45 protein-coding genes and 1 riboswitch are annotated in these 49547 nt (G+C 67.3%); of the genes, 20 read left to right on the top strand and 25 right to left on the bottom strand.

Annotated features, from left to right (window positions below; translation table 11 throughout):
- Positions 1-81 precede the first annotated feature (81 nt).
- The 5 genes from ACF8ML_RS13600 to ACF8ML_RS13620 all read right to left on the bottom strand — a co-directional run bounded on the left by ACF8ML_RS13600 (position 82) and on the right by ACF8ML_RS13620 (position 4757).
- The gene (locus ACF8ML_RS13600; protein WP_047326910.1) at positions 82-795 is read right to left on the bottom strand and encodes an ABC transporter ATP-binding protein; all 714 of its coding nucleotides are present in this window, start codon (positions 793-795) and stop codon (positions 82-84) included.
- Positions 795-1589, bottom strand: a complete 795-nt coding sequence (locus ACF8ML_RS13605; RefSeq protein ID WP_016450645.1) for an ABC transporter ATP-binding protein — start codon at positions 1587-1589, stop codon at positions 795-797. Before ACF8ML_RS13605 ends, ACF8ML_RS13600 begins: the two co-directional genes overlap by 1 nt.
- Positions 1586-2548 carry a branched-chain amino acid ABC transporter permease gene (locus ACF8ML_RS13610; protein ID WP_047326909.1) on the bottom strand — a complete coding sequence of 321 codons (963 nt, stop codon included), beginning with the start codon at positions 2546-2548 and terminating at the stop codon, positions 1586-1588. The genes ACF8ML_RS13605 and ACF8ML_RS13610 overlap by 4 nt, the downstream gene beginning before the upstream one ends.
- A 2-nt stretch (positions 2549-2550) precedes the next feature.
- Positions 2551-3471, bottom strand: a complete 921-nt coding sequence (locus ACF8ML_RS13615; RefSeq protein ID WP_047326908.1) for a branched-chain amino acid ABC transporter permease — start codon at positions 3469-3471, stop codon at positions 2551-2553.
- 110 nt (positions 3472-3581) lie between these two features.
- Positions 3582-4757, bottom strand: a complete 1176-nt coding sequence (locus ACF8ML_RS13620) for an ABC transporter substrate-binding protein (protein WP_016450648.1) — start codon at positions 4755-4757, stop codon at positions 3582-3584.
- Positions 4758-4954: 197 nt separating this feature from the next.
- On the opposite strand from ACF8ML_RS13620, the gene ACF8ML_RS13625 reads away from it, so the two are divergent.
- Complete coding sequence (locus tag ACF8ML_RS13625) at positions 4955-5860, top strand: alpha/beta hydrolase (RefSeq protein WP_047326907.1); 906 nt, start codon at positions 4955-4957, stop codon at positions 5858-5860.
- The gene (locus tag ACF8ML_RS13630; protein WP_012206289.1) at positions 5857-6345 is read left to right on the top strand and encodes a MarR family winged helix-turn-helix transcriptional regulator; all 489 of its coding nucleotides are present in this window, start codon (positions 5857-5859) and stop codon (positions 6343-6345) included. Before ACF8ML_RS13625 ends, ACF8ML_RS13630 begins: the two co-directional genes overlap by 4 nt.
- A 22-nt stretch (positions 6346-6367) precedes the next feature.
- Here the strand turns inward: ACF8ML_RS13630 and ACF8ML_RS13635 are convergent, their stop codons facing one another.
- From ACF8ML_RS13635 to ACF8ML_RS13645, 3 genes are all read right to left on the bottom strand, one after another.
- Complete coding sequence (locus ACF8ML_RS13635; protein ID WP_392407245.1) at positions 6368-8005, bottom strand: diguanylate cyclase; 1638 nt, start codon at positions 8003-8005, stop codon at positions 6368-6370.
- Between the two features lie 250 nt (positions 8006-8255).
- Positions 8256-9152, bottom strand: coding sequence for an oxidoreductase (locus ACF8ML_RS13640; RefSeq protein ID WP_392407246.1), 897 nt, complete (start codon positions 9150-9152; stop codon positions 8256-8258).
- A 161-nt stretch (positions 9153-9313) separates the two neighbouring features.
- The gene (locus ACF8ML_RS13645; RefSeq protein WP_392407247.1) at positions 9314-10393 is read right to left on the bottom strand and encodes an SDR family oxidoreductase; all 1080 of its coding nucleotides are present in this window, start codon (positions 10391-10393) and stop codon (positions 9314-9316) included.
- Between the two features lie 72 nt (positions 10394-10465).
- On the opposite strand from ACF8ML_RS13645, the gene ACF8ML_RS13650 reads away from it, so the two are divergent.
- The 3 genes from ACF8ML_RS13650 to ACF8ML_RS13660 all read left to right on the top strand — a co-directional run bounded on the left by ACF8ML_RS13650 (position 10466) and on the right by ACF8ML_RS13660 (position 13432).
- Entirely contained in the window at positions 10466-10855 is a 390-nt protein-coding gene (locus tag ACF8ML_RS13650; protein ID WP_392407248.1) for a MerR family transcriptional regulator, read from the top strand.
- Positions 10856-11057: 202 nt separating this feature from the next.
- On the top strand, positions 11058-11741 hold the full coding sequence (locus ACF8ML_RS13655) for an energy-coupling factor ABC transporter permease (protein WP_392407249.1): 684 nt from the start codon (positions 11058-11060) through the stop codon (positions 11739-11741).
- A gap of 524 nt (positions 11742-12265) precedes the next feature.
- Positions 12266-13432, top strand: coding sequence for a GGDEF domain-containing protein (locus tag ACF8ML_RS13660; RefSeq protein WP_267179234.1), 1167 nt, complete (start codon positions 12266-12268; stop codon positions 13430-13432).
- 96 nt (positions 13433-13528) lie between these two features.
- On the opposite strand, the gene ACF8ML_RS13665 is transcribed toward ACF8ML_RS13660, so the two are convergent.
- Positions 13529-14245 carry an aspartate/glutamate racemase family protein gene (locus tag ACF8ML_RS13665; protein ID WP_034367640.1) on the bottom strand — a complete coding sequence of 239 codons (717 nt, stop codon included), beginning with the start codon at positions 14243-14245 and terminating at the stop codon, positions 13529-13531.
- A 73-nt stretch (positions 14246-14318) separates the two neighbouring features.
- On the opposite strand from ACF8ML_RS13665, the gene ACF8ML_RS13670 reads away from it, so the two are divergent.
- From ACF8ML_RS13670 to ACF8ML_RS13690, 5 genes are all read left to right on the top strand, one after another.
- Positions 14319-15134: a helix-turn-helix domain-containing protein gene (locus ACF8ML_RS13670; protein WP_034367637.1), complete on the top strand. Its 816-nt coding sequence runs from the start codon at positions 14319-14321 to the stop codon at positions 15132-15134.
- A 369-nt stretch (positions 15135-15503) separates the two neighbouring features.
- Complete coding sequence (locus tag ACF8ML_RS13675; RefSeq protein WP_034367634.1) at positions 15504-16736, top strand: EAL domain-containing protein; 1233 nt, start codon at positions 15504-15506, stop codon at positions 16734-16736.
- Positions 16737-17036: 300 nt separating this feature from the next.
- Positions 17037-18146 (top strand): acyl-CoA dehydrogenase family protein, encoded by a 1110-nt coding sequence (locus ACF8ML_RS13680; protein ID WP_026062547.1) that lies wholly within the window; start codon positions 17037-17039, stop codon positions 18144-18146.
- 64 nt (positions 18147-18210) lie between these two features.
- Complete coding sequence (locus ACF8ML_RS13685) at positions 18211-19077, top strand: phosphate/phosphite/phosphonate ABC transporter substrate-binding protein (protein WP_392407250.1); 867 nt, start codon at positions 18211-18213, stop codon at positions 19075-19077.
- Between the two features lie 8 nt (positions 19078-19085).
- The gene (locus tag ACF8ML_RS13690) at positions 19086-20354 is read left to right on the top strand and encodes a ferritin-like domain-containing protein (RefSeq protein WP_392407251.1); all 1269 of its coding nucleotides are present in this window, start codon (positions 19086-19088) and stop codon (positions 20352-20354) included.
- A gap of 54 nt (positions 20355-20408) precedes the next feature.
- On the opposite strand, the gene ACF8ML_RS13695 is transcribed toward ACF8ML_RS13690, so the two are convergent.
- Complete coding sequence (locus ACF8ML_RS13695) at positions 20409-23267, bottom strand: midcut-by-XrtH protein (RefSeq protein WP_392407252.1); 2859 nt, start codon at positions 23265-23267, stop codon at positions 20409-20411.
- 300 nt (positions 23268-23567) lie between these two features.
- Between ACF8ML_RS13695 and ACF8ML_RS13700 the strand changes: the two genes are divergently transcribed.
- The 3 genes from ACF8ML_RS13700 (at position 23568) to ACF8ML_RS13710 (ending at position 27186) form a co-directional block, all read left to right on the top strand.
- Positions 23568-23918, top strand: a complete 351-nt coding sequence (locus tag ACF8ML_RS13700) for a hypothetical protein (protein WP_133073538.1) — start codon at positions 23568-23570, stop codon at positions 23916-23918.
- A 181-nt stretch (positions 23919-24099) separates the two neighbouring features.
- Positions 24100-25293, top strand: a complete 1194-nt coding sequence (locus ACF8ML_RS13705) for a helix-turn-helix domain-containing protein (RefSeq protein WP_016453234.1) — start codon at positions 24100-24102, stop codon at positions 25291-25293.
- A gap of 93 nt (positions 25294-25386) precedes the next feature.
- Positions 25387-27186, top strand: a complete 1800-nt coding sequence (locus ACF8ML_RS13710) for a methyl-accepting chemotaxis protein (protein WP_392407253.1) — start codon at positions 25387-25389, stop codon at positions 27184-27186.
- 7 nt (positions 27187-27193) lie between these two features.
- Here the strand turns inward: ACF8ML_RS13710 and ACF8ML_RS13715 are convergent, their stop codons facing one another.
- The 9 genes from ACF8ML_RS13715 to ACF8ML_RS13755 form a co-directional block, all read right to left on the bottom strand.
- The gene (locus ACF8ML_RS13715; RefSeq protein ID WP_046239924.1) at positions 27194-27991 is read right to left on the bottom strand and encodes an SDR family oxidoreductase; all 798 of its coding nucleotides are present in this window, start codon (positions 27989-27991) and stop codon (positions 27194-27196) included.
- A gap of 1 nt (position 27992) precedes the next feature.
- On the bottom strand, positions 27993-29015 hold the full coding sequence (locus tag ACF8ML_RS13720; RefSeq protein ID WP_047326898.1) for an ABC transporter substrate-binding protein: 1023 nt from the start codon (positions 29013-29015) through the stop codon (positions 27993-27995).
- Positions 29016-29053: 38 nt separating this feature from the next.
- The gene (locus ACF8ML_RS13725; RefSeq protein WP_016450562.1) at positions 29054-29815 is read right to left on the bottom strand and encodes an ABC transporter permease; all 762 of its coding nucleotides are present in this window, start codon (positions 29813-29815) and stop codon (positions 29054-29056) included.
- The gene (locus ACF8ML_RS13730) at positions 29812-30597 is read right to left on the bottom strand and encodes an ABC transporter ATP-binding protein (RefSeq protein ID WP_016453238.1); all 786 of its coding nucleotides are present in this window, start codon (positions 30595-30597) and stop codon (positions 29812-29814) included. The genes ACF8ML_RS13725 and ACF8ML_RS13730 overlap by 4 nt, the downstream gene beginning before the upstream one ends.
- A gap of 1 nt (position 30598) precedes the next feature.
- Complete coding sequence (locus ACF8ML_RS13735; protein WP_133073536.1) at positions 30599-32095, bottom strand: acyl-CoA reductase; 1497 nt, start codon at positions 32093-32095, stop codon at positions 30599-30601.
- Positions 32092-33210 (bottom strand): hypothetical protein, encoded by a 1119-nt coding sequence (locus ACF8ML_RS13740; RefSeq protein WP_016453240.1) that lies wholly within the window; start codon positions 33208-33210, stop codon positions 32092-32094. Before ACF8ML_RS13740 ends, ACF8ML_RS13735 begins: the two co-directional genes overlap by 4 nt.
- Before the next feature lie 66 nt (positions 33211-33276).
- Positions 33277-33368: riboswitch (TPP riboswitch) on the bottom strand.
- Between the two features lie 60 nt (positions 33369-33428).
- Positions 33429-34478: a DUF418 domain-containing protein gene (locus ACF8ML_RS13745; RefSeq protein WP_133073535.1), complete on the bottom strand. Its 1050-nt coding sequence runs from the start codon at positions 34476-34478 to the stop codon at positions 33429-33431.
- On the bottom strand, positions 34475-35101 hold the full coding sequence (locus ACF8ML_RS13750; RefSeq protein ID WP_063325956.1) for a TetR/AcrR family transcriptional regulator: 627 nt from the start codon (positions 35099-35101) through the stop codon (positions 34475-34477). The genes ACF8ML_RS13745 and ACF8ML_RS13750 overlap by 4 nt, the downstream gene beginning before the upstream one ends.
- 51 nt (positions 35102-35152) lie before the next feature.
- Complete coding sequence (locus tag ACF8ML_RS13755) at positions 35153-36982, bottom strand: CocE/NonD family hydrolase (RefSeq protein WP_046987485.1); 1830 nt, start codon at positions 36980-36982, stop codon at positions 35153-35155.
- A 216-nt stretch (positions 36983-37198) separates the two neighbouring features.
- On the opposite strand from ACF8ML_RS13755, the gene ACF8ML_RS13760 reads away from it, so the two are divergent.
- Positions 37199-37699 (top strand): MarR family winged helix-turn-helix transcriptional regulator, encoded by a 501-nt coding sequence (locus tag ACF8ML_RS13760; RefSeq protein WP_016453244.1) that lies wholly within the window; start codon positions 37199-37201, stop codon positions 37697-37699.
- A 6-nt stretch (positions 37700-37705) separates the two neighbouring features.
- On the opposite strand, the gene ACF8ML_RS13765 is transcribed toward ACF8ML_RS13760, so the two are convergent.
- Positions 37706-38593, bottom strand: a complete 888-nt coding sequence (locus ACF8ML_RS13765; RefSeq protein WP_046241907.1) for an amidohydrolase family protein — start codon at positions 38591-38593, stop codon at positions 37706-37708.
- Positions 38594-38788: 195 nt separating this feature from the next.
- Here ACF8ML_RS13765 and ACF8ML_RS13770 point away from each other — a divergent pair, with 195 nt between their 5' ends.
- The 5 genes from ACF8ML_RS13770 to ACF8ML_RS13790 all read left to right on the top strand — a co-directional run bounded on the left by ACF8ML_RS13770 (position 38789) and on the right by ACF8ML_RS13790 (position 44300).
- Entirely contained in the window at positions 38789-40498 is a 1710-nt protein-coding gene (locus ACF8ML_RS13770; protein ID WP_392407255.1) for a tannase/feruloyl esterase family alpha/beta hydrolase, read from the top strand.
- 170 nt (positions 40499-40668) lie between these two features.
- Positions 40669-41817: a porin gene (locus ACF8ML_RS13775; RefSeq protein WP_016450572.1), complete on the top strand. Its 1149-nt coding sequence runs from the start codon at positions 40669-40671 to the stop codon at positions 41815-41817.
- A gap of 47 nt (positions 41818-41864) precedes the next feature.
- Complete coding sequence (locus ACF8ML_RS13780; protein WP_392407256.1) at positions 41865-42857, top strand: tripartite tricarboxylate transporter substrate-binding protein; 993 nt, start codon at positions 41865-41867, stop codon at positions 42855-42857.
- 71 nt (positions 42858-42928) lie between these two features.
- Entirely contained in the window at positions 42929-43414 is a 486-nt protein-coding gene (locus ACF8ML_RS13785; protein ID WP_016453247.1) for an Rrf2 family transcriptional regulator, read from the top strand.
- Complete coding sequence (locus ACF8ML_RS13790) at positions 43401-44300, top strand: NAD(P)/FAD-dependent oxidoreductase (RefSeq protein WP_392407257.1); 900 nt, start codon at positions 43401-43403, stop codon at positions 44298-44300. The genes ACF8ML_RS13785 and ACF8ML_RS13790 overlap by 14 nt, the downstream gene beginning before the upstream one ends.
- Positions 44301-44387: 87 nt before the next feature.
- On the opposite strand, the gene ACF8ML_RS13795 is transcribed toward ACF8ML_RS13790, so the two are convergent.
- From ACF8ML_RS13795 to ACF8ML_RS13805, 3 genes are all read right to left on the bottom strand, one after another.
- Positions 44388-44606, bottom strand: coding sequence for a hypothetical protein (locus ACF8ML_RS13795; protein WP_016450576.1), 219 nt, complete (start codon positions 44604-44606; stop codon positions 44388-44390).
- 61 nt (positions 44607-44667) lie between these two features.
- Positions 44668-45480 carry a class D beta-lactamase gene (blaOXA, locus tag ACF8ML_RS13800; RefSeq protein ID WP_392407258.1) on the bottom strand — a complete coding sequence of 271 codons (813 nt, stop codon included), beginning with the start codon at positions 45478-45480 and terminating at the stop codon, positions 44668-44670.
- Between the two features lie 143 nt (positions 45481-45623).
- A complete protein-coding gene (locus tag ACF8ML_RS13805; RefSeq protein WP_016450578.1) occupies positions 45624-47315 on the bottom strand; it encodes a long-chain fatty acid--CoA ligase in 1692 nt (563 codons plus the stop codon).
- A 238-nt stretch (positions 47316-47553) separates the two neighbouring features.
- On the opposite strand from ACF8ML_RS13805, the gene ACF8ML_RS13810 reads away from it, so the two are divergent.
- A complete protein-coding gene (locus tag ACF8ML_RS13810; RefSeq protein WP_046241376.1) occupies positions 47554-48093 on the top strand; it encodes a pyridoxamine 5'-phosphate oxidase family protein in 540 nt (179 codons plus the stop codon).
- A gap of 1 nt (position 48094) precedes the next feature.
- On the opposite strand, the gene ACF8ML_RS13815 is transcribed toward ACF8ML_RS13810, so the two are convergent.
- Both ACF8ML_RS13815 and ACF8ML_RS13820 read right to left on the bottom strand, forming a co-directional pair.
- Positions 48095-48598, bottom strand: a complete 504-nt coding sequence (locus ACF8ML_RS13815) for a hypothetical protein (RefSeq protein ID WP_016450580.1) — start codon at positions 48596-48598, stop codon at positions 48095-48097.
- A 2-nt stretch (positions 48599-48600) separates the two neighbouring features.
- Complete coding sequence (locus tag ACF8ML_RS13820) at positions 48601-49503, bottom strand: LysR family transcriptional regulator (protein ID WP_349335636.1); 903 nt, start codon at positions 49501-49503, stop codon at positions 48601-48603.
- Positions 49504-49547: the final 44 nt, after the last annotated feature.

Consider the following 49547-nt stretch of genomic DNA (forward strand, 5'->3'; position numbering starts at 1 on the left):
GCCACCCATTGATCTTCAATGCCATTCAACCCTCCATCGCGCCTTGAATTTCGCCTTGAACTGCGAATGCATTGCGCGTGCTCACACTCCCAAATACCGTTCCCACAGCGCTCTGTCCCCATCCAGCGCGGCCGACTCTCCGCTCCATACGACCTTGCCGCGCTCCAGGATGAGGTGGCGGTCGGCCAGGCCCAGCAGGCGCTCCACGTATTTGTCGATGACCAGGATGGTCTGGCCAGCGGCGCGCAGTTGGGCCAGGCAGGACCAGATCTCTTCGCGGATGCGGGGGGCCAGGCCCTCGGTGGCTTCGTCCAGGATGAGCAGGCGCGGGTTGGTGACCAGGGCGCGGCCTATGGCCAGCATTTGCTGTTCACCACCCGACAGTTGGTTGCCCATGTTGGAGGCGCGCTCGCCCAGGCGGGGGAACAGGGCGAACACGCGCTCGGGCGACCAGGGCTGTGCCGCGCCGGGACTGCCCGAATTGCGATGTGCCACAAAGGCCGTCAGGTGCTCGCGCACCGTGAGGTTGGGAAAGCACTGGCGGCCTTCGGGCACGATGGCCACGCCGGCGCGGGCGATGCGGTCGGTGGCCCAGCCGGCGATGTCCTGCCCGGCAAACACCATGCGGCCGGCGCGCAGCGGCAGCTGGCCCAGCAGCGTGCGAAGCAGCGTGGTCTTGCCCATGCCGTTGCGGCCCAGCAGGGTGACGACCTGGCCTGCCTCGATGCGCAGGTCCACGCCGAACAGCACCTGGCTGGGTCCGTAGCCGCTTTGCACGGCCTGCATTTCGAGCATCACGCGCCCTCCTTCACTTCTTCGTCTCCCAGGTAGGCCTGGCGCACATCGGCGTTGCCACGTATCTCGTCGGGCGTGCCGGTGGCGATGATGCGGCCGTAGACCAGCACGGAGATGCGGTCGGCCAGGCGGAACACGGCCTGCATGTCGTGCTCCACCAGCAGCATGGCGGCGCGGCCGCGCAGGGATTCGATCAGCTCGGTCAGGCGCAGTGTTTCATCAGGCCCCATGCCGGCCATGGGTTCGTCCAGCAGCAGCACGCCGGGCCGCGCGGCCAGGGCCAGCGCGAACTCCAGCTTGCGCTGCTCGCCGTGCGGCAGCGTGCCTGCGGGGCGCTGCAGCAGGCTGGCGTCGATGGCGCATTCGCGCGCCAGCTCGCGGGCCTGCTCGTAGAGCGCAGCCTCGGCCGCGCGCGGGCGCCAGAAGCGGAAACTGCTGCCGGCATGCGCCTGCACGGCCAGCACCAGGTTGTCCAGCACGCTGGACTGCTTGAAGATGTTGGTGATCTGGAACGACCGCGACAGCCCCGCCGCCACGCGCTGGTGGGCGTTGAGCGCGCTCACGTCGCGCCCGGCCAGTGCCAGGGTGCCGGCGTCGGCCGCCAGCGTGCCCGACAGCAGATGGATGAGCGTGGACTTGCCCGCGCCATTGGGGCCGATCAGCGCATGGATCTCGCCAGGCGCCAGCGACAGCGAGACATGGTCGGTGGCCAGCAGCGCGCCAAAGCGGCGCACCAGGCCCTTGGCCTCCAGGGCCGGGGTGGGGATGGAGATAGGTGTGGCCGCGCCGCTCATGCCTGCCTCCCGCGTGCGGACCACAGGCCCGTCAGGCCCCGTGGCGCGCCGAACACCACGCACAGCAGCAGCAGGCCCAGCGGCAGGTGCCAGTACTCGGTCCACATGCGAAGCACTTCCTCCAGCGTCAGCATGACGACGGCGCCGGCCACGCCGCCCCAGCGCAGGCCCACGCCACCGACCAGCACCATGATCAGCAGGTTGGCCGACTGGGTCCAGTGCATGAGGCTGGGCGAGATGAACAGGTTGTGGTTGGCCAGCAGCGCGCCCGCCAGCCCCGCCACCGCGCCGCTGAGAACGAAGGCCACGAGCTTCAGGCGATAGACCGGGTAGCCCAGCGACTCCATGCGCGACTCGTTCTCGCGCACGCCCTGCAGCGCCTTGCCGAAGCGCGAATCCACCAGCCGGCCGAACAAGGCCATCAGCACCGCGAACAGCGCCAGCACCACGTAGTAGAAAGAAACGTCGTGGCCCAGGTCCAGCCCGGGCAGCACGGAATGGCCGGGCAGGTTGAGCCCGTCCTCGCCGCCGTACTGGCGCAGCGAGATGAAGATATAGAACAGCATCTGCGCAAAGGCCAGCGTGATCATGATGAAGTACACGCCGCGCGTGCGCAGCGACACGGCGCCCGTGGCGGCGGCCAGCAGCCCGGCCAGCAGCGCGGCGGCAGGCCAGGCCACCAGGGCCGAGGTCACGCCGTTCATCGCCAGGATGCCCACCGCATAGGCCCCCGCACCGAAGAAGGCCGCATGCCCCAGCGCCACCATGCCGCCATAGCCCAGGATGAGGTTCAGGCTGGTGGCGGCCAGCGCGTAGATCAGCACGCGGCGCACGAAGGAGATGTAGAAGTCCAGCCCCAGCGCCGGAGCCACCAGCGGGAACACCGCCAGCGCCAGCAGCGCGAGCGCGGTCCAGAAGAACCGGGCCTGGAACCTGCCCTGTAATGTGCTGTGTTCCATGCTCAGCCTCGCGCGGGGAAAAGGCCGGAAGGCCGGTACACCAGCACCACCGCCATCAGCACGTAGATGGAAATCGCCGCCAGCGTGGGCCCCACGCTGGACGCCACGGCCGGGGAGAACACCTGGCGCAGCAGCATGGGCAGGAAGGCCCGCCCCGCCGTGTCCACCATGCCCACCAGCAAGGCCCCCACCAGGGCGCCGCGTATGGAACCTATGCCGCCGATGACGATGCACACCAGCACCAGGATCAGGATGTCCTCGCCCATGCCCACCTGCACCGAGGTGATGGGTCCCAGCAGCGCGCCCGCCACCGCCGCCAGCATGGCGCCCAGCGTGAACACGCCCAGGAACAGCAGCGGCACGCGCACACCCATCAGCGTGGCCATCTGGCGGTTGGAGGCGCCTGCCCGCACCAGCACGCCGGCGCGCGTGCGCGTCACGAACCAATACAGGCCCAACGCGGCGGCCAGGCCGAAGACGATGATCATCAGCCGGTAGGCCGGGTACATGAGATCGGGCAGCAGCTGCACGGGCCCGGACAGCGCAGCCGGCATGTTGAGCATCACCGGCGCCGGGCCCCAGACCATCTTGACCAGGTCATTGGCGATGAGGATGACCGCATAGCTGCCCAGCACCTGGGCCAGGTGGTCCCGCACGGCAAGGCGCCGTATCAGCACCAGCTCCAGCACCACACCCGCCACGCCCGTGGCCACGGCCGCCACCAGCACCGCCGCCGTGAACGAGCCCGTGCGCTGCAGGGTCTCGGCCGCCACATAGGCGCCCGCCATGTACAGCGAGCCATGGGCCAGGTTCATGATGTCCATGATGCCGAACACCAGGGTCAGCCCGGCCGCGATCAGAAACAGCATCAGCCCGAACTGCAGGCCATTGAGCAATTGCTCCAAGAGCAGCGTCCACGTCATCCACACGCCCCCTGCCGCAGGCGCATCGGCCCGCGCGCGGTCAACAAATCATCCGGCTTTGAAAATCAAGATCAAGGCACGCCGCGCCCGACGGGGGCGCGGCGGCGGGGTCACATCTTGCAGTCGTTGACGTAGACGTCCTGATATTTATCGAACACCTTGCCCACCAGCTTGTTGGTGATGCGGCCGCTGCCATCCTTCTCGATCACGCGCTGGTAGTAGGCCTGGATGGGGTAGTGGTTCTTGCCGTACGTGAAGGGGCCGCGCACCGAGGCGTAGTCGGCCTTCTCCAGCGCCTTGACGATGGCCTGGCGGTCCGAGGCCTTGCCGCCGGCCTGCTTGACGGCCGCATCCATGGCCATGATCACGTCATACGCCTGGGCCGCGTAGACCGAGGGGTTGCGGCCCTTGTACTCCTTGCGGAAGGCCTCGACGAAGGCCTTGTTCTGCGGCACGTCAAGGTCATGCGCCCACTGCGCGGTGTTGACCATGCCCAGCATGGGCTCGCCCACGGCCTGGATCACGTCCTCGTCGGCCGAGAAGCCCGGGCCGATCAGCTTGACGCTTTGCGACAGGCCCGTGGACACGAACTGCTTGACGAAGTTGATGCCCATGCCGCCCGGCAGGAAGATGTAGACCGCATCGGGCTTGGCCGCGCGGATCTGGGCCAGTTCGGCCGCGTAGTCGATCTGGCCCAGCTTGGTGTAGACCTCTTCGCCGGGCGCGGTCTTGTAGCCGCGCTTGAAGCCGACCAGCGCATCCTTGCCGGCCGGATAGTCGGGCGCCATGATGAACATCTTCTTGAAGCCACGGTCGGCGGCCAGCTTGCCGGCTGCCTCGTGGAAGGCATCGTTCTGGTAGGACGTGCCGAACCAGAACGCATTGCACTGCGCGCCCGCGAACTGGCTGGGGCCGGGATTGTTGGACAGGTAGGGCACCTTGGCGCCGAACAGCGCCGGGCCCACGGCCAGGGCCACGTTGGAGCCGATGGGGCCGGTGAAGAAATCCACCTTGTCGCGCTGTATGTAGCGCGTGACCAGCTGGCGCGCCTGGTCGGGGTTGCCGCCCATGTCGGTCTGCAGGAACTCGGCCGGCTGGCCGCCCAGCTTGCCGCCCAGCTGCTTGATGGCGAGGTTGAAGCCGTCACGCGCCTCGGCGCCCAGCGCGGCAAACGGCCCGGAAATATCGTTGGCGATACCGACCTTGATGGTGTCCGCCTGCGCGAGCGCGGGAACAAAGGCAGGGGCCAGGGCCGCTGCGGCCAGGAAGGGGGTGAGGAAACGCATGCTGCTGTGCTCCTTGCGCGGGCCGCGCGGATGGCAATCGGTGGTGAGGCAGTCTTCCGTCACGCTGGACGGGAAACTCTGTAAGGGCTGGAACGGTTGGCGCGGGTCTTAGTTTAGGTTTAAAGTATTTTGCAGAACAAGTCTGGGACTTGTACCAATACCTGCCATACAAACCATTTCGCGCGATCTCCGTTCCAATGCCCGCACTCTACCGTCACTACGACCGCGCCGGACTCGATGTCCAGTACAACGCCCGCGCGACGGTACCCGACATCACCCCCATCATCAAGGCCTATGCCGACGACAGCCGGGCCGCGCGCCAGAGCCTGCCCTGCGCGCTGAACGTGGCCTATGGCGATCATGCCGACGAGCTGCTGGACATTTTCCCGGCAGCAACCGGGGCGGCAGGCGCCCCTGTTCTCTTCTTCATCCATGGCGGGTACTGGCGGCTGCTGTCCAAGGACGACTCCAGCAGCATGGCGCCCACCTTCACGCGCGCCGGCGCCGTGGTGGTGGCCCTGAACTACTCGCTGGCGCCTGCCGTCACGCTGGACCGCATCGTGGACCAGACACGCCGCGCACTGGCCTGGGTGCATGCCCACATCGCCCGCTACGGCGGCGACCCGGGCCGCATCCATGTCTGCGGCAGCTCGGCCGGCGGCCACTTGGCGGGCATGCTGCTGGCCGGCGGCTGGCATGCGGACTACGGCGTGCCCGAGGACGTGGTGCGCGGCGCCGCACCGCTGTCGGGCCTGTTCGACCTGCGCCCGCTGGTGCACACCCACATCAACGAATGGATGCGCCTGAGCGAGCAGGACGCCATTCGCAACAGCCCCGCCCTCCTGCCGCACGGCGCGGCCTGCCCGCTCATCGTCAGCTACGGCGAGAGCGAGACCGATGAATTCAAGCGCCAGAGCGACGACTACCTGGCCGCCTGGAACCAGCGCTGTGGCCCCGGTCCATCGTCAGGCCAGTACGTGGCCATGCCCGGCACCAACCATTTCGACATCGTGCTCACCCTGAACGACCCGGCCAGCCCGCTGACGCGCGCCATCCTCGCGCAGATGGGCTTGAGCGCCCCCACACCGCAGAACCAGCCATGACCCACGCTCCCGACCTGGAGTCGCGCGCCGCGCCCGACGACCACCATGCGCTGCGCCTGTGGCTGCGCATGCTCACCTGCTGCAACCTCATCGAAGGCGAGATCCGCAACCGCCTGCGCAGCGAATTCGACACCACCCTGCCCCGCTTCGACCTCATGGCCCAGCTGCAGCGCGCGCCCGAGGGTATGAAGATGGGCGAGCTGTCGCGCCACATGATGGTGACCAACGGCAACATCACCGGCATCACCGACCAGTTGGAGAAGGAGGGCCTGGTGGTGCGCACCAAGGTGGAGTCCGACCGGCGCAGCTCCGTGCTGCACCTCACCCCGCTGGGCCGCAAGACCTTTGCGCGCATGGCCAAGGCGCATGAGTCCTGGGTCATGGGCATGTTCGGCGACATGCCGCAGGCCAGCCGCAACGACCTGTACCAGGCGCTGGGCGACCTCAAGCAGCAGGTGGTGGCCCACCGCTCGCCCACGGACTGAGCGCACGCAGACCCACCCCCATTCAGCCCTGCACGCAGTTGCGCCCTGCGGCCTTGGCGCGGTACAGCGCACGGTCGGCCGCTTCCACCAGCGCCACGGCGGCACCTTGGGTGGAGCCGTGGGTAGTGCCTTGTGTAGCGCTTTGTGTAGCGCTTTGTGTAGCGCCTTGAGTCGCGCCAGCCTCACCGCACTGCGCTGTCGCCACGCCGATGCTGGCCGTCACATGGCCGAAGCGGCTGCTGCGGTGCTCCAGGCCCAGGCCCTCGATGCGCGCACGCAGCCGCTCGGCCACCTGCAGCCCGCCGGCATGGTCCGTATTGGGAAGCACCACGGCCAGCTCCTCCCCGCCGTAGCGCGCCGCCATGTCGCCGGGCCGCTGCACGGCCTGGGCCAGGGCGCGACACACTGTCTGCAGGCAGGCATCGCCCGCCACATGGCCGTAGGCGTCGTTGTAGCCCTTGAAATGGTCCAGATCGATCAGCAGCAGCGACAGCGGCGTGCCCTCGCGCACGGCGCGCCGTGCCTCGCGCTCCAGCACCTCGTCGAAGCGGCGCCGGTTGGCCAGGCCCGTGAGCTGGTCCTGGGCGGCCAGCACCTCCAGCCGGCGGTTGGCCTGCAGCAATTCCTCGCGCGCGCTGACCAGGGAGCATTCGGCACGCGAGCGCAGCCGCATCGCCGCCGTCAGCCGCCAGCCGATCAGCGCAATCGCCAGAAACAGCCCCAGCACCACGGCCAGCGTCAGCTGCGCCTGGCGCTGCCAGGAACTGAGCGCCTCGTCGCGGCCCAGGGCCACCGTGGTCACCAGCGGATAGCGCTCGCTGCGCAGGAAGGCATAGATTCTTTCCGTGCCATCCAGGCCCGAGCGGAACGACGCCGTGCCCGACATCGCCCCCGCATAGTGGCGCAGGAAATTGGGCGACTGCGAGAAGTCCCGGCCCAGGTCCTGCTCACGGAAGGGGTGGCGCACCAGCAGTTGCCCGCCCGGCGTGCTCAGTGAAATGGCGCCCTGCTCGCCGATGTCGATCTTGCCGAACAGCCGCAGGAAATTTTCCACACCCAGCGTCACCACGACCACGCCGGCAAACTGGCCATCGCTGTCGGTATAGCGCCGGCTGATGGTGATCACCCATTCGCTTGTGGAGCGGCTGCGGATCGGCGGCCCGATGTAGATGCCTGACGACGGGTCGTCGCGGTGGTGCGTGAAGAAGTCGCGGTCCGCGCTTTGCGTTCCTGGGGGAAACGTCCCCTTGGACGACATCAGCCAGCGCCCCTGCGCGTCCACGACCAGCAGCTCGTTGAGCTGGTTCAGCAGCTGCTCCTGGCGGTTGACCAGATGCAGCACGCGCTCCAGGTGCGCGGCACCGGCGCCATCCAGCTCCAGCCTTTCGGCAATGCCCAGCAGCAGCATGGAGCTTTGGGTGATCACGCCTTCGGAATAGGTATTCAGCGTCTGCGCCAGATTGCGGTTGACGGTATCCACCTCGGCCAGCGTGCGCTGGCGTGCAGCCACCAACTGCCACACCGTGGCCGCCGATACCGACACGAACACCACGGCCAGCAGCCAGCCCACCAGGCGGGTATCGCGTTTGACGGGCCGACCGCTGCGGCTGCGGCAGGCCCTTGTCCACCAATCCCTCTTCGTCACATGCACCTGCGCCATCTCGGCGGTCTCGCCGCCGTCCGATCTTGGGGTTTTCTGCGTCCGGGTTCAACGCCAGTGCAGCTTCCTTCCGCAAGCGATTCCCGTCCTCGACCCAGGTCGAGCCGGAAAAACCCGCGAACCCGGTATTGTCCCCGGCTTCGGAAAAATCGGCCGGCAGGGTTGGGATTGGGGGGTGCTGCCGGCAGTTTCAGGCTGAATGCGGATGGCAGGCCTGTGATCACAGGCCTTATCGTCAAGGCATGGGTGATCAGCCGGGGCCGTCGCTCGCGGCAGCAAGAAGCGGCACCAAGACATCACCGATCGGGGTCGGAACCCCGCGCGCCCGGCCGCGGCGCGCGATAACGCCGTTGCGGATATCCCATTCGAGCGGGCGGCCTGCTTCGCGATCCGCCAGTATGGACGTGCCCAGGTCGGCAGGGGATGCCTGGAACTTGTCGAGGATCGCCTGCGGGACCTCATCGCCCAGTTCAGCACCTTCGGCGCGTGCCACGGCCAGGCACTCCTGCAGGTAGTCCAGTGTGAGCTTGGAGATGTCGTGCCGGCCGTACATGCCCGAGCGGCGATGCGTGAGCGCCATGAGCCCGGCCGCCGCGTTCTGCAGCAGCTTTTGCCAGGCCAGAGATCTGAAATTCGAAACCAGGTCTACCAGGCACCGGGAGCCTTGCAGTGCATGCGCAACCACGAGGGAGGCCGCTTCGTCAGGCAGGCTGATCCGAGCATCGCTGCGCAGGAGCACCGACCCATCGGATTGCGCCTGCGCAGGGAACCACACGACTGCAGGAACGACTCGCCCCTGAGGGCACAGCGCAGTGACACTCTCCAACTGCTCGACCCCGTTTTGCAGGACACACACGACGGTTTGCGGGCCGCTCAACGCCGCAAGCCATTGCGCAGTGGCAGCGGTCTGAGTCGCTTTGACCGCGAGAAAAACGAGGCCCACCGGGCGTGCAATCTGTGCTGGATCCGTTCTCACCGGCCCGGGAACAACGATGCGAACACCGCTACCTTGCAGCACCAGGCTGTCGCGCGGCGTACGGCCGCAAAGCATGGGCGTGCGGCCGACTTCGTGCAACGCAGCAGCGACGGTGGTCCCGATCGCACCGGGCCCCAGGACAGCGATTCTTGTATGGACTTGTTGATTCACTGAAGCGGATTCCTCGAAACGGATGCTCGGCGCCGGCCTCGACACCTGAAAAGGACAATTATGGAGTGCCACGGGCGCAGTGGAGGGCTGCTCTTGGCTGTGCCTGCATAGGTGCAATGCATCTTGATAGTTTCTCAGTATTCATCCCGGCAAAATACAAGTCAGTGGACTCTTTCATTGGGCATGCAATATGAGTTGACGAACATTGCAGTATTCCGCAACGATTGACGAATATCCGGCTTTGATATTCCGTGCCTTTTGGCGAATTGCTCGACCGCCGCTGTGTCAAAACGCGTAGTCTGGATGAAGTCCAGGGCTTCGGCATCCGTATTCAAAAACCGCGCAACCGGAGGAATGCTCAAAAGCCATTTCAGCAATCGGAGCGAAATATGATGCTTTGGGGACTTTATTCCAAGAGGTTGTGCCACCTCTGTCAGGAGTTCTCGCAAGTTGGGACTTTGGTCGTCAAGCGCCAGGAGCTCCTGACCGGCCATGGAAGGATCAAAAGCGCAAGCCGAAACCAGCTCGACCAGATAATCCACAGTGACCAATGGCAACCAGTGCTCTGCGCTACCGGGCACTGCAGCCAGTTTTCCCTGCGCCAGATTGCGTATCAGATCCACCAGTGGCTGGCTGCAAGGTATATGTCCCGTGCGGCTATGACCACAAACCGTTGCGGGGTGCACGACGGTCATTTTCCCTCCCTTGGCAGCCATGAACTCCAGGGTCGCGAAATGCGCCTCCAGTTTGCTCCCCTCGTAAGCGCCGACACGCCGATAGACGGCAGGCCAATGAGTCCTTTCCGGATGGCCGGGATCAATTCCGATGCGCTGCAGATGTTCATTGTTCTTCAGCATATAGCCGCCGATCATCACCAGCCGGCTATCTTGCTGCGCTGCCAACAACGCCACGCGCTTTGCACCTTCCACATTCACTGCACGCGAATGCTCCATTGAAAGGCCCCACGCGAAGTGGGCGCCCAGGTGGAACACAACTTCGGCCTGCCGCAAAGCCTCTCGATCGGAAAGACTCAAGCCGAGGCTCTCCTGCTCCAGATCGCCAGCCACGGCAAAGACCCGGTTTGCGACACCTCCCAGATTGTCGACCTGCTCCCGCAGTTGCGCCAGGCGCTCCGGGCGACGCATCAGCACTCGAATCGTGTGACCTTTCGCGCTCAGGCATGACACCAGATGCTGGCCGATGAAGCCGGTCCCTCCCGTAACAAAGCACTCCACGCTCATTTTTCTGCTCCTTGGCACGATGAAAAATCGAGTGTAGACTGTCGACCCAACTCTATAGTCAAGCGTTTTCTCATGAATATCGGCGAACTCGAGGTCCGCAGCGGCGCCAGCCGCCATACCCTGCGCTACTACGAGAAGATCGGCCTTATCGCACCATTGCGGCGAAACAACAATTACCGTGTTTACACACCACAAACCCTGCAGGATCTTGGATTTATCCAGCGCGCACAAAGCATGGGATTTTCTCTTGCGGAAATAGGCGAAATTCTGGACGCGCAGAGAAGCAAGTCAATCGATTGTGCCGAGGGTGCCAAGTTGATTGAAAAGAAAATGCTGGAAATCAGAAAGAAAATCACTGAGCTCAAAAGCATTTATCGGTATTTGGACGAGGAGCGTGCAAATCTCGAGGCCAGTGCTGCCAAGCAACTTGAGCTTCAGCGACTCAACAACGCTTTGAAGTGAGCTGTCGGCATCCAGACAACAGCGGCAATCGCTGCATGGCTGCCCCCGGCATCACCCGAGTACATCCGCGCAGCCTGGACAGAAAACGCATCTGCCGCGCCAAGGCATGGCGCAGCCATTCATCCACGGCTATGCTCAATACCTTTGCCGTTGCGCAGCCGGCGCCCGCCCTGCAACGGAACTTGACTGTTCAGGACCTCCCATGCACATCGAACCCGGCGTCGTCAGCCCCGAAAAAATCGCCCTCAGTTATGTCACCGCCGCAGCGGCCTTCGGCCTGACCGCCGCCCTGGCACGGCAAAGCCTGCGCGACAACGGCGGCTGGCTCGCGCTGCTGGCCCGCAGTGTCATCACCACCGCGCTGGTGTTCAGCTTCTTCGAGGTGTTTCCGCACGAGCCGGTCGGCGTGTCCGAGGTCCATCTGATCCTGGGCTCGACCTTGCTGCTGATGTTCGGCGCGGGAGCTGCGGCCATCGGCCTGGCGTTCGGCCTGCTGGTGCAGGGCCTGTTCTTTGCCCCCTTCGACCTGCCGCAGTACGGCATGAACGTCACCACCTTGCTGGTGCCGCTGTATGCGGTGAACCAACTGGCGCGCCGGCTGATTCCCGCCGGCACGGCCTATGTGGACATCAGCTACAGGCAGGCCCTGGCCCTGTCCACCACCTACCAGGGCGGCATTGTCCTGTGGGTCGCGTTCTGGGCCATCTACGGCCACGGTGCCAGCCTGGCAACCTTGACCGAGGTGGCAAGCTTCGGTGCTGCCTACATGTGCGTCGTGCTGGTGGAACCCCTGTTGGACCTGGCGGTGCTGTGGCTGGCCAAGCGCCTGGCGACCTTCACCCAAGGGCCGCTTTTCAATACCCGCCTGCACGCCGTTGCCGTCTGACAGGGCCGGCTCCCCCGGTCACGGTTGACGACCCATAGGGCATCTTGCCCCGGTGCTCCCGCCTTGCCGCCCCCGGGCCACCATGGCAAAGCGGGGAGCGGCAGGTGCATGGACGGCCCCGCGCGCAGCCGTGGCCGCTTCCTCTTGGTCCAGCATGACCAGGTCCCTCTTCATCAGCCTGCCGGCAAGCGAGCTCGGCAAATCCACCGCCTTCCACAATGCCCCGGGCTTCCAACAGAGCCCGCAGCCCAGCAGTGAGGACGGCTTCGCCATGGTCTGGAGCGGCGGGATGCCTGCGCAGTGCAAGGACCCGGCGTTCGCCTCCGCGACGTGGCCTTGGCAACGCGGCCGACGCCGGAATCGCTGCAGCCGGGTGATCGGGCAAGCCTGAAAACCTGCTTCCTGCGACAATCCGCCCCGCTCGCTTTGCTCCACTGCATCGCGACGGCACGGACCGTCGCCGCATTGCTCCTTGTCTGGCGGCTCTCACAAGGAGCGCGCCTGCGCCGATACCTCCATCGCCCATGGCTCTCGACCCCTTCACCCTGCTCGTTCTCACCACGGCCATGGCGGCCGCTTCGGCGCTGTATCTGGCTGCGGAATGGAGCAGCGTGCGCGAACGCTCGCTGCTGCTGTGGAGCGCGGGGTTCGCCATCATCGTCGTGGGCTGCGTGCTGGCCCTGCTGCGTTCCAGCGGCCATGTGCTGCTGGGCATCTGGTTTCCCAACGGCCTGCTGATCGCCGCCCACTGGCTGTTCCTGGCCGGGGTCGCCGGATTCATGCGCGTGCGGCTGTCGCACTTCTGGTGGCTGCTGACCGTCGTCTGGCTGGCCATGCTGTTTCTGCCAGACGGGCCCTGGTGGTCCAAGGCGATGCTGGGCATCCAGTCGCTGCTGATCGCCATCACCACCTTGCGCGCCGGCCTGCTGCTGCGCCCGCATGGCGGCGCGCTGGGCATGGGCGCGGCGCAGTTGAGTTTCGTGCTGCTGGCGCACGGCCTGTTCTACCTCGCCAAGGCCGGATCGACCGTGGCGCTGGACGCCTTCGTCAACCTGGGCAGTTTCCGCGGCACGGTGATCCTGATCTCGCTGGTGGAGGGCGTGATGGCGATCATGCTGCTGGCCATGTCCATGACCGGGACGGAGCGCCATCGCCGCGAGGAGCGCATCGCGCAGATTGCCGCCCGCGATCCGCTGACCTCACTGGACAACCGCCGCGCGCTCTATCTGCGCGCACCGGCGCTGCTGGCACAAGCCTCGCCGGCCCGCCCCGGCGCCCTGCTGCTGATCGACATCGACCACTTCAAGCAGGTCAACGACCTGCACGGCCACGATGCCGGCGACCGCCTGCTGATGACGCTGAGCGACCTCATCCGCAGCGTGCTGCCTCGCGGCGCACTGGCCGCGCGGCTGGGCGGGGATGAGTTCGTGATCCTGCTGCACAACGTCTGCGGCACGGCCGCGCAGGCGCTGGGCCAGGACTTGCGCGAGGCGTTCGTGCAGCAGGCGCGCGCGATGTTCGCGACGCCGCAGCCCGTGTCCCTGAGCATCGGTGCGGCCTTGTTCGACCAGCCCGGAACAGAGCTGTCCCACTGGCTCAAGCAGGCCGACGAGGCCCTCTATGCATCGAAGCGCAAGGGACGGGACCGGATGGAACTCGCCCCGCTTGCCCCAGGGCGGCCCCACGGATGATCTGCTTGCCGCAGGTGGGCCGCTTGCGTGCGCTTGCAGGTCACATCTGCCGCTGATAGGGGTCCGGGCCGGTTCAGTCCGGGTCGTTTTGGCGCCTCAAGGCGTCAATGCAAAGTCCACCGCAGCCTCGGCATGCAAGGCCGTGGTGTCCAGCACGGGCACGGGGCAATGCGCCTGCTGCACCAGCAGGCTGATTTCCGTGCAGCCCAGCACCATGGCCTGGGCGCCCTGCCCGGCCAGCTGCGCCATGATGCGCTGATAGGTGCGCCGCGACTCTTCCCGTATCCGGCCTGCGCACAGTTCCTCGTAGATGATGCGGTGCACTTCGGCGCGGTCCGCCTCCTGCGGCACCATCACCTCCAGCCCCTGCTGCTGCAGGCGCTCGCGCATGAAGGGCTGCTCCATGGTGAAGCGGGTGCCCAGCAGCCCCAGCCTGCGGTAGCCTGCCGCCCGGGCCGCATCGGCCACCGGGTCGGCAATGTGCAGAAAAGGGATGCGCACCGCTGCCGCAATGCGGTCTGCCAGCTTGTGCATGGTGTTGGTGCACAGCAGCACCCCATCCGCCCCGCCATCCTGCAGCCGCCGCGCGGCATCTTCCAGCAAGGCAGCTGCGTCATCCCAGCGGCCTTCATGCTGGGCCAGCTCGATGGGGCCAAAATCCACGCTGTACATGAGCAGTTTTGCAGAGCGCAGCGGACCCAGCCGGTCGCGCACGCCCTGGTTGATGAGCCGGTAGTACTCGGCGCTGGACTCCCAGCTCATGCCCCCGATGAGACCGATGATGCGGTGAATTTCCGTGTGGTTTGCGTTCATGCCTTCAGTGTGGGCAGCGCCCGGTTTCCCGTCTATCAAGAAATTTCAGTTCAAGACACAAGGCGCCAGGGTGATGAAAGTTCAGGAACTACCGGGATTCGAGGTGCAGCTGCTGGGCCGCGCGGCCTATAGCAGCCATGACCCGACCCGCCTTCATTCGCTGGGCATTGCGCTGGAGCGCCAGCAAGGCGTGCATGCCATTGGCAGCGACCGCCGCGTGGACTTCGACACATGGCCCGGCACGGTGGCACGCACGCCACCGGGGGTGGATGTGTTTTCCGAATCGGCCACGGGCGGCGAGTACCTGGTGGTTCGCTGTACCCCTGCGCAATGGGAGCAATGGCTGGACGACGCAGTGCCTGACACCGAAGCCCGGCGCGTTGTGCACCCTGGCCAGCGCGCCGCCTTGCAGATTGCGCACCAGCTGCGGCAACTGCTGCTTTGCCCCGAGACGGACACCCTGGCAATAGAGCAGGCAGCCCTGCACTTCATGGCCCGGCAATGCGTCGATGCGAGGGATGTGCCCCATGCGCCCATCCCTCGCATCGATGCATTGCGCCCGGTGTATCGGCCGGTTCTGGAGCGCATGGCGGCCGAGTTTGCACAGCCGTTGAGCATTGCCCAGCTGGCCCGGATGACCCGTCGCACCCCGCTGCGTTTTCTGCGTGAGTTTTCCCAGCTGCTTGGCATGACTCCGCATGCCTATCTTGTGGAGACCCGCATACAGGCGGCCCGCTCCATGATGCGGGCGGATGCCGATTCGCTGGCCTGTATCGCCCACGATTGCGGCTTCAGCCATCAATCGCACATGGGAGCCGCGTTTCGCAAACATCTGGGGCTGACGCCCAGCCAGTACCTGGCCCGCATTCGCCATACGGCCAGGCAGTGACCGATGGAGCACCTGGAACCGTCACGCCCGGGGCATGCGGCATGACCGGTGTTCCAGACGGTGCAATGAACTTGCAAGTTCCCGCGTTGGCTTTTCATTCCCATTGTCAATCCGAACAGACGGACTCGACCTGTGCACTTCAACCGCGCATACTTAGGGCCATTGCTCTCCCCCTGTTCTGATTTGCGATGGCGCGGCAACCCCAACCTTGCCGTGTTCCTGCCAATGGAGCGGACTACCGATAATTCATTCCCGTTATCAACGGCATATCGTGCCGCTCGGCCATACCGGGCAGAACTGAGGACCGCCAATCCGCCAGCAGCGCGTCAATTCAATGTGCGTACACATCTGATAGAGCAGATCAATGAAATGACCCCTCGAAAATCCACATTCGCACCTTTGAGCAGAATTTTTGCTTTCGCCATTGAACTGGATGGAGTGGACCGTGTGCTGTCCGTGGTCCGGCGGCATCTTGGCATGGATGTGGCCTTTGTGGCCCGATTCCGCGAAGCGGATCGGGTGCTGGAGCATGTGGACGAGAGCACTGGCGGAGTGATTTTCCGGCAGCAGAAGATTCCATTGAACGAGGGCTATTGCCAGAAGGTGGTCAATGGCGAATTGCCGCAGTTGATTCCAGACACGTCCCGTTTACCCGCTGCACAGGGAATACCGGAGACGCACACCATTCCCATCGGCTCGCACCTGAGCGTACCAATCCGCCTGGATGACAACCGTCTGTACGGCACCTTGTGCTGCTTCAGCCACCAGCCCAATCCCGCGCTGGGTGAGCACGATATGTCGCTGTTGCGGGCATTCTCCGATTTATTGGGACTGCATTTCAGTGCAACTTCTGCGGTCCAGCATGCAAGGGACAAAGCGGCCAACGAAATCCGCCTTGCCATGCAGGGCAATGCGCTGCGCCCTGTATTTCAGCCCGTATACACCATCGCGACAGGCAAGCTGCACGGTTTTGAGTGCTTGTCGCGCTTTGACCTGGAGCCATTTCGCCCGCCAGACCAATGGTTCAAGGCAGCGCACGAAGTCGGCCTGGGGCTGGAGCTGGAGCGCCATGCAATCGACACGGCGCTTGGCGCGCTCGGTCGCCTGCCAACCGATTGGCTGCTCGCAGTCAACTGCTCGCCGCAGCTGATCCAGTCAGGGCAGCTGCCCCGGCTTCTGGGTTCGGACCAGGATCTGTCGCGCGTGACGCTGGAAATCACGGAGCATGCCGCCGTGGATGACTACAGGGCTTTGGCCGATGCACTGGCTCCGCTGCGGCGCCGGGGCGCGACCTTGGCGGTCGACGATGCCGGTGCCGGCTACTCCAGCATGCGGCACATCCTGCATCTTCAACCGGACATGATCAAGCTGGACATGAGCATCACGCACGACGTCGATACCGACCGCAGCCGCCGTGCGCTCGCCAAGGGGCTCACGAGTTTCGCGCACGAAATAGGAAGCGTGGTGGTCGCCGAAGGTGTGGAGACTGCCGAGGAATTCAATGCGCTGGCAAGCCTTGGCGTGGATCTGGCCCAGGGCTACTTCTTTGCCAAGCCGATGGGGTCAGCACAGGCGCTGGCCATGGGGCTTGCCAGGGCCTAGGCGTTCAAGCTTTCGAGCCTGCCTGCATGCGTGAATGTGCTGTGGCAACGCAGCGTTCTCCCGCCACCTTGACCGGGATCAAGCGTACACCAGCCATGGTGCCCGAGCAAGGCGCCCGTTGCGCGAAGCCGTAGTGCACCCGGCGCATAATCGCCTGCATTCTTTCCCCAGCCCATCCGCCATTGCAGGTCTGCATGCGGCAGGCGCGTCCAGCGGCCATCGCGGCGCCCCAGCATTTCCCCAGACTTCCAGCAACAGCCTCCCGGCAGGCGGTCATGGGCATGCCTACGGTGAACCCAGATGGAAGTTTTGAAGCAACTCGAACCCCTCATGCGCGACATCATCGCGCCCCAAGCCGCGCAGATCGACGAGCAGGCACGCTACCCGCGCGCCGCGCTGGATGCACTGGCGGCAGCCGGCCTGCTGGGCCTGATCAGCGCCAGCGAGGTGGGCGGCCTGGGCAAGGGCCTGGCCGAAGCGGTGCAGGTCGTCGAGCGCATTGCCCAGGACTGCCCCTGCACGGCCATGGTGCTGACCATGCACTACTGCGGCGTGGCGCTGATCGAACCCTTTGCCGACGACCCTGTGCGCCGCGAGATCGCGGCCGGCCGCCACCTCACCACGCTGGCCGTGTCCGAAGCCGGCTCGCGCAGCCATATCTGGGCGCCGACCGGCACGGCGACCGCCGCTGAAGATGTCATCCACCTGAACGCGCTCAAGAGCATGATCACGTCGGCCGGCGAGGCCGATTCCTATGTCTGGATCTCGCGCGCCACGCAGGGCGAGGGCAATACGCTGTGGCTGGTGGACAGCCGGCTGCCGGGCCTGTCCATTCCCGGACGCTTCAACGGCATGGGGCTGCGCGGCAATGCGTCCTCGCCCATCGAGGCACGCAACGTGGGCGTTCCACGCGCCCGCATGCTGGGCGCCGACGGCGAGGGCGAGGCCGTGAAGGGCCGCTATCTGATGCCCTTCTTTCCCACGCTGATCGCCACGACGTCCATCGGCCTGATGCAGGGCGCGCTGCGCCGCGCCGTGGCCCATGTGGCGGGCACGCGCTTTGCGGAAAGCGGCAGCTCGCTGGCCGACCTGCCCACCATCCGCGCCTACCTGGCCCGTGCCCAGCTGCGCCTGGAGCAGGCCCGCCTGCTGCGCGACGATACCGTGGCCGCCGTGCAGGCGGCCCGGGCCGATGCGCGCACCCGCCTGCTGCAGAGCAAGGCCGCAGCCGCCGAGGCCGCACTGGAAGTGACCGACATTGCCATGCGCGTGTGCGGCGGCGCCGCCTTCCGCAAGGAGCTGGGCATAGAGCGCCTGTTCCGCGATGCGCGCGCCGCCTCGGTCATGGCGCCCACCACCGATGTGATCTACGACATGCTGGGCAAAGGCATGTGCGACGCCGCCGCCTGAGCCTGAACGGCAGAACCCGTCGATCGCTTCACCCCTCCTCCCCCATCCAGCAAAGGACTTCCGCATGACGACAACCGCCCCCGTGATCAAGCTCGGCGCCGTGGCCTACGCCCCCAAGGTGATCACCATCTGGGAAAGCTTCAAGGCGTATTTCATCGAGCGCGGCTACTACTTCGACTACGTGCTCTATTCCAACTACGAGTCGCTGACCGAGGCGTTGATGGCAGGCGATGTGCACCTGGCCTGGAACTCGCCGCTGGCCTTTGTGCGCGCCGGCCGCATGGCCCGCGCGCGCGGCCTGCGCGTGGAGTCCATCGCCATGCGCGATACCGACCTGGACCTGCATTCGCTGCTGGTCGTTCCCGCAGACAGCCCTATCCAGAGCGTGCAGGACCTGCGCGGCAAGACCGTGGGCTTCGGTGCCGTGGATTCGCCCCAGGCCACGCTGATCCCGCTGGACCATCTGCGCCAGGAAGGGCTGGTGGCCGGGCGCGACTACACGGCACGCCGCTTTGACGTGCTGGGCGGCAAGCACGGCGACCACATCGGCGGCGAGCGCCTGGCCGCCGCCGCCATGGTGGCCGGCGAGATACAGGCTTCATGGATGGTGGGCAAGAACTACCTGGCCTTTGCGCGCGAAGGCACGCTGCCGGCCGGCGGCACGCGCGTGCTGGCCACCTCGGGCGCCTTCGACCACTGCAACATGACGGCCGGCCCGCACATCGATGCCGGGCGTGCCGCCGCCTTCCGCGACATCCTGCTGGCCATGTCCTGGGACGACGCGGCAGTGCGCCCGCTGCTGGAGCTGGAAGGCCTGAAGGTCTGGCACCCGGGCCGCGGCACGGGCTACGGCCTGCTGGAGCGCGCGGTGACGGACGAGGCCTTCTACGACGCCGAAGGCCGCATCACCGTGCAGGACTACCGTTACTGATACGCGCCATGGCCATGCCTGATTCCGACAGCGGCGCCCTGCCCGCCTCCACCCAGCCCGCCTCCACCCTGCCTGTCATCGACCTGCAGGGCCTGGGCTTCGATGCCGGCGCCCATCTGCTGGTCAAGCACGCGCTGGCCGCCCTGCCCGTGGGCGGGCAACTGCGCGTGACCGGCAGCGCGCCGGCCTGGCAGGCCCAGCTGTCGGGCTGGTGCAGCGACCAGGGCCATGGCCTGCGCTGGGAGGATGGCGTGGATGCAGCACAGGCCATGGCCATCGTGGCGCGCGGCGGCGCCCAGGCCGGGCGCTGGCGCGGCGCGGCGCAGACGGGCCGCAGCGATGCGCGCTCGGGCGACGGTGCCGTGGCCGCGCAGGCCCAGCCTTTCTGGGGCCTGGCCGCGCGTGGCGCGCAGGTGGAAGCCGGCGCGCCGGCCTTCCATTTCCGGCTCAGCGACAAGCTGCAGGTCTGGACCGACAGCGCCGCCGACCTCTACGCCCAGGCCGTGGCCGCGCAGTGGAATGCCGACACCGACATCGACTGGAACGACGCACCCGAGCTGCCCGCGCCGGTGGAGGACGCCATCGTCCAGCTCATGACCTACATGGTCGAGAACGAGAATGCGGCCCTGCTGGTGCCTGCGCGCTTCCTCGGCCAGCTGCACCCGCACTACCGCGAACTGCAGGCGGCGCTGGCCATCCAGGTGGCCGACGAGGCGCGGCACATCGATGTCTTCACGCGCCGCATCCGCCGCCACGGCCGCGAGCCCGCGCTGTCCACGGCGGGTGGCCAGGCCTCGCTCAAGAGCCTGCTGGACGAGACGGATTTTTCCGTGGCGGGTTTCCTGCTGTCGGTGCTGGGCGAAGGCACTTTCGTGCACCTGCTGCAGTTCCTGCAGACCGAGGCGCCCGACCCCCTCACACGCCAGATCTGCCGCCTGGCCGCGCGCGACGAGGCGCGCCATGTGGCCCTGGGCATGTCCCACCTGCTGTACCGCCTGCAGCACGAGCCCGGCTTCCAGCACCAGCTGGCCCAGGCCGTGGAGCAGCGCTTCGACAACCTAGCCGGCACCTCGGGCCTGAACGAGGAAGTCTTCGACGCCCTGATCCTCATCGCGGCCGGCACCCTCACTCCCGAGGCCCTGGCCCGTGGCGCCGCCCGCGTGCAGCAGCTCATGCGCGACATGGCAGACGGGCGTCTCTCCAAGCTGCTGCGGCTGGGCTTCGAGCGCGGGCACGCTGAGCGGCTGGCCTCGCTGCATACGCGCAATTTCATGTAGGCACGAGAAACGGACCCGGTGCGCGGTGCCCGGTGGCCATAGGACCGGCGCCGGTCAATCCACGATCAATTTGCTGTTGTTCAGCAGCTGCGTGATGATCTGCTGATCCGTGGCGGCACCGGAATACAGCGTCTGCAGATTCACGCCTTCCAGGATGATCTGCTGGGTCTCGGCCGATGCCGAATAGCTTGCACCCACCGCATGGGAGTCCGCACCGAAGCCGCCCGTGTGGCTGACATGGACCCAGGTATCACCTCCTGTGATCTCGAAGTGCAGGTAGTCGGCCAGGTTGCCTGCGGCATTGCCGGGGCCTGCGGATTCACCCTGCAGCAGGTCGCGCAGGTCCAGTACATCACCGCCTGCGCCGTTGGCTCCCGCGGCCGCCATGGCGAAGTTCTGGATTCGGTCCATGGCCGGCGTTCCTGCCGCCCCCTGGTCTCCCAGCGACCAGGCAAAGACATCCACGAAGTTCTCGCCCGCATCATCGCCGCTCATCAGATCGTTGCCGGGGCCACCGGCCAGCAGGTCCGTGCCCGACCCCGCATTGAGGGTGTCGTCGCCGCTGCCACCCATCAGCACATCGGAGCCTGCGCCCGCCGACAGGTTGTCGTCGCCAGCGCCTCCGAAAACGATGTTGTTTCCGTTGGCGGCGCTGATGGTGTTGGCGCCGTTGCCACCAGCGATGTATTCGCTGGCCGAGCTGCCCGTATAGCTGCCGCTATGGGTCGTGGTGACATCCACGGTCGTATATGAGGCCTTGAGCGTGACCACGGTGGATGTCGATGCCGTGAAGCCGCCGCTCACCTCCGTCGCCGTGACCTGGACCGTGAGATTGGTGGCGTTCGTGGTGTAGCTGCCAGGCAGATTCAGGATGAGATTGGGCAGGTCGGCTTCGGTGAACTGCCAGACACCACCACCCAGGTTCGTGCCCGCATTGAAGGACAGATTGGTGGGCAGTCCACTGATCCTGATCGACAGGGTTTCCGAGCCATCCGTATCCACCAGCTTCGTGGTTATCGGAAACCTGACGCTGGTCCCGCCTGTGCCTTGTGCGATGGCCAGCAGGGACTTCAGGACAACGACCGAAGAAGCGCTGGCCGCTCCAACCGACAGATTGACCGTGCCGATACTGGTACCGCCGCGCCCATCGCTGACGTCGTAGAGAAAGCTGGCCGGTCCTTCGTAGCCTGCAGCGGGCGTGAACAGCACCCCGCCCGCCTGCGATGCAAGGCTGCCATTGATCGGCGAATGAGCCAGGGTGATGGTCAGGCTGTCGCCGTCGGCATCCGTGTCATTGGCCAGCAACGTGGCAAAGCTGATGCTCCGCGGGATGTCCGTGGCAACCATCCATTGATCTGCCACGGCAACCGGTGCATCGTTCACGGGAGTGACCGTGATGGAAACGGTGACGATGTTTCCCATGGCCAGCCCATCGCTGGCACGGTAGGCAAAGCTGTCGGAAACCGTCTCGCTGCCGTTGTGGATATAGGTGAAGGTGCCATTGCCGCTCAGCGTCATGGACCCGTTCGCCGGACCCGTCACCAGCACCGCGACGAGCGGATTGCCGTCAGGGTCCGTGTCGTTGGCCAGCACGCTGGTTGCACCGCTGGCAAGGACCGTGGCCACAGCGCCCTCGGCCACCACTATCGCATCGGAGACAGACACTGGCGGTTGATTGCCGGAGGGCGCAGCAGCAACCGTCACCGACACGCTGGCCGTGGCAAAGCCGCCCCTGCCGTCGCCAATGGTGTAGGTGAAGCTGTCGCTGCCGGTGAAGTTGGCGTTCGGCGTGTAGACCGGATTGCCCGTGACGGCATCCACGACCACGGAACCGTGGGCGCCCTGGGTGATGCCGGAAACGGTCAGGCTGTCCCCATCCGCATCGCTGTCGTTCCCGCGCACGGCGATGGCGACGGATGTATCGGCATCGGTGGTGGCCGTATCGTTGCCGGCCACGGGCACCCGGTTCACGAAAACACTCAGCGTGCTGGACGCGCCGGTCTGCACGGTGTAGCCGATGGCCAGCGGATGGCCGCCGCTGTAGTTCGCATCCGCCTGGAAAGTGAAGCTGCCGTCTGCCTGCAGCGCGAAGGTCCCGCGCCCCGCCACGTTCCGGGAGCTGCCGGCCGCCACGGTCTGGCCTTCATAGGTGAAGCTGGCGACCACGAGCGCCCCATCGGCATCGGAATCGTTGGACAGCACATTGCCCGTGCGCTGCCCGGCCGTGTCCACCTGCACGCTGTCGGGCGCAAGCACGCTGGCGTGGCTGCCGTGCGCGGCGGCCGCCGCGTTGGCGCACAGCTGCGCCACATCCACCCAGCAGGAGCCGCCCGCCTCCAGCGTGGCGCCGACCGCGCAGGCGCTGCCGGGACGCGCGGCCGTCGTAGGAATCGTGCCCGGCACGCCCAGCGGAAAGCAGGTGTTCCACACAGGGTCCGTGATGCCGGTGATTTTCAGCCGCACCGAGGTCTGGTTGCGATAGACCACAGGCAGGAATCCCTGCGGTGCGCCATCGGCACCCAGCGCTGTCGTCTGCACGGGAACGGTGAGCGTCTCGCCCGCGGCCTGGTTGAAGGCTTCCTGCAATTCCTGAATCTGGGCCTGCACCCGCTCGCCCCAGACCGCCGTGGCTGCGGTCATGACAACAGCACCGCCCATGGCCCAGGCACGCAGGCCGACCAGGGAGATCCGCCCTTTTTGCACACCCCGCACAAGGCAGGCCCCCAAGGCCAACGCCAGCAGCGCAAGAGCGCCAGGGTGGTCCACAGGAATCGCCGCCGGCGCCACGGCTGCCAGCGGTGCCGCAGTGATGCTCTGGGCCTGGGCTGCCGGCACGGCACAGGCCACGGCCAAGGCGCCCAACGCCTGTGCGAGCCCCGTGCCACGGGCAAGGAATTGGAAAAGTTGCAGCATGGGTCTGGCCTGGAAGAAAAGATCCGAAGATCCGAACAGGCGGGGAGCGGTCCCCGCCACTGCCTTCAGGCAGGCCACAAATGACTGCGCTGCTGACAATTTCTTACTTTAGACGACGGCCTGCGCAGCGCATATCCCTGAAAGCAGGTAATTGGCCAGCGGGCACCGGCTCTGGCAAGGGCCGCTCGAAGGCCGCACGACCCCTCCAATGCGCCCAGCTCGTCCGACCGCCCGCCCTTGCCTGGCAGGTACCGGCCCAGATCCACCCCGCCCACATGCGGGCCGCATATCACTCGACTTGTGACAACCCTAGAAAACTCAGGGATTTTCTCGCGGGCCTTTGTGATTTTTCCCATCAGAAAAACCGAGCCGCATCAGCGAATTAAGTCAATGGAGCCGGAGAAAGTTTCGCAAAAAGACAAACGCCTGCGCAATCTGACAAGAGAAAGCTTTTCCAAATGTAAACAATTGTTTATTCAGCCTGTAAGATTCCTCCAGTCAATCAGTGTTTCCCATGGGACAGGCCTGCGCCACCCCACAGATGCATTCATCATGAAAATGCATCAATCGAGCAGGATCATTGATTTTTTCAAGCAAGAATTCTTACTCAATCCATCTTTTGACGCACAACATCCACGGCCACCCAGATGAGAGCGCATCCAGATTGTGGAGAATAATATCCGACCATCACCAGCGACCTGATCAGGGAAACAATAAAATCAGCCGGGCCGAGCAATTGCTGCAGGCCTGCAAATGGCCGGAGCCGCCGATATATCCATCATTGGTACTCAGGCATATTCAGGAAGCGCAGGCGATTTTCGAATTGCACCGCATGCCTGACCGCGCGGTGTCGTCGCGCATCGCAGCGGCCTTCGTCCATTGCCAGCTGGGTGAGGAGCGCAATGCCATTTCACTGGCCACGGCGGCCATGGCCAATCCCGCGCTGCTGCCGCCCGAGGCCCTGGTGCGCGCCACCTATGTGCTGGCGCTGGCGCATGGCCGGCTGGGCGAGCTCGATACCGCCCTGCAATTGATCGAAGGCAAGGACCATGATTTTGCGCAAATGGCGCCCGGAGACAGCCCCTGGCTCCCCGCCCTGATCACCTGGGCCAGGGCGCAAATCCTCTGGAAGGTCTTTCTTTATAAAAACCACCAGGACCTGTGGTGCGGGCCACCGCCCGATTCAGGCCTGGTCCAGCTGGGTGCCGCTGCGCCCGACAGCGCTGCCTTGCAGGACCTGCTGGGGAATGTGGGCCGCCAGCTGCCAGCGGGCCTGGCCTGGCCGTACAGCGAGCTGCTGCGGCTGTCGCTCAAGGGGCTGGAGTCGGGCCGGCGCGAGGCTGCCGCCGTGGTCCGCGCCATTGAGCGCATCGGCATCCACTACCAGGCCAAAAACCCGCCCATTGCAGGCTGGGCCTGGCTCAGCAGTGCGCTGGTGCATTGCAGCAAGCGCCAGTACGGACAGGCGCTGCAGGCCGCCGTACTGGCCAAGTCCACGGCGCAGACCTACCAGTTGGAGGGCCTGCACCGCAATGCGCTGGTCTATGAGTACCACATACAGGAAACGCAGGGCGATTTCGCGGGCGCACTGTCCACGCTGAAGGCGCTGAACATCATGCGACTCAAGAGCATGGCCATCAGTCCTTATCTGGAGAAATCACGATTCACGGCCATGGACGAGGCGCGGTTGCATGACCTGGAACCTGCCTATGTGAAACGCGCCCTTCAATACATAGAAGACAACCTGGACAAGAAACTGCTGGTGCAGTCCATTGCCGACCATTGCCGCGTCAGCCGCCGCACGCTGGAAGTTTCATTTCGCCATAGCCGATCATGCAGCATTGGTGAATATATAAGACAAAGCCGTATCCACCTGGCTGCGGAATCCTTGCTGACCACGGATCAAAGCATAGGACAGATTTCCTCCCGGCTTGGATATTCCTCCCTCTCCACATTTTCCAGGGATTTTTCCGGCCATTATGGGATACCGCCATCGGCCTGGGTTCGGCACCACCGGCTGACGTGATTTGAAAAATCCTGGAATGCATATGACGGGCGTGTATTCAGGCCCTACCGATCACCCGAAGCAACACGCAAAGTAGGACGCAAAGGAAGACGCATGAAATATCTGAAGAATATGAAAACGGGCTCCATGCTGGGTCTGGGTTTCTCGGTTCTCATCCTCATCGCGCTGTCGATTGCGCTGCTGGGCCGAGCGCGGCTGATCCAGGCCTCGGACGATGTCTCCTACCTGGCCGACACGCGCATCACCAGCCTGCTCAGGCTGGTGGAGGTCAAGAGCTCGGTGGAGTTCATCTTCCGCGGCGTGCGCAGTCTGGCGCTGATCGAAGACCCTGCGGAAAAGGCCCTGGCCAAGGCCACGCTGGACACGCAGCGCCAGAAGATAGGCCAGCTCATGGAGCAGTTCCGCGAGGGACTGACCACGCCGCAGGGCATCGCCCTGTACGACCGCATGAGGAATGCGCGCACCGCCTACCTGCCGCTGCTGGACCAGTTCATGGCCGCGGCCATGCGGCATGACCTGCCCACCGTCTCGGCCATGCTGGGCAGCAGCGGAGAGTTCCGCAGGCAGCAGGACGCGTTCTTTGCCGCCATCAACGACATGCTGGCCCACCAGCAGGTGCGTGCCACGGAAACGGCCCAGGCCACCGAAGGCAAATCGCTGGCCGCCGGCCGGCAGATGCTGTCGCTGGCCCTGGCCTCGCTGTTGCTGGGTGCGCTGGTGGCCTGGGCCATCACCCGCCGCATCAAGGGCCTGCTCGGTGGCGAGCCGGCCTACGCGGCCCAGGTCACGCAGGAAGTGGCCAAGGGCAACCTGGCGGTGAACGTGCAGCTGCGCCGGGGCGATACCACCAGCCTGCTGGCCAGCCTGGAGGCCATGCGCGCCAGCCTGGCCGGCATCGTCAGCCAGGTGCGCCACAGCAGCGAATCGATTGCCACGGGCGCCAGCCAGATCGCCTCGGGCAACGCCGACCTGAGCGCTCGCACGGAGGAGCAGGCCGCCAACCTGGAGGAAACGGCCGCCTCCATGGAGCAGATGACCGCCACCATTCAGCAGAACGTGGACACGGTGCGCAGCGCCTCGGGCCTGGCCCAGTCGGCCAGCGCCACGGCCGTGCAAGGCGGCGAGGTGGTGCATGGCGTGGTCAGCACCATGGAGGACATCACGCACAGCTCGCGCAAGATCGGGGAAATCATCGGCGTGATCGACGCCATTGCGTTCCAGACCAACATCCTCGCGCTCAATGCCGCCGTGGAGGCCGCGCGTGCCGGGGAACAGGGCAAGGGCTTTGCGGTGGTCGCCTCGGAGGTGCGCTCCCTGGCCCAGCGCTGCGCCAATGCGGCCAAGGAGATCAAGGGCCTGATCAGCGAGAGCGTGGGCAAGGTCGCCGCCGGCTCCCGCCAGGTGGCCGAGGCCGGCAGCACCATGAACGACATCGTCACCCAGACGCACCGCGTGGCCGAACTGATCTCCGACATCGGTGCCGCCACGCAGGAGCAGTCCCAGGGCGTGACCCAGGTCAGCGACGCGGTGCAGCAGCTCGACCAGGTGACGCAGCAAAACGCTTCCCTGGTGGAAGAGTCTGCCGCTGCTGCCGACAGCCTGAACAAGCAGGCCGCGCAACTGGTGCAACTGGTCAGCGTGTTCCGCCTGGATGAAAGCGAGGCCCGGGCACAGGCCGTATCCGCGCCGGTGGCAGCGGCCGGTCTGGCGCGCGCACAGACCGCCAGGCCGTCTCCAGCGCTGGCCCCTGCCGTGCCCCGCCCCGCCAAGCCCTTGCGCGCGGCAGCGGCTGCGGCCTCCAGCGCGCCTGTGGCGCTGCCCGCCAAGGCAGCAACACCCCGCCGCGCCACGGCGGCCGGAATGGCCGAGACCGATGAGTGGGAGCAGTTCTAGAACAGGCTCAGCGCATCACCAGGCCGCCATCGACGAACAGTACCTGTCCCGTCATGAAGCCGCTCAGTTCCGAGGCCAGGAACAGCACCGGCCCCGCCACGTCTTCGGGGCTTGCCAGGCGGCGCAGCGGCGTGGCGGCCATCAGCGATTCGCGGAAGGACTCGCGCGTGTCCTGCGTGCCCTGCGTGGGATAGACCAGGCCCGGCGCCACGCAGTTGACGCGTATGCCCACGGGCCCCAGTTCGCTGGCCAGGTTGCGGCTGAAGGCCACCAGCGAGGCCTTGGCCGTGGTGTAGTCGTGGTAGGGCACGACGGGGTGCTCCACCAGGTTGCTGGCGATGTTGACGATGCTGCCCCGCGCACGCTGGCGCATCTGCGGCAGCACGGCGCGGCAGACGTTGAAGGCCGCGCCCACGGCACCGTCGTACTGGGCCTGGTAGTCGCTCCAGTCCAGGTCGTCGAAGCGGCGGCGGCGCTCGGGGTCGAAGGCGTAGGGTTTGAAGGCGTTGTTGACCACGATGTCGATGGCGCCGGCCTCGCGCGCGATGGCCTCGGCCATGGCCTGGACGGCAGGCTGCGAGCCTACATCGGCCTTGATGGCCCAGGCATCGCCTCCGGCCTGCTTGCCCGCAGCCTGGCAGGCCGCCACGGTGCGGGCGGCGGCAGCGTCGTTGGACAGGTGGTTGACCGCCACGAGGGCGCCCTCGCGCGCGAAGGCGGTGGCAATGGCCGCGCCTATGCCGCGGCCGGCGCCGGTGACCAGTACCACCTTGCCTTGCAGGCCCAGGGAAGACGGCTGTGCCATCTCAGGCCCCGGGCAGCAGGCTGGTGTCCACCACGTCGGACACCTTGATCTGCCTTTGCACCATGCCCAGCGCGCGGTAGGCGTCGGCGCCCTTTTGCAGGGCGGCCAGGTCGAAGCTGCCCAGCGGCTTGCCGGCCTGCAGCGGCTGCGAAGACGCATTGCGCAGGCGGATCACGTCCAGGTTGATGTCGCGCTGGGTGCCGTCGATGGCGTGCTTGCCGGCCAGCGTGGCGGCCTCCTCAGGGTTGGCCATCATCCAGGCGGCGCTGTCGCGGTAGCCCTTGAGGAAGGCGCGCAGCAGGTCCTTCTTGTCGCGCAGCGTGTCCTCGCGCACCACGAACATGTCGCTGGAGATGTTGAGGTGGTCGCGCACCTGCATCACATCGACCTCGCCAATGCCTTTGCGCAGGCCCACGGCCAGGCCGGTGTCGGTGGCGGCCGTGGCATCGACCTGGCCCTGCATCAGCGGCGCGAAGTTGAGCAGGCCGGTGACGACGATGGTCACGTCCGACTCCTTGAGGCCGGCCTGGTGCAGCATCACCAGCAGGTTCTGGCGCGTGCCGCTGGAAAGGCTGTAGACGCCGATCTTCTTGCCCTTGAGGTCCGCCGGCTTGCGGATGCCGGCCGACTTGAGCGAGACCACGTTGAACACGTTCTGCGGATAGATGTCGTAGATGGCGACCAGCTTCTCGCCCTTGTCCAGCGCCATGAAGAAGGAGCCGGGGTCGGTGAAGGCCACATCGGCCTGGCCGCTGAGCATGTTGCGGATGGCGTCGCCGCCGCCCGCGCCGGGCAGGTAGGCCAGCTCCACGCCCTGGGCCTTGAAGAAGCCCTTGTCGGGCTCGGCCAGGATGTTGGTGATCTCGCTGATGGGCTTGCTCCAGCCCGCCAGGCGGATCTTGCCCTGGGCGGGCGCGGCCGCTGCCGAGGTGCCGGCCAGAGTCAGGCCTGCCAAGCCTGCCAGGCCAGCGGTGGCGCCCAGCAGGCTGCGACGGGTGAGGAAGGGGGATTGCGGTGTGTGCATGGCGCTTGGGGAAAAGGTTGCGGAAGTGTTCAGGGTGGTCAGGCGGCGCGCGAGCGCAGCAGCCGGCGCTCCAGCACCAGGCAGGCCTGGTACAGCAGCAGGCCCATGGCGGCGATCAGCACCAAGGCGGCGAACATGAGGGTGGTGTCCATCATTCCCTGGGCGGCGATGACCACGGCGCCCAGGCCCCGGCTGGCGCCCATGAACTCGGCCACCACGGCGCCGACCAGGGCCAGCACCACGGCCACGCGCAGGCCCGCAAGAATGGCGGGCAGGCCCGTGGGCAGCTTCAGGCGCAGCAGCGTCTGCAGCCGCGTGGCGCCCAGCATGCGAAACAGCTGCAGCCGCTGGGCATCGACCTGGCGCAGGCCGGTCAGGGTGTTTTCCATCAGCGGGAAAAAGCAGATCAGCGCCGTGATCAGCACCGTGGGCAGCATGCCGAAGCCGAACCACAGCACGAACAGCGGCGCCAGCGCCAGCTTGGGCACGACCTGGCTGACCACCACGTAGGGCTTGAGCACACGCTCCAGCAGCTCGGATTCAGCCAGGGCCATGCCCGCCAGCAGGCCGATCGCGCTGCCGGCCGCCAGCCCCAGCAGCAGGGCCTGGAGCGTCGCCCAGATGTGCGGCCAGAAATAGCCCGTGGCCAGCCCCGTCCACAGCGATGCCGCAATGGCCGAGGGCGCCGGCAGCACCAGGGCGGACAGGCCCCATTGCCGCACCAGCAGCTCCCACAGGCCCAGCAGGACCAGCGCCAGCGCGGCGGCCAGCAGGCGGGCATGGAACAAGGACACCGTCATGCCGCCGTCCTGTCCAGGGCTGCGCGCACGCGGGCGCAGTGTTCGTTGAACGCCGGCCCGTGGCGCATGGCCTGGGTGCGCGGCGCGGGCAGATCGACCGCCATATCGGCCACGATGCGCCCGCCGTGCATGAGGGCGATGCGGTCGCCCAGGTAGACGGCCTCGTTGATGTCATGGGTGACGAAGAGCACCGTGGTGCCGCGCTCGCGGCAGGTGCGCAGCAGGTCGTCCTGCAGCTCGGCGCGCGTGATGGCGTCCAGCGCGGCAAAGGGCTCGTCCAGCAGCAGCAGCGGCGGATCGAGCACCAGCGCCCGTGCCAGCGCCACGCGGCTTTGCTGCCCGCCCGAGAGATGGCGCGGATGGCGCTGCGCATGGCTGGCCAGGCCCAGCTGCTCCAGCAGCGCCAGCGCGCGTTGCTCGTCCTGCGGCGCGGGGCGCCTTTGCAGCGACACGGGCAGCAGCACATTGCCCAGCGCCGTATGCCACTCCAGCAGCGTGGGCGCCTGGAACATGAAGCCCAGTTGCGGGCCGGGCTCGGCCAACTCGGCGCCACGCAGCAGAATGCGGCCCGACTGCGGCCTGAGCAGCCCCGCCGCCAGCTTCAGCAAGGTGGTCTTGCCGCAGCCGCTGCGGCCCAGCAGGCAGTGGACCTCACCGGCCTGCACGCGCCAGTCCACGCCGTCCACCACGGGCGGGCGGCCCGGGTAGGTGAAGACCACTTGCTCGACATCGAGAAACGCCATGGTTGCAGCCCCGTCCGTCCCCTCTTGCAGGTTCGCCATGTCAGTCCGCATACGGCGCAAACGGCTGCGCCGCCGCCTCGGCAGATTGCTCTATCTCGGTCATGCGCACCAGGTCCAGCAGGTTGAAGCGGCCGTCATGGTGCCAGCCGGCCTCGGGCATGCTCATGGAGCCGATGGCGCTGATGCGCGTGACGCCGGCCGCCCCCAGCAGGCCGGCCAGGCGGTACAGCTGCTCGGGCGAGGCGGCAATGCCGGCCGTCTGCAGGTAGTCGCGCTGCGCGGCCACCACGGGCACGGCGTCATCCAGGCGGTCCACGCCCACCACGGCAATCGTGCGGTACAGGGCCGTGGGCGCCAGCGGCTGCAGGCTGTCGCTGTACGCCACGCCCCAGGGTGCGTCCACCGGACCCAGCAGTTGCTGTTCGTCACCCGACCATTCCACGGCCTGCTGCCAGCGGGCCACGGCGGCGCCCTCCTCCAGCTCCAACGGCCGGCGCGCAAAGCGCCGCTGCAGGTTGGCCAGCTCGGCCGCCAGATAGTCGGCAAAGGCACGCGGCGGCACGGGGGCACCGCGCTCCACGTAGAAGACATGGGGCGAGTAGCAACCCTGCTGGTCGTAGCGCATCACGTCCCAGGCCGCCAGCCGCGCCACGGCGGGCGCCTTGAGCGTGTCCAGCGCCTGGGCGCCCACCATGCCGAAGCCCAGCTTGTGGCCATGCGGCAGAAAGCGCGTGGTCACGGGCAGGCGCTGGCGCAGCGCCTGCAGCGTCTGGTTGCCGCCGTAGGCGAGCACGGTGTCGGCCTCGGCATGGAGCGCGGCGGCTCCACCGCCATCCACGCCATCGGCGCCATCCGCCCCATCCACACCACCCGCGCCGCTCCACCACACCACGGCCAGGCAATCGGCCAGCGGCGGGTGCACCTCGGCCAGCAGCCGTGCGAACCAGCCCGCGAACAGCGGCTCGGCGCTGGCCAGCTTGCCAATGGCGGGCGCCTTGACCAGCAGGCCGCAGACCAGGCTCCACAGGGACAGCGCAGGCACATTGCCGGCCCAGCTGTGCATCAGCAGGTCGGGCCCGAAGGCGCGCACCGCGCCGCCCTTGGGCGCGGGCTGGAAGCCGTCCAGCACGGCCGGGTTGGCAAAGTCCTCGGCCACGAAGCGCCGCAGCTGCGCGGCGCGGAAGGTCTTGAAGAAGCCCGTCAGCCCCAGGCGCACCATGTCGGCGTCATAGCCGCTGACCACGGGCAGCCAGGCCTCGGCCTGGCGCCGATAGGGATCGCTGCGGTCCAGCAGGCGGGCAATGGCACGGTCGATGGCGTCGATGATCTCGGCCACGGGCATGGCCCTGAGGTGGCGGTCGGCGGCACGCCGCACGTGGGCCGCCAGCGCATGCATCTGCGGGCCGGTCAGCAGGGGCACGGAGACTTCCAGCCGCACGCCGCCGCGTTCGAAGGGCAGCACATGCCACTGCACCTCGTCCTCGCGCAAACCAGGCAGTTCGGGCAGGTAGCCGGCCGTGATCCGCTCGATGGTCATGCAGCAGCGGCCTTCACGAATTCATCGACCGCCAGCGAGCAGCCCTTGGCCGCTGCGCCCTCGGCACGCCCCAGCAACAGGAAACCGCTGTTCTCGCCATGGCCGGCCCACAGGCCCACGTCCTCGGTGAGGATGGTGGTGACCGCGTTGTAGTTGGCCAGGTCGCAGTGCACGAGAATGCCGCGCTCGCCGGGCGCCACGCTGCGGCCGGTGACGGGCTCGACCAGGCGCGAGCGTATCCAGTGCGGCCCCGACTTGACCGACGGCAGCGTGGCATTTCCGTCGTCATAGAACTGCGTGCTCAACTCGGTCATGCCGTACATGTTGATGCAGTGGCTTCGCGGCACGCCCAGCAGCCGGGACAGGTCGGCGTAGAAGTCCTCCAGCGGCAACTCGCGCGACTGGCCCTTGTAGCCGCCCGTGTCCAGGATGCGGCTGCCCGGCGGCAGGCAAAAGCTGCGGCCTTGCTCGCGCAGTGCGTCCATCACATGCACCAGGCTGAAGCTGGCGCCCAGCAGCGCATAGGGGCGGCCGCTGCGCTCGGATTCCTCCAGCACGGCGCACAGGCCGGGCATGTCCAGGCCGTCGGGGGTGAGGAAGTAGCGGCTGTCGGGAGTGCCGAATTCCGTCTTGGCCAGCGCCAGGTAGTGGGCCAGCGAAGAGTTGGGCATGGCCTGCTCGTCGGGAAAGAGGATGCCCATGGGCAGGCGTTCGTGCCCGGCCATGAAGCGCTGCGCGAAGTTGCGCGTCATCGACGCATCGTAGACATCGAGCGCGGGATGGAAGTGGCGCCCGCGCGCGGACAGTCCCTTGGCCTGGCCCGTGGTGCCGCTGGTCATGAACACGCGCTCCGCGGGCGAGGCCGGCTCGCTGCGCAGCTCCATGGCCTTGAACGCATCGATGGGCACGGCGGGAATGTCGCTCCAGGTCTTCACATTGCGCAGCGTGGCGCCGCGCCGCTGGCAGAAGCTGCGAAACGGCGCATTCGATTCGTATTGGTAGGCGAACAGCCGCAGGGCCAGTGCATCGAACTGCTCGTCGGTGCAGCCGTCCATGGCAATGAATGCAAGCAGGTCTGCGACCAGAGAAGCCGCCTGGGGCCGGGCCTTGTCCATGGAATTCCTTCGAGAGCTGGGACGTGATGCTCCGAAGGCGCCCCGCCCGTGGCGCATGGGCGGCCACGCAGGGGTGCAAGCTCTTCTTCCGCCGGAATGACCCGGTTCAAGTTCTCGGGTGTGGATCTCAGCACTGGCGTGCACCCCGGAGCGGAGGGCTATCTTACAGCAGGGTCGCCAACGCCGCAGGCCCGGGGCCATCGCCCTGCAAGACTGCGTCAACCCAGTGCCGTCAGCCGCCGCATCACCCATTCCACGGGCCCCTGCGCCACCTTCTTGCTCCAGGCCCAGGCGGCCAGGCTGGCGATGATCACGTACAGCGCGGCGGCCACGGCCACTTCGCGCAGGCTGCGCGATCCGTCCAGCGCGCCCATGGCCTCCAGCAGCCCCATGCCGATGAGGATGTGGGCCAGGTACAGGGTCAGCGTCATGCGCCCGGCCGGCAGCAGGCCGCGCCACGGTCCACCGGGCCAGCGGTCGGCCAGCCGCAGGCAGGCGCCGATGGCAATGCTGGCGCAGCCCAGGCCCATCAGCAGGTAGGCAGGGCCGGGCGGCATGGGGCCGGTGGCCAGCCAGGGAGCCCATTCACTCTGTGCCGCAAGTGCCGAGACGGCGCAGGCCAAGCCCACCATCGCTACACCGCAAGCCACCAGACCCCATTGCACCCGCGGCTCGGCCAGCGGCAGGCGCGCCAGCAGCATGCCGCAGAGGAAGAACGCAAACCAGGGCAGCACCGGATGGAAGCCGTTGAACAGCAGGTTGCGCGCAAAGCCGGCCGGCTCCCACAGGCCCTGGTAGGACAGGCTGGCCCAGTCCCAGCCCTGGCTGTAGTCCAGCTGCAGCAAGGCCCAGGCGGACAGCATGGCCACGGCCGCCATGCCGGCCAGCAGCGCCCTTGCGCCGGCCTGCAGCCAGGCGATGGCCAGCACGAAATACACCGCGTAGTAGTGAATGATGTCGGCCGGAAAGATCACCAGGTTCATGCCACCGGCCACCAGCAGGAACAGCGCGCGGCGCAGCGTCCAGAGGCGCGCCGTGGCCGGCTCCAGCGAGCGCGTGGCCAGCACCAGGCCCAGGCCTGCCAGCACCACGAAGGTGGCCGAGGCCTTGCCCTCCAGGAAATGGAAGAACGACAGCAGCCAGCCCGGCTCCTGCAGCGCGGGATGCATGGCCTGCTTGAAGTTGACGAACACCATACCTGCCAGCGCCAGGTAGCGCGCCAGGTCCAGCCCCGCCAGGCGGGCGCCCCTGCCGGTGGCATGCCTCATGTCGCGTCTCCCCGTGCCTCGCCTCCAAGAAGGCAGGCCAGCAAGGCGGGATGCAGCACATCGACCCCTTCATCCGCCCCCGCGTCTTCTTGCGGCGTCACCGCCAGCGCAAAGCGCAGCGCATCGCTTTCCACGGCATCCAGCAGCAGTTGCGCGGCCAGGCGCACGGGCACGGCGGGCCGCAAGAGGCCCTGCTGCGCCCCGCGCTCCATGAAGCCTGCCAGGCCGTCGAGCATGCGCCTGCGGTTGGCCTCGAAGGCCGGCGCCAGGCCCGGCGAACGCGCGATCTCGGACAGGCACTCGGCGCTGAGCACGGCCCATTCCCGCTGACGGCACAGCGCCTGGTAGGCGGCCAGGAATTGCGCCACCACCGGCAGCGAAGGGGCTGCGGCCCGCTCCAGCGCCTGAAGCAAGGGCAGCAGCTCGGTCTGCTCCTGCGTGGCGACCTCGGCAATCAAGGCCTGCTTGCTGTCGAAGTGGTTGTACAGATTGCCCAGGCTCACCGAGGCAGCCTGCGCGATGTCGCGCATGCTGGTGCAGTGAAAGCCGCGCTCCACGAAACACTGCAGGGCGGCCTCCACGATGACAGCCCGGCGCTCGCTGATGTCTTCTTTCTTTTTCATGCCCCGAATGATGAACGAACGTTCATTCATGGTCAACACCGGGGCATGAAATCACAGCGGCGGCAGGGGGCCCACGCCCGAAGGAACGGCCTCCTCGTTGGGCCTGCAGGGCTGGCGCAGCATGCGCCGGCAGTCCGGCAGCTGCCGCTCATGGGCATAGGCGATGTGGCCCAGCACGATCTTCGACGGCCGGCTGCGGTCCAGCCAGACGGTGTTGGTCGAAGGCGTGGACAGATGGTCGAAGGCCCAGTACCCGGTCTGCGAAGGCGTGTCCAGGGTCACGCGCAGGCTGGAGCCCGCGCGGAACACATGGGCGAATTTCTGGATTTCCACGCGCATCAGCGTGGGCTCGCCGGGGCGCAGCGGGCGCACGGCGGCCTCGGTGAAATCGCCCCAGGGCCGCAAGGCGGTGGAGCGCTGGCCGTCCAGCGCGCGCATGGAAGCACGCAGCCAGCCGCGCTGCACGAACATCTCCTGGCCGTCGGGACGCACCTCCGAGACGGTGACCTGCACATCGGTATCGCCGGCCGTGGCGCTGAGCCACAGGTCCAGCGAGGCCTCGCCATAAAAGCTCAGCGCGCGCGGCAGCGGGGCCGTGGTAAAGCGCAGCAGGCCCTGCCCGGCGGGGCTGGCCATCCATTGGCCCGCGCCGGACTCGGTGTCCGCGTCGGGATGGTTGGCATCGGCGCCCGGCAGCGGGTAGCGGTAGCTGGCCGATTGGCGCTCGGCCTGCGGGGGCGCATCGCCCAGCCCGCCGCCCGGCTGCAGCCACAGCGTCATGGGCGTGACGCGCACGGGCAGCCGGTCAAAGCTGGCCACGGCCGAGGGGCGCAGCTGCCCATAGTCGCCCCCACCGTTCATCCACTGCATTTCCTGCGCCAGCAGCACGCGCGGCGTGTGCTCGAAGCCATTGCTCTCGCCCTTGAGAAAGCGCGCGTAAAAGCGCTTCATGGTCTCGCGAATAAAGGGGGCGCTGTCGGTGTGATGGTCGCCGTTGGAGCTGATCAGCCACATCTTGTCCGGGGCGATGCTGTCCTCGTAGTAGCCCATGCGGGTGCCCACCTGCTCGTCCTGCCAGGACTGGGTGCCCAGCGTGGGAATGTCGATGCGGTGCGTGGTGTACATGGCGCTCTTGCGCGCGTAGCGGGCGCCGAAGAAGCGGTCCTCGTCCAGCCAGCGCGCCATGTCCAGGTCGGGGCGCTGGATCTTGCGGATGTTGTCCTCCACCACCTGGGCGCATCCGGTATCGCCGTCCAGAGCCTTGGCGTCCTCGGCGGCCTTGCGCCATATCGCGGGGAACTGCCCCCACCAATTGGCGGGAAAGCCGATGTTCTGGATGCCGCCCGGATAGGCCACGTCGCGGTAGGGATCGGCCACGTTCTTGCCAGGAGCAATCGCCTTGAGGCTGGGCGGACGCTGGGCCGCCACCCACAGCTGGTCGTAGCCCGAGTATGAATAGCCCACCATGCCCACCTTGCCCGTGGACCACGCCTGGCGCGCAGCCCACTCCACCGCGTGCGCCCCGGCCGCGCCCACGGAGGCGTCGGCCCACTGGTTCTCGCCCGTGGAGCAGCCCGTGCCGGGCACGTTCAGGCCCATCACGGCATAGCCTTCCTTGGTCCATTCCTGGGTGGTCTGGTCCGTGACCGAGCCCGATCCGTAGCCGTCGTACTCCATCAGCACGGGAAACGGCCCCGGCCCCTTGGGAAAGACCACCGAATAGCGCATCTTGTTGCCGTCAGGCAGCTGGATGTAGCCCCAGATGCGCGGCCCGGGGTTGGTGCTGCCCGAAGAGCCCCCGCCGCAGGCCGCAAGGCCCAGGGCAAGGGTGGCGATGCCGGCCGCGCCGAGCCACGCGCGGGAATGGCGAAAAGTCATCATGGATGGTCCTCCTGGTTGCTGATGCAGTCATGCCCGCAAGGGGGCAGGCCGCAATGTAGGACCGTCCGGACGCATGGCGCACGCGCAGGCTGAAGGGGGGCTGAAGCACGCCTGAAGACAGGCTGAAGGCGAACGCGGACAATCGCCACGGCCTTAGGCCCCGGACCACGGCAGCCGCGCGTCACACTATGATTCGATTTTCAGTTCCTTGACCCCATGCCCCGCGCCCGCACATCCAAGCCCGCTCCGTCCGAAGAGAACACGGCCCCGTCCGGCACCACAGCGCCGGGGCCGTCCATCGACGCCTCTTTCCTGCACACCCTGGTCGGCTACAACGCCCGGCGTGCCTCGATGTCCATCATCGAGGTGTTCGTGGAGCGCATGGCCACCCACGATCTCAAGATGGTGGAGTTCTCCGTGCTCTCCCTGGTGTCCCACAACCCCGGCATCACCTCGCGCCAGCTGTGCACGGCGCTGGACGTGATGCCGCCCAACCTGGTGGGCCTGATCGCCGCGCTGGAGCGGCGCAAGCTCATCGAGCGCCGCCCCCATCCCACAGACCGCCGCGCCGTGGGCGTGCACCTGACGCCGGCCGGCGCCGAACTCACGGCCCAGGCAGAAAGAACGGCGGCCCAGCTGGAGATGGATGCCACCTACCGCCTGACCGATGCCGAGCGCAAAACGCTGATCCAGCTGCTGCAGAAGATCTACAACTGAGCGCGCTCAGTCCGCCTTCTGCGCGGCGGGCCGGTCCAAGCCCAGCAGCCGCACCGCATTGCCCTTGAGGATGCCGGGCATCACCTCGGGCTTGAAGCCGGCTTCCTGGAAATCCTTCATCCAGCGCTCGGGCGTGATCAGGGGATAGTCGCTGCCGAACAGCACGCGGTCCCTGAGCAGGGTGTTGGCGTACTGCACCAGCTGCCGGGGAAAGTACTTGGGGCTCCAGCCCGACAGATCGATCCAGACATTGGGCTTGTGCAGGGCCACGGACAGGGCCTCGTCCTGCCAGGGAAAGCTGGGGTGGGCCATCACGATCTGCATGTCGGGAAAGTCGATGGCCACGTCGTCCAGGTGCATGGGATTGCTGTAGGCCAGGCGCAGGCCGCCGCCGCAGCGCATGCCGCTGCCAATGCCGCTGTGGCCCGTGTGGAAGATGGCCGGCAGTTGGTACTCGGCCACCACCTCGTAGATCGGCCAGGCCATGCGGTCGTAGGGATGGAAGCCCTGCACCGTGGGGTGGAACTTGAAGCCCCTGACGCCCTCTTCCTCGATCAGCCGCCGCGCCTCGCGCGCACCCATGCGGCCCTTGTGCGGATCGATGCTGGCGAAGGCCACCATCATGTCGCTGTTGGCCCGCGCAGCCTCGGCGATCTCCTCGTTGGGAATGCGGCGCCGGCCCAGCTGCGATTCGCTGTCCACCGTGAACATCACCAGGCCCAGGTTGCGCTCGCGGTAATAGGCCACGGTCTCGGCGATGGTCGGGCGCCGGCCGTTGCCGAAGTACTTGTCGGCGGCGCGGTCGTACTCCTCGCCGTAGTTGTCGAACGGGTTCCAGCAGCTCACCTCGGCGTGCGTGTGAATGTCGATGGCAATGAGTTTTTCGTGGTCCATGTCTGTCTCCTGTGCGGCCTGCTGCCTGCCCCGCAATCAAGGGGAAGTCCCAATAAGAAATTCACAAAGGCCGCTTGAATTGGTTATTAAATATAACCAAAATCGCGGCCATCAGAAAGCGATGCAGATGCAGGCAACGGCTGCCACGCAACGGATTCGCGCTGAGGCTTTACACCACCTTCCGAGGAGACACACATGGACAGAAAGATCCACAAGACCCGTTCCCGCGCCTTGCCGGCCGCGCTGGCCGCCGCCCTGCCCGCCCTGCTGCTGTCGGCCTGCGGCGGCTCGAGCGACGGCATCGCGCAGCTGGCCGAGGCCCGCCCCGCCACGCTGCTGTCGTGCACGGACCTGGCCGCGAAAATATCCTTCCCCAACACCCGCATCACCGCCGCCGAGACCGTGGCCGCCGGCACGCTGGCGGTGGCGGGCAAGCCCATTGCCGAGCACTGCCGCGTGACCGGCCGCATGCACGAGCGCGTCAGCACCGTGGATGGCCAGAACTACGCCGTGGGCTTCGAGATGCGCCTGCCGCGCGACTGGAACGGGCGCTTCTTCTACCAGGCCAACGGCGGGCTGGACGGCGTCGTGAGCACGGCCGTGGGCGCGCTGGGCGGCGGGCCGCTGGGCAACGCGCTGCAGATGGGCTTTGCCGTGCTCAGCTCCGATGCCGGGCATGCAGGCAGCCTGGGTCCCTTCTTCGGCCTGGACCCGCAGGCGCGGCTGGACTATGGCTACCAGGCCGTGGGCAAGCTCACGCCCATGGCGCGCAGCGCGCTGCAGACGGCCTATGGCAAGGGGCCTGACCGCTCCTACCTGGGCGGCTGCTCCAACGGCGGGCGCCACGCCATGGTGGCGGCCTCGCGCTATGCCGACCAGTACGACGGCATCATCGCCGGCAACCCCGGCACGCGCCTGCCGCTGGCGGCCATTGCCAACATTGCCGGCGCCCAGGGCTATGCGAAGCTGGCGACCACGGCCTCAGACCTGGGCACGGGCTTCACCCAGGCCGAGCGCCGCCTGGTCAGCCAGGCCGTGCTGGCCCGGTGCGATGCGCTGGACGGGGCCACCGACGGCATGGTGCAGGCCGGCGCAGCCTGCCAGGCGAGCTTCGACCTGTCGCGCGATGTGCCCACCTGCGGCGGTGCGCGCGACGGCAGCTGCCTCAGCGCCGAGCAAAAGAGCACCATTGCCGGCCTGTTCAAGGGCGCCACCACCAGCGGCGGCAGCCGCATCTACAGCAGCTTCCCATATGACGCGGGCCTGGATACGGCCGGCTGGGCCGGCTGGAAATTCTCCAACCCCATCAGCCGCGACTCCGGTGCCGTGGCCTTCATCTGGCAGACGCCGCCGGAAAGCGCCGCCAGCTTCAACGACGCGCAGTTCGCCCTCAACGGCAGCGTGGACAGCATGCTGGCCAAGGTGCAGGCGACCAACGGCACCTTCACGGAAAGCGGCCTGTCGCTGATGATACCGCCCGACTACGGCAAGCTGCCCGTGCTGCGCAACCGGGGCGCCAAGCTCATGGTCTACCACGGCACGGCCGACCCCATCTTCTCCAGCGATGACACCGTGCAGTGGTACGACACGCTGCGCCGCAACCATGGCGACGCCGCCGACTTCGCCCGCCTGTACCTGGTGCCCGGCATGAACCACTGCAGCGGCGGCCCGGCCACCGATCAGTTCGACATGCTCAGCTCCCTCGTGGCCTGGGTGGAGAAAGGCCAGGCGCCGGACCGCGTGATCGCCAGTGCGCGCGGCGCGGGCAACGCGGGCGGCGCCAACGCCGACCTGCCCGCCAACTGGTCGCCCACGCGCACCCGGCCGCTGTGCCCCCATCCGCTGGCCGCCCGCTACAACGGCAGCGGCGACATGGAAAGCGCTGCCAGCTTCAGTTGCCGCTGACCATGCACTGAAGGCGGGCGGCGCCTGAACGGCCCGCCCCCTCCGCCCCCATCCACCCCTTGTCCGCAGTCCCGCCCCCGGCGGGGCCGGGCCCCGCTGCGCCCGAGAAAAGGCGCGCGGACACCCACGCCAAGACGGCAACGATTTTTCAAACCAGAGGAGACATCACCATGAAAACCACCCCATCCCCGCGGACCCTGGCGGCCACCGCCGTGCTGGCCCTGGCCGGCTCCGGCGCCAGCTTCGGCGCCTTCGCGCAAGGCACCTCCAGCGTCACGCTCTACGGCATCGTCGATGTGGGCGTGGAGCACCTGAACAATGTGGCGGCGGGCGGCGGTCTCAGCCGCATGCCATCGACCACCAGCATGGTGCCCTCGCGCTGGGGCCTGCGCGGCAGCGAGGACCTGGGCGGCGGCCTCAAGGCCATCTACACGCTGGAGTCGGGCTTTGCGCCCGACCAGGGCACCTTCAACCAGGGCGGGCGCGGCTTTGGCCGCCAAAGCTGGGTGGGCCTGGGCGGCAACTGGGGCAGCCTGACCATGGGCCGCCAGAACTCCATGCTGTTCTGGTCGCTGCTGGACTCGGACATCATCGGCCCGGCCGTCTTCGCCATGGGCTCGCTGGACGCCTACATTCCCAACTCGCGCGCCGACAACATGCTGGCCTGGCGCGGCAACTTCGGCGGGCTGGCACTGGGCGCGGGCTACAGCTTCGGGCGTGACACCGTCAATGCCGGCCCCAGCCCGGCAGGCACCAACTGCCCGGGCGAGAGCGGATCGGACACGCAGGCCTGCCGCCAATGGTCGCTGTACGCCAAGTACGACACACCGGCCTGGGGCGTGGCGCTGGGCTACGAGCAGCAAAACGGCCGCACGCCGGCCTCGTCCACCGACCCGGTGTTCGGCGGCATGAACTCCAGCGCCAAGCATGACGAGCGCCTGCACCTGGGCGGCTACTTCAAGCTGGCCGGCGTGAAGATCGGCGGCGGCCTGCTGCGCCGCGACAACGACGGCGACGCCGTCAAGCCACGCAGCAACCTGTGGTACGTGGGCGCCTCCTACCCGGTCACCGAGGCCCTGGTGCTCGAAACCCAGTGGCTCACGCTGCGCTACCGCGGCGTGTCGGGCTACGACTCCGACCTGCTGGTGGCACGCGCCATCTACAACCTGTCCAAGCGCACGGCCGTCTACACGCAGCTCGGCCACATCCGCAACGACCGCCTGGCCACCGTCTCGGTCAGCGGCGGCGCGCCGGGCAGCAACACCGCGCCGGGACGCTCGCAGACCGGCATCAACGTGGGCATCCGCCACATGTTCTGAGCCGCTTCCATCCGCCTGCCTTTCCCATATTCACCAGGAGACATCCCATGCAGATGCATCGCCGTCATTTCGTCCAGGCCCTGGGCAGCGCCGCCGCCCTGGGCTCGCTGTCACCGCTGCAAGCCCTGGCCCAGGCACTGGACCAGGTCAAGATCATGTACGGCTTTCCGGCCGGCAGCTCGGGCGACAGCGTGGCCCGCCGCGTGGCCGAGCGGCTGGGCGGCACGCCCTACAGCAAGGGCCCGGGCTTTGTGGAGAACAAGCCCGGCGCCGGAGGCCGCATCGCGGTGGAGGCCTTGAAGAACTCCCCGCCCAACGGTTCCGTGCTGGCACTGGCCCCCGTATCGGCCTTCTCGGTCTATCCCCACATCTACCCCAAGCTGACCTACAGGCCCGAAGACGCAACGCCCGTATCGATTGGCGCCGTGATCTACCACGGCCTGGCCGTGGGCCCCGCCGTGCCGGCCGAGGTCAAGACGCTCAAGGACTTCCTGGCCTGGGCCAAGGCCAACCCCGACCGCGCCAGCTTCGGCTCGCCGGGCGCGGGCTCCATGCCGCACCTGCTGGGCGCGCTGCTGGGCCTGCGCTCGGGCGTGGAGCTCAAGCACGCGCCCTATCGCGGCACCGTGCCCAGCATCACCGACCTGGTGGGCGGCCAGATCGCGGCCACCATGAACCCCAGCGGCGACTACCTGCAGTACCTGAAGGCCGGCCGCCTGCGCGTGCTGGCCACCTCGGGCAGGCAGCGCTCGCCCTTCCTGCCCGACGTGCCCACCTTCACCGAGCTGGGCTTGCCCGATGTCACGGTGGAGGAATGGTTCGGGTTCTACGCGCCCGCCAAGACCCCGGCCGCCACCATTGCCAACGCCAACGCGGCCATCACCGCCGCGCTCAAGGACAAGGCCGTGATCGACGGGCTGGCGGCCCTGGGCCTGCTGGCGCGCGGCAGCACGCAGCAGGAGATGGCCACCGACCAGCAGGCCGAGTTCGAGCGCTGGAGTTCGCTGGTCAAGCAGATCGGGTTCACGGGCGAGTCCTGATGGCGCACCCGGACGGCAGGTCCATATCCCTTCGCGAAACAAGGCCACACTCATGCAACAAATAATGTTGCATGAAACAGAACAGCCAATTCTCGGACGTCCTGCATGTGCTGCTGCACATGGCCGAGGGCGATGGACCTGCCACCTCCGACATGCTCGCCGCCGCGCTGCAGACCAACCCGGTCGTGCTGCGCCGGCTGATGTCGGGCCTGCGCGATGCAGGCCTTGTCACCTCCGCCAAAGGCCATGGCGGGGGCTGGGTGCTGTCTTGCGAGCTGGACCGCACCACGCTGCGCGACGTGCATGAAGCCTTGGGCGCCCCTGATCTGGTGTCGCTGGGCTTCAGGGAAGACCGGCCCGAATGCCTAGTCGCCCAGGCCGTGAACGAAGCGCTGAGCAACGCGGTGCAGCAAGCCGAGGCCGCCCTGCTCGCGCGCCTGGGCTCGGTGACGCTGGCTGCCCTGTCCCAGGACTTCCATGCCCGCCTGGCGCGCCACCGCGCAGCGGGCGGCCAGGGCTGGTACCAACTGCAGGAGCACCAGCATGAAACACATTGATTTCGCCGTCATCGGCGGCAGCTATGCGGGCCTGTCCGCCGCCCTGCAACTGGCGCGTGCGCGCCGCCAGGTGCTGGTGGTCGATGCCGGGCTGCGGCGCAACCGCTTCGTGGACCAGGCCGGCGAGACATCGCACGGCTTTCTCACCCAGGATGGCGTCGCCCCCGCCCAGATCGCCGCCCAGGCCCGGCAGCAGCTGATGGCCTACCCCACCGTGCAGTGGCTGGACGGCACGGCCGAGGACGCCCGCGTGGCGCCCGATGGCCAGCTGGAGTTCCATGCAGCGAGCACCGCCATCAGCGCTGCCCGCCTCGTCCTGGCGCTGGGCGTGCATGACAGCCTGCCGCCCGTGCCGGGACTGGCCGAGCGCTGGGGCCGCAGCGTCTTTCACTGCCCGTACTGCCACGGCTACGAGATGAATGCGGGCCGCATCGGCATCATTGCCAGCTCGGCCCTGGCCCATCACCACGCCGTCATGCTGCCCGACTGGGGCCAGACCACCCTGCTGCTCAACGGCGCCTACGCGCCAAGTGCCGATGAGCTGGCCGCCTTCGCACGCCGCGGCACACAGGTGGAGGCCACCCCCATCGCCCGCCTGGAAGGCCGGGCCGACGTGCTGCTGCAGGACGGCCGCCGCCTGGTCATGGATGGCCTGTTCACCCAGCCGCGCACCCGCATCGCCAGCCCCGTGGCCGAACAGCTGGGCTGCGCCCTGGAAGAAGGCCCCATGGGTCCCTTCATCAAGGTCGCGGAAGGCCAGGCCACCAGCGTCCCCAACGTGTTCGCCTGTGGCGACGCGGCCCGCGCGGCCGGCAACGTGGCCATGGCCGTGAGCGATGGCGCCATGGCCGGCATTGGCGCGCACCGGTCGATGATGGGATGGTGAACTGCGGCGCCCGCCCTAGAGCGTGCTATGCACTTTGATGTGCCCGTGAAAGCCGGGAAAGGGGTCCGGAACGAGGCGTAGCACGCTCTATCCGAAGACCGCGCCGCCCGCATCCAGCGCGGGCGGCCGCAGAAGATCGGCATTGACGCCCATGGCCTCGCTGGCCCGCTCCACGGCCTGCCACAGGGGGGCCGGCATCTGCAGTATTTCCTCGGGGGAGTTCGCGCGGGCGATCCAGTCGCTGATCTCAACGTGCTGCTCGGGGGTGAGCAGGTCCAGGTTCAGCATTTCGTCAATGGTCTTCATCGGGTGTCGGTCTGTCGCTCGTGTGCGGAAGGTGTACGGAAAAGGAACGGCCCGTGCATTGTCAGCGGTCCACGGCAGGCAGTCGCTGCAGCAGGGCATCGCGGGCGCGCAGGCCGGCATTGGGCTTTTGCGCCTGCTCGTCCTGGATCAGCGTGGCGAATACCAGCCTGCGCTGGTCCTTGGTGGCCCAGCCCACGTACCAGCCATAGGCCCGGCTGGCGTCGTAGCGGTTGTCGCTGCCCGGCGAGCCCGTGCCCGTCTTGCCATGCACGGTCCAGCCGTCCACAGGCACGGGGTGCCGGGTGATGCGCGCAGTCATGTCGATGGCCTGACTGCTCACGGGCAGTTCCCGGCGCACGATCTTGCGCATGAAGGCCACCTGCTCGGCCGCCGAGATGCGCAGCGAAGACACCACCCACACGCCGTTGTGGCCCGGGTCGGCCACTGGCACGGCAGAGACATCCTCGTTGCCATAGCGGAAGGCCTTCACGTAGGTGTCAAAGCGCTGCTGGCCCAGACGCATCACCACCTGCTGCGAGTACCAGAACACCGAGTCCTTCATCCACGCCTGGGGCGTGATATCGCGCCGCCAGGCATCGCCGCCCCAGTCCGGATACTCCGGTTGGTACGGCCACGCGGGCCGGGACTCGTCCTGCAGGATGCCGGCGTCATAGCCCATCAGGCTGATGGCGATCTTGAAGGTGGACGCCGGCGTGACCCGCTCGGCGCAGGCCGGGCCGCTGTGCACCAGGGACTGGCCCGTGTCGGCGTCGGCGACGAGGGTGCACAGTTCGTGCGCGACAACGGGGACGGGAACGGAAACCCAAAAAAAAGCTGCCACGGCCGTGGCAGCGGTTCCAGGAAATCTATGCATGTGCTGTGCGCTGCGGTGTTCGTATCTGGCGCGCGATCATAGATGCGCGCGCAGCCTTTGCAGAGCCCCTGCAGCAAACAGCCCCACGGCGCCCTGGGCAAGCGCGTGTGGGACTTGCCCATGGATGGGAACTGCCCGCGAGGCTACGCCTGCGCCTCCTGCAACTGCCGCCACATCACCTTGCCGCTGCCGCTCTTGGGCAGGGCCTTGACGAACTCCACCACCTTGGGCGCCTTGTAGACGGCCATGTTCTCGCGGCACCACTGGATGATGTCCTCGGCCGTGGTGTCTTCCTTGCCGGCACGCAGCACGACGACGGCCTTGACCGACTCGCCCCGGTAGGCGTCGCGCGTGGAGATCACGCAGGCTTCCTGGATGGCGGGGTGGCGGAACATCAGCGATTCGACCTCGGCCGGCCAGACCTTGAAGCCGCTGGCGTTGATCATGCGCTTGAGGCGGTCGGTGATGAAGTAGTAGCCGTCCTCATCCACGTGGCCCAGGTCGCCGGTGCGAAAGAACCGCTTGCCGTCGATCTCCATGAAGACCTGGGCCGTGGCGTCGGGGCGCTTCCAGTAGCCGTCGAAGACCTCGGGCCCGTGGACCACGATCTCGCCCTGCTCGCCCTGGGGCACTTCGGCACCGGTGTCAGGATCGATGACGCGCGCCTCCGTGCTCATGAAGGGAATGCCCAGGCACTGCTGCTTGGGGTGCTCGGACGGGTTGCTGTGCGTGGGCGCAGCGGTCTCGGTCAGGCCGTAGCCCTCGCAAAAGCGCAGGCCGTATTGCTCCAGCAGGCGCTGGGCCACGGCCTGGGGCATGGCCGCGCCGCCGCCGCCGATGTACTTGAGGCTGGTGAGGTCGAACTGCGCGAAGTTGGGGCTGCCCAGCAGGTCGATGACCATGGTGGGGATGTTGGTCCAGCTGGTGACCTGGTAGCGCGAGATCAGCCGCCCGGCCAGCTCGCGGTCCCAGCGCGGCATGACCACCACGGTGGCACCCATGAAGATGGCCGTGTGCAGCACCGACACCATGCCCGTGATGTGGAACATGGGCACCACCGCCAGCACGACCGCCTCGCTGGTGCCGCTGCCCCAGTAGCTTCCCGCCACCGCGTTGTGGTTGATGGAGCGGTGCGGGTGCATGCAGCCCTTGGGGTGGCCCGTGGTGCCGCTGGTGTAGGGCAGCACGGCCATGTCGTCGCGGCCCACCACATGGGGCGGCGCAGCGTCGGTGCAGGCCAGGGCCTGCTGCCAGGTGTGGACGCTGCCGCCCTCCAGCACAGCCGGCTCGCGCCGGGTGAGCAGCCAGTCGTGCCACTGCGCAGGCGGCGCATCGTCGCCCTGCACACCGGCATCGAAGGCATCGGTGAACTGGGTGACGATCAGGTGATCGAGCCGCTGGCCCGGCGCCAGCGCGTTGCTGGCCTTGGCCAGCTCGGGGGCCAGGTCGGCCGTGGTGATGGCGACCTTGGCGTCGGCGTCGGTGATGTAGTGCTTGAGCTCCTCGGCCATGTTCATGGGATTGACCGGCACCACCACGGCATTGGCGCGGAAGATGGCGTAGTGCGCCAGGATGAGCTGAGGCGTGTTCTGCATCAGCAGGATCACGCGGTCGCCGCGCTGCACGCCCAGGCTGTGCAGGTAGGCCGCCATGCGCTCCGTGCCCTCGCACAGCTCGCGGTAGCTGATGGAGCTGCCGAAGTAGCGGATGGCCGGCTTGTCGGGATAGCGGCGCGCGTTGACGGCCAGGTTCTCCCATACGCTGGTGGCGGGCACGGTGATGGAATGGGGCAGACGGCTGGGCCAGAAGGCGTGGTGCGCGGGCAGGGTCGACATGGACGGATGGGCGTTGAATGGTCGGTGAGTGGATCGGACGGCGGCAATCCGCCTTGCCAGCGAGGCTAGGCGCACACCCGGTTCCCGGCATTGGGGAAGGCCCCAGGGAATCGTCGCCAAAGTGACGCTTGAGCGCCCATGGCATACCGATGCCACCGCAACTCGCCTTGTGCTTTCGCAAGCCGGCCACGGGCACGCCACGGACACGCCACAAGTACGCCACGGGTACGATGGCGCCATGCCCTCCACGCCCGACATGCCCCACCTGTCCCGCCTGCAGCTGTCGCTGCGCGATCTGCTGGCCCGCCGCCGCAGCGCGGCCCTGGCCACCCAGCCCGCCGACTCCCCTGCCCCCGGGGCTGGCGATGCACTGCCCGCTCCCCGTCTGTCCATGGTGCCCTGGGCCTGGAATGCGCAGTTTGGCTGCTTTGTGCTGCACGTCAGCGCGCTGGCAGCGCACACGCGGGCCATGGAGCTGCACCCGGCCGTCAGCCTGCTGGTGTGCGCGGCCGAAGTGGACGGCGAGGGCGTGCATGCACTGGAGCGCGTGGCCATTGAAGGCGTGGCCAGCACACCTCCGCCCGGCAGCGTGCTGGCCGATGGCGCGCGCGACAGCTATGTGCTGCGCTTCCCCGAAGCCGCGTTCATGACCGATCTGGGCGACTTCCGCTTTGTCTGCATCACGCCATCCATCGCCCGGCACGTGGCGGGCTTTGGCGCGGCGCGCGATGTTTCGGCCCATGACCTGATCGAAGCACTGAGCATCCAGCCCAGCTGACTCACGTGCCCCGCACGTGGGCCGCGATCAGGGCGCCCGCCGCATCGCCCTGCCCCGCCACGCAGGCACGCACATGGTCCTCCCACATCTGGCCCTGTTGCTCCACCTGGGCATGGACAAAGCGCTGCAGCATGCGCCGGGGATCGTCGCAGCGCTCGTAGGCATAGGGATCACCGCGCGTGCACAGCGCCTTGAACTGCAGCCAGGCCGCCTGCCGCGTCACGGGCATGCCCTGCAGGCGCTGCCACTGGTGCAGCAGCTCATGGGCAAAGATGCCTGCGATCTGCGGATGCGACAGGCGCAGCGGCTGGCGCGGATCGGACTGCATGAAAAAGGCACGCGGCATGAAGATGCGCCCGCCATTCATGGACAGCGCCCTGCGCGTGTCGCCCAGGCGGCGCAGATAAAGGCGCATGCGCGGCAGCAGCGCATCCAGCGAGGCACCGAAGTGCGTGCGCACAAAGGCCTGTTCCTGCGCATCGAGCGGCCGGCTCCAGAACACCATGCTCAGTCCCCCGGCCCCTGCCGATAGCGCCGTGCCATGAAATCCACGAAGGCACGCACGGCCGGGCGCAGATGCCGCGTGCGCGGATACAGCGCGTGGTAGCTGTACTGCCCCAGATGAAAACAGGGCAGCACCCGCACCAGCTGGCCGCGCTCGATGGCCGAGCGCACGGTATGCCAGGTCAGCGCCGCAATGCCCCGCCCCGCGCGTGCAGCCTCGAAGATGGTGGCCACCGAATCGGTGCGCAATGCCGCTAGCGGCTGGACCTCAGTGACAGCACCCTGCCCGGACACCACGCTCCAGCGCAGCTGGGCCGGACCCGCAGCAAAGGCCAGGGCGCGGTGCGCGGCCAGTTGCTCTGGCGCCTGCACCACCCCGTGGCGCATCAGATAGGCGGGCGAAGCCACCAGCACCAGAGGCGAATGCGTGAGCAGCCGCGCCTGCAGCCCGCTGTCCGGCAATTGCCGGCTGATGCGCACGGCCGCATCCACGCCCTCGGCCACCAGGTCCACCAGCCGGTCGGTGCACAGCAGTTGCAGCTCCAGATCCGGGAATTGCTGCTCGAACTCGGGCAGCCAGTCGCCCAGCTCGATGGCGCCCACGGCCAGCGGCAGCGTGATGCGCAGCACACCCGCCACGCGCGCACGGCGCTGCGCCAGTGCGGCCTCGGCCGCATCGAGCTGCTCCAGCAACTGCACACAACTGAGGTAGTAGCTGCGCCCCGCCTCGGTCAGGCTCAGCCCGCGCGAATTGCGCTGCAGCAGCTGCGTGCCCAGTTCCGACTCCAGCCATTTGACATGGCGCGAGGCGGTCGAATGCGTCATGCCCAGCCTGTCCTGCGCCGCCGTGAAGCCCTGCGCATCCACCACGCCGCAAAACACCCGCATGGCCTGCCATCTGTCCATTGCCCGTGCACTCCTTTGGCGGGGATTGTGGGGCATGCGGGCGG

It is taken from the genome of Delftia sp. WSY_10, from assembly GCF_043104705.1.
Lineage (GTDB): Bacteria > Pseudomonadota > Gammaproteobacteria > Burkholderiales > Burkholderiaceae_C > Comamonas > Comamonas tsuruhatensis.

What these genes read in the sequence shown, in the direction of transcription:
- ACF8ML_RS13600 (WP_047326910.1), bottom strand. Translation starts at nt 795, where the DNA reads ATGCTCGAAATGCAGGCCGTGCAAAGCGGCTACGGACCCAGCCAGGTG.
- ACF8ML_RS13605 (WP_016450645.1), bottom strand. Translation starts at nt 1,589, where the DNA reads ATGAGCGGCGCGGCCACACCTATCTCCATCCCCACCCCGGCCCTGGAG.
- ACF8ML_RS13610 (WP_047326909.1), bottom strand. Translation starts at nt 2,548, where the DNA reads ATGGAACACAGCACATTACAGGGCAGGTTCCAGGCCCGGTTCTTCTGG.
- ACF8ML_RS13615 (WP_047326908.1), bottom strand. Translation starts at nt 3,471, where the DNA reads ATGACGTGGACGCTGCTCTTGGAGCAATTGCTCAATGGCCTGCAGTTC.
- ACF8ML_RS13620 (WP_016450648.1), bottom strand. Translation starts at nt 4,757, where the DNA reads ATGCGTTTCCTCACCCCCTTCCTGGCCGCAGCGGCCCTGGCCCCTGCC.
- ACF8ML_RS13625 (WP_047326907.1), top strand. Translation starts at nt 4,955, where the DNA reads ATGCCCGCACTCTACCGTCACTACGACCGCGCCGGACTCGATGTCCAG.
- ACF8ML_RS13630 (WP_012206289.1), top strand. Translation starts at nt 5,857, where the DNA reads ATGACCCACGCTCCCGACCTGGAGTCGCGCGCCGCGCCCGACGACCAC.
- ACF8ML_RS13635 (WP_392407245.1), bottom strand. Translation starts at nt 8,005, where the DNA reads ATGGCGCAGGTGCATGTGACGAAGAGGGATTGGTGGACAAGGGCCTGC.
- ACF8ML_RS13645 (WP_392407247.1), bottom strand. Translation starts at nt 10,393, where the DNA reads ATGAGCGTGGAGTGCTTTGTTACGGGAGGGACCGGCTTCATCGGCCAG.
- ACF8ML_RS13650 (WP_392407248.1), top strand. Translation starts at nt 10,466, where the DNA reads ATGAATATCGGCGAACTCGAGGTCCGCAGCGGCGCCAGCCGCCATACC.
- ACF8ML_RS13655 (WP_392407249.1), top strand. Translation starts at nt 11,058, where the DNA reads ATGCACATCGAACCCGGCGTCGTCAGCCCCGAAAAAATCGCCCTCAGT.
- ACF8ML_RS13660 (WP_267179234.1), top strand. Translation starts at nt 12,266, where the DNA reads ATGGCTCTCGACCCCTTCACCCTGCTCGTTCTCACCACGGCCATGGCG.
- ACF8ML_RS13665 (WP_034367640.1), bottom strand. Translation starts at nt 14,245, where the DNA reads ATGAACGCAAACCACACGGAAATTCACCGCATCATCGGTCTCATCGGG.
- ACF8ML_RS13670 (WP_034367637.1), top strand. Translation starts at nt 14,319, where the DNA reads ATGAAAGTTCAGGAACTACCGGGATTCGAGGTGCAGCTGCTGGGCCGC.
- ACF8ML_RS13675 (WP_034367634.1), top strand. Translation starts at nt 15,504, where the DNA reads ATGACCCCTCGAAAATCCACATTCGCACCTTTGAGCAGAATTTTTGCT.
- ACF8ML_RS13680 (WP_026062547.1), top strand. Translation starts at nt 17,037, where the DNA reads ATGGAAGTTTTGAAGCAACTCGAACCCCTCATGCGCGACATCATCGCG.
- ACF8ML_RS13685 (WP_392407250.1), top strand. Translation starts at nt 18,211, where the DNA reads ATGACGACAACCGCCCCCGTGATCAAGCTCGGCGCCGTGGCCTACGCC.
- ACF8ML_RS13690 (WP_392407251.1), top strand. Translation starts at nt 19,086, where the DNA reads ATGGCCATGCCTGATTCCGACAGCGGCGCCCTGCCCGCCTCCACCCAG.
- ACF8ML_RS13695 (WP_392407252.1), bottom strand. Translation starts at nt 23,267, where the DNA reads ATGCTGCAACTTTTCCAATTCCTTGCCCGTGGCACGGGGCTCGCACAG.
- ACF8ML_RS13705 (WP_016453234.1), top strand. Translation starts at nt 24,100, where the DNA reads ATGCCTGACCGCGCGGTGTCGTCGCGCATCGCAGCGGCCTTCGTCCAT.
- ACF8ML_RS13710 (WP_392407253.1), top strand. Translation starts at nt 25,387, where the DNA reads ATGAAATATCTGAAGAATATGAAAACGGGCTCCATGCTGGGTCTGGGT.
- ACF8ML_RS13715 (WP_046239924.1), bottom strand. Translation starts at nt 27,991, where the DNA reads ATGGCACAGCCGTCTTCCCTGGGCCTGCAAGGCAAGGTGGTACTGGTC.
- ACF8ML_RS13720 (WP_047326898.1), bottom strand. Translation starts at nt 29,015, where the DNA reads ATGCACACACCGCAATCCCCCTTCCTCACCCGTCGCAGCCTGCTGGGC.
- ACF8ML_RS13725 (WP_016450562.1), bottom strand. Translation starts at nt 29,815, where the DNA reads ATGACGGTGTCCTTGTTCCATGCCCGCCTGCTGGCCGCCGCGCTGGCG.
- ACF8ML_RS13730 (WP_016453238.1), bottom strand. Translation starts at nt 30,597, where the DNA reads ATGGCGAACCTGCAAGAGGGGACGGACGGGGCTGCAACCATGGCGTTT.
- ACF8ML_RS13735 (WP_133073536.1), bottom strand. Translation starts at nt 32,095, where the DNA reads ATGACCATCGAGCGGATCACGGCCGGCTACCTGCCCGAACTGCCTGGT.
- ACF8ML_RS13740 (WP_016453240.1), bottom strand. Translation starts at nt 33,210, where the DNA reads ATGGACAAGGCCCGGCCCCAGGCGGCTTCTCTGGTCGCAGACCTGCTT.
- ACF8ML_RS13745 (WP_133073535.1), bottom strand. Translation starts at nt 34,478, where the DNA reads ATGAGGCATGCCACCGGCAGGGGCGCCCGCCTGGCGGGGCTGGACCTG.
- ACF8ML_RS13750 (WP_063325956.1), bottom strand. Translation starts at nt 35,101, where the DNA reads ATGAAAAAGAAAGAAGACATCAGCGAGCGCCGGGCTGTCATCGTGGAG.
- ACF8ML_RS13755 (WP_046987485.1), bottom strand. Translation starts at nt 36,982, where the DNA reads ATGATGACTTTTCGCCATTCCCGCGCGTGGCTCGGCGCGGCCGGCATC.
- ACF8ML_RS13760 (WP_016453244.1), top strand. Translation starts at nt 37,199, where the DNA reads ATGCCCCGCGCCCGCACATCCAAGCCCGCTCCGTCCGAAGAGAACACG.
- ACF8ML_RS13765 (WP_046241907.1), bottom strand. Translation starts at nt 38,593, where the DNA reads ATGGACCACGAAAAACTCATTGCCATCGACATTCACACGCACGCCGAG.
- ACF8ML_RS13770 (WP_392407255.1), top strand. Translation starts at nt 38,789, where the DNA reads ATGGACAGAAAGATCCACAAGACCCGTTCCCGCGCCTTGCCGGCCGCG.
- ACF8ML_RS13775 (WP_016450572.1), top strand. Translation starts at nt 40,669, where the DNA reads ATGAAAACCACCCCATCCCCGCGGACCCTGGCGGCCACCGCCGTGCTG.
- ACF8ML_RS13780 (WP_392407256.1), top strand. Translation starts at nt 41,865, where the DNA reads ATGCAGATGCATCGCCGTCATTTCGTCCAGGCCCTGGGCAGCGCCGCC.
- ACF8ML_RS13785 (WP_016453247.1), top strand. Translation starts at nt 42,929, where the DNA reads ATGAAACAGAACAGCCAATTCTCGGACGTCCTGCATGTGCTGCTGCAC.
- ACF8ML_RS13790 (WP_392407257.1), top strand. Translation starts at nt 43,401, where the DNA reads ATGAAACACATTGATTTCGCCGTCATCGGCGGCAGCTATGCGGGCCTG.
- ACF8ML_RS13795 (WP_016450576.1), bottom strand. Translation starts at nt 44,606, where the DNA reads ATGAAGACCATTGACGAAATGCTGAACCTGGACCTGCTCACCCCCGAG.
- blaOXA (WP_392407258.1), bottom strand. Translation starts at nt 45,480, where the DNA reads ATGCATAGATTTCCTGGAACCGCTGCCACGGCCGTGGCAGCTTTTTTT.
- ACF8ML_RS13805 (WP_016450578.1), bottom strand. Translation starts at nt 47,315, where the DNA reads ATGTCGACCCTGCCCGCGCACCACGCCTTCTGGCCCAGCCGTCTGCCC.
- ACF8ML_RS13810 (WP_046241376.1), top strand. Translation starts at nt 47,554, where the DNA reads ATGCCCTCCACGCCCGACATGCCCCACCTGTCCCGCCTGCAGCTGTCG.
- ACF8ML_RS13815 (WP_016450580.1), bottom strand. Translation starts at nt 48,598, where the DNA reads ATGGTGTTCTGGAGCCGGCCGCTCGATGCGCAGGAACAGGCCTTTGTG.
- ACF8ML_RS13820 (WP_349335636.1), bottom strand. Translation starts at nt 49,503, where the DNA reads ATGGACAGATGGCAGGCCATGCGGGTGTTTTGCGGCGTGGTGGATGCG.